We start from the raw sequence: 57,671 nt of genomic DNA on the forward strand, positions 1-57,671 counted from the left end.
CTGAAAAAGAATCCAACATTGACGTTGTGCTGACGCGCAGCGATGATACATTTTTGGCTTTGAGCGAACGAGTAAAGATCGCAGAAAAATTGAAGGCGGATATCTTTATTTCCATTCATGCCAACAGCGGATCTGCAGCGGCAAACGGTGTGGAGACGTATTACACCCGTTCGAATAGCAAGGCATTGGCTACGGTGATGCACAAGTATCTACTGCAATCATCTGGCCTGAAGGACCGCGGAGTAAAACGGCAAGTCTCCACGTAACCCGTGAAACAACGATGCCGGCTGTTTTGCTGGAAGCGGGTTTCCTGAGCAACAAAAGTGATGAAGCGGCATTGTTCACTGAAAGTTTCCAGAACAGTGTAGCCAAAGGGATTGTTGCAGGGATCAAGGAGTATCTGGGAATTAAATAAGGGTTCAACCCTTATGATCAGGAGGCGGAGTTAGAATGAACAAAAAATTATGGATTGCAGCGCTGCTGGTAACGGTTATGACAGTTGCTGCTGGATGTGGAAGCAAGCCAACAGCTGCTCCAGCTCCAAATCAGACTCAAGGTGCGGGAGCAGAGGATAATGCGTCTGAGGATCAGAATGAAACGGATGTTACTGATCCCGTGACTGTGGCACCGGAGGATACAACGACAACGACACCGGGTACAACAGAAGGCAGTACGGAGGGCACAACGACTCCATCGGGTGGAACTACTTCAGAGAAACCTGGAACTTCCGAAAGCAATGAGAAGAAGACCATTGATGTGTATTACACAGATCTGGAAGAGTTGGAATTGCACAAAGCATCGGCAGAAATTTCTTACGCTTCGGATGAAGCCAAGTACAAGGCTGCATTTGCAGCGCTGCAACAAAGCAAGGACGACAAACTCGTTCCCCTTTGGGCGAAAGAAATTGAATTGAAATCGGTTCAGTTCAAAGACGGTGCGCTTACCTTGGATATCCACATGCCGGATACAGCGCGTCTTGGTGCAGGTGGCGAAGTGTTTGCCATTGATGCATTGAAGCAAACGTTCTTCCAGTTTGATGAAGTCAAATCACTGGATCTGCTGGTAGACGGCAAGCAATCCGAGAGTTTGATGGGCCATGTGGATCTTGAGCATCCAATGACACGATCCGAATAGCTTGTACAGCATGTTGTTTTACCGTGAATCTGCGGAATATCGGCCGTTTTACATGAGAGAGGGGAATCACAGGTGACTTTTAAATATAACAATTCATCACACTCTAAAAAAGTAGTTTCAGCCGTGCTTGCAGGCATGATGGCCCTTAGCGCCGGCGGAGCTGCCATGGCAGCAGAATCAACAGATACGGGGCAGGGTCAGACTGCAACTGCAAGCAATACAGCTGCACCAACCGGTTTGTTCAGTGATATCAAGGTCGGATACTGGGCTGAGAAACATGTGTACAAGCTGGCCTATCAAGGCATTCTTCTCGGTAACAACGGCCTGTTCCGTCCGGGAGACGCGGTAACGCAGCAGGAAGCTGTGACGATGGCGATCCGTTTTATGAATAAGGAGAACCAGTTGAACGACAGCACGGCTACGGCATTACCGACAAATATGGAAGTGGGAAACTATTTCAAGCCATATGTCGCTTTGGCGCTTCAACTGGGACTTATTGATAAAACCGAAGAATCTACAGTGGATGTGTCCAAAACATCCTGGGGACAAAAACCGGCATCACGTGAATGGATTACGAAATTGCTGATCCGTTCGCTGAACAAAGATGCTGAAGCGAAGGCGCAAAACAATCAATCTACCGGATTTGCGGATAATGATAGCATTTCCGAAAGTGGCAAAGGGTACATCAATCTGGCTGTAAGCCTGGACCTTGCCAAAGGTGTAGATGGCAACAAATTTAATCCAACTGGCTCTGTAACCCGTGCTCAACTCGCAACATTCTTCAGCCGCGGCGAAACGTTAACGGATACGAAGTATCCGAACACATCCACAGGTTATGTTACTGGGTTAAAGGATGGGCAGATCACGTTGGTGGTAGACGGAAAAGCGGTCAACTTTGCAGTGAACAGCAGTACGCCTTACTTTACAAAAGACAGTGAATCCCGTGCGTCGTCTGCGGATGTGAAGCTGTATACAAAAGTTCAGGTTGTAGGCACTACCGGTACGGCTTCTTATGTGGAAGTGGTTGATGCTACACCGCAGGTAGAAAGCGTTGAAGGTACGTTTGCTCGTTCATTGTCAGGTAATAAAATTGGTTTGTTTGTAGGCGAGAATTACGAAACATACGGCTACGATGAGGCAACGGCATTTATCGATCAAAACGGAAATACAATCAAACTGTCTGATATTACAACAGACAGCACCATTGAAGTGCAGCGTGAGACGTTCTCGGCTGACAAAAAGACAGTCGTTATTCGTGTGAAGTCCGGTATTGTCAACAAAAGTGATAGTGGTGTTGTTGCTGAAATAACAACTTCTGCCAAAACCATTAAGCTTACCAATGCAGCCGGAACCACTGAGCAATACACCTATAACGATAATCTGATCATTCGTTATCAGGACCGAATCCTTTCCCTAGCTGAGCTCAAAGCGGGAAGTGCCGTGAAATATACGGTGAAAGACAGCATCCTGCAAACGATCGAATTGTCGCAAGGTGTAGAGCAGTCTTTACGCGGTACACTGGTGGAGATCGGTGGTAACCAATCCACACTGACGTTTAAACGTGAAGGTGGATCGCTGGAAGCGAAGCTGCTGGCAGAAAAGCCGGAAGTGGTCATTAACGGAATTCAGGATGCAACGCTGAATGATCTGATTACAGACGCAACCAATGGAGATCAGGTTGAGCTTACGTTAAATTCAGAAGATCGTGTGACACGTATTCAAGTGATCGGACGTCAGATGGAGCCTATGAACGGGGTTTCCGTAGTATCCTACAACAGCAAAACAAAAGTATTGACGGTTCTCGACAGCAATAAAAAACCGTTTGTGTTCACGCTGGATGACAAAACAAAGCTGGACTACAACACATCGAAGCCAACACTTGCTGGATTGGAGTCTTTGTTGAATGATGGTCGCAAATTGGATCTGACGTATGTGGGAACTCGTGCGCTATCTGTTAAAGTGATCTACAAATACGAAGGTACAATCAGCAGTATTGATACTTCGGGCAAAAAAATTAGTTTGTTGTCTGGAAACCAAACGATCACTGTGCCGTACTCTACGGTTCCAACGATTGAGATCTACAACAAATCTGGAGCAAGTCTGAGTGATTTGAAGATCGGTGATAGTGTCACAGTTACGCTGGGTTCGAATCAGGACTATGTGCAAAAAGTGGCTCTGAACACCGTTGCTCAATTTGAAGTAGTCTCTGTAGAGACGAATGGTCGCGTTCGTGTGAAATCGGATTCGCTGACAAGTCAGTTTTATGTTGATCAAGCGGTGCTGACAGGAGAGAGCGGTCAGACTATTACGGCATCACAGTTGACAGTGGGCAACTTGATTAACGTAACATTTGAGGGAACTACACCTAAAGTAGTTCAGGTGGTTAAACGCACGCTTGCAGAGGTGACATCTGTCGATGCTTCGTCAGTCACACTGAAGCTGTTTAACGGTCAGAGTGAGACGGTTCCTGTTAGCGGGGCTGTAAAAGTGGTCAAATCGGGATCTACGTTAACCACGCTGAGCAGCCTTACCGTAGGGGACCGTGTTGAAATGACGAAAGATACGGACAATTCGACTCGTTTCAGAGTGTTAACGGTTATGAGCAAGCAGTTCTGGTCTTATGATGGAGTTGGTAATCAGATTTTGGTTAAACGCGAGTCAACTTCGGACACGAATTATCGTTTTGCACTGGGTACAAGCGCATTTGTTCACCAGGGTGACAACACTTTAAGCGTGCAATCTCTCAAAGATAATGATAATATTGTATTGTATCTCCTGAACAACGTTGTTTTGGAGATCCAAAAACAGTAATCGTTTCTTTTCGAGGATCAAAAGAATGACCGTCTTGATGCGGGATCTTTCCCGTATCAGGACGTTTTTTTTGCAAGATTTTTGGGGTCCCTGCAAAGTACTCGAAAGAAGCTTCGAAGTAAGGCTCCACCGCGTGGGGTCATTTTGTGGGAGGTAGCTCTTCATGAATGCAGCCACTGTTAGGCATATACTCGATACAATGGAAGCGATGTTTCCTGATGCACATTGCGAATTAAATCACAGCAATGCGTTTGAACTGACTGTAGCCGTCCTGTTGTCTGCCCAGTGCACCGACGAAACGGTAAACAAGGTAACCGCAGACTTGTTCCAAAAGTACACCAGCCCTGCCGATTATCTGGCTGTCCCTCTCGAAGAGCTGGAACAGGATATCCGGCGTATCGGCTTGTACCGAAACAAGGCCAAGCATATTCAGAACATGTGCCGAATTTTAATAGAGCAGTATGGCGGTGATGTACCGCAGGAACATGATCAGCTTGTGACGCTCCCTGGTGTTGGGCGGAAACTGCAAATGTTGTTGTATCCAATGCATTTGGAGTTCCGGCAATTGCGGTGGATACGCATGTTGAACGTGTATCCAAAAGGCTGGCACTGGCAGGTTGGGATGACTCCGTACTTGAAGTCGAGAAAAAACTGATGAAGCGCGTACCCCGGGATGAGTGGACTTTAACTCATCATCGGATCATATTTTTTGGACGCTACCATTGCAAGGCACAAAACCCTCAATGTCATATCTGTCCGTTGCTGGACATATGCAGGGAAGGGAAAAAGCGTATGAAAACGTCCCAAATCAGGAAAGATAAGGAACGTGCCACAACCCCAAAACGAAAAATAAATTAATGAGTAGAAGAGGATGAGTAATCATGAAATGCATTTCCGTGTACACTGACAATTTTGAGGCCTTCTCCGATATTTTTGAACAAATCGTTGAACAGGAAATGGCTGAAAACGAAGAAAAAGAAGTAGAAGGTATCACTGTAAGTCATTCTGGCGATGTGCCTGAACATTATCTGGAGCGTATGTCTACGAAACCAGAAGTAGTTGTCATGAGAGACAAAGGTCGTGACATTACGATTTTGCAGCATGGACAAGTATTTGAAATTTTGCTGCCTTCGATGGAGAACGCTGTTTCTTAAGAGATTTGAAATATGGAGCTGTGCTGCTTCGATGTCCATAGGTGATCCTATTGAATGTGATCCCCATGGGCATGGACGCAGCAGGCTTATGGAATACAATCGTTTTGCAGATAAAACCGACAGGATCGGTTTTATTTTTTTATGTGGAGAATGGCCGAGAAACTGTTCTTTTGTCAGCGATCTTGCGATTGACACCGTTCAATTTCAAACTTGATAATGGTAAAATAAATGGATTATAAGATAAAGACATCGGACCAGATGTCAAATTAGAGGAGCCAGGGGGAAGGCCAGTCATGTCCAGAACAGATTACCCAGTAGAGATGGCCAAACCTCTGCTTCCACTGCGAGAAGCAATGGAGCAGACAGGGGACCATACAGCTGTACAGGCTTTAACGGATTTGATCAGTAAGGCGGAAATGAAACAGTTAACAATTGCGTTTTGTGGACACTTCTCGGCAGGCAAATCGAGTCTAATTAATAGTTTATGCGGCAAACGGGTTTTGCCTTCGAGCCCTGTACCTACAAGTGCGAATGTTGTATCCATCCGTAACGGTGAGCCGAGAGCACTTATTTATACGTCATCAAACGTAAGCGCTGACAATACAGGGGAGTTCTTGAGGTTTCTCCAGAACAATTGGAAGAGTATTGCAAGAATGGTGGGGCATACACCTCCATTGAAGTATGGGATGATATTCCCCTACTGAAAGATGATGCGGTATTACTGGATACGCCAGGCGTGGATTCGACCGATCAGGGACACAGCCTAGCAACACATTCAGCACTTCATCTTGCCGATGTGGTGTTCTATGTGATGGATTATAACCATGTACAATCGGAAAGCAACCTTTCTTTTGCCAAAAGTCTATCGGATTGGGGAAAGCCGTTGTTTCTTATCGTAAATCAGATTGACAAACATCGGGAACGGGAGCTTTCGTTTGATCAATATGTTGAAGGTGTAGAAGCTATTTTTGCAGCCTGGGAAGTCCGGTATGATGGTCTGTTGTTTACTTCACTTCGGGACAGAGAGCATCGTTACAACCAGTGGGAGCAGCTTCCTCAACTGATTGGACATATGATGAAGGAGAAGGAAGGGTTAATCAGACACAGTCTTGCAAGCTCGGCGAGCCATGTGACGGAGCAGCATCTGACAAGACAGGCGGAAGAACGCGAAGAGGAAGAGACTGCGCTCTTGGAGGCAGTTGGGGGTAAGGAAGGCATTGCACACTTAGAACGGGAGCTGGCTCTTCTGGATCAAAAGGAAGCAGAGCTTCGTTCCAAACGATCGCGTGAACGGGAGAAGTTTCGGGCGGAGTTGGAACCTCTTCTGGCGAATGCGAACCTGACCCCGGCCGATATTCGCACCTCTGCCGCGGCTTATTTGGAGAGCCGTAAACCCGGCTTCCGGGTAGGCTTATTGTTCTCTGGTGGCAAGACCGAGCAGGAGAAACAGCGTCGTGCCGCTGAGCTTGTGAGACTTTTGCAGGATCAGACCTCGGGACAAGTGGAGGTACATATCCGTACCATGCTCAGACAGCTGGGTGAAGCCCATCAGCTGTGGGGCGCTGAGTGGGAGCAGGCGCTGAACGCGGAGCTGCCTGCGGTAGATGAAGCACTTCTGGAGATGAAACGAAGCGCCAGTGCAGAGGTATCTCCCGAGTATGTGCTTCAATTCAGCAAAGATATACGGGGCGAGATTGAGACCCGTTACCGCAGGGCGGCCATGATGCTGGCCGACCGCTTGCTTGAAGCGCTGGGCGCGCAGGGCGAAGCCGCGCTCCAGGCGCTGGACGCCAGCCGCGCAGCGCTGCTGGCGCAATCGGCGTTGGCGGCGCGCTATACGGCGCTGCAGCGCGCCGCCGACGCCGAGGCAGCAGGGCTGCGCAGCCTGCTGCCAGCTGCGGGCCCCTCACCTCCGGGCTATTGCCGGAGGTGCAGGGCCCGCCCGTGCCCGCGCACGAGCCGGGCGAAGCTCCCGGCCCGCACACGGGCACGGCAGAGTCTGTGGCTGCGCAGCCACAGACTCCAGGAGCACCGCCGCCGCGCAAAGCGGCGGTGCATGGGCAGCCGGCGGCTGGCGCACAGCGCCGCCGGCGCCTGGACGCAGCGGCGGCACGGCTGGAAGCCGCCGCTGCGCTGGTAGAGCCGTACCCCGCCATGGGGTCGGCGGTACGGGATCTGCGTGCACGCGCGGCTTCGCTTGCGGGCGGCACGTTTACGCTGGCGCTGTTCGGAGCGTTCAGCGCCGGCAAGTCCTCCTTCGCCAACGCGTTGCTGGGCGAAGCCGTATTACCGGTCTCGCCGCATCCAACGACAGCGGCAATTAACCGGATCATGGCTCCGTCGGGTGGCGCGGAGCATGGAACAGCCCGGGTCCGGATGAAGACCCCGGACGTCTTCCAGGAAGATCTCGCGTATTCCTTCCGTTTGCTCGGACTGGGCGAGCCTGGGCAGACTGGCAAAAACGGGTCAAAGCCCTTTCACCACAGGATGTGCATCCGGCGGGGCGCCCGCATTACAGCTTTTTGCAGGCAGCCGCAGCAGGCTGGGAGGATACTGCAGATCAACTTGGCCAGGATGTGCTGGTAGATCTGAAAGGATATCGAAACTTTGTCGCCAATGAGAAGAAGTCCTGCTTTGTCGACAGCATTGACCTGTACTACAGTTGTGATGTAACAGAACAAGGCATTGTACTTGTGGATACGCCGGGGGCTGACTCCGTGAATGCCCGTCATACGGGCGTGACATTCAATTATATGAAGAATGCGGATGCACTCATTTTCGTAACGTACTACAACCATGCCTTCTCTCAGGGAGACCGCCAGTTCCTGAATCAATTGGGACGAGTGAAAGACAGTTCGGCGATGGATCAGATGTTCTTTGTAGTTAATGCGAGTGATTTGTCTTCCTCTGAAGAGGAGTTGGAGCAGGTACTTGACCATGTGAGCACACAACTGCGCAGTAATGGCATTCGGGCACCACGTCTCTTTCCGGTATCCAGCATGCTGGCGATGGAAGGCAAGACGGCCAACGATGCGACATTACTGGAGCAATCCGGCTTTATTCAGTTCGAGGAAGAATTTAACCGCTTCGCAGGAAGAGAGCTTGCGGATCTTGCGGTCGGTGGGGCTTCTGAAGAGATCGCACGGGTGATCAAACGTCTGAAGACACGTGCCGAGGATGCAGCTCAGGGGAAGAGGTTCTACAGCGACGTCGTGATGAACTGGGCTCAATCCAAGAACAGTCACTTCAGAGGGTACACTTGCTCGCAGAACGGTCCATGAAGGCGGAATTGGCTCAGGAAACGGCTGAACTGCTCTTCCATGTGCGGCAGCGCCTGGGCTATCGTTTTGGTCTGTTCATGGCAGAGGCATTCCATCCGTCAGTTCTTCGAGAGGATCGCGGGAATCTAAAAGCAGCATTCGCTGCCTGCGGACGCGAACTGCTGCGCATGATTACCATCGAACTGGAACAGGAACTGCTCGCGACCACGCTTAGACTCGAACAGGCTGGTCAGACTTGGCTGCACAAACAAGTGAACGAATGCATAGATGATTTGAAACGATTATCCGGGGGAATGGATCTGTCATTGCCTCTGAACGAACGCTGGAGCACACCTGTGCTGGAAGAGGTGCGTTTGGAAGAACCTTCGGGTTGGAAAGCGTATCTGAGTTATTTCCGTAATCCGAAACAGTTCTTCGAAGGGGAGGGACGCCAGCGGCTGCAAGAGGCGCTTGATCCTGTTATTAAACAGATGGTGATCGATGTTCTGCCTGCTGCAGAGAATAAGCTGGTTCAATTCTATGACACCCAGCTTGAGCAGTCTTTGCAGCATCAGTCCCGTCAATTGGAAGAGAGACTTGAGGAAGCCGTAGGTGCCCTTCATGAGACACTGACCAGTGGAATTCCTGCCGGAGAATGGGAGAGCCTGTCTATACAACTGGGGCAGATTGAACGTGAATAAAAGGGAGTCAGATCCATGTCTGTATGGAAACGGTTGTAAAACAAAATGAGTTATACAGCGATATTTTGAAATGTTGTCGCTGTACCAAAAAAGGCCCCTGCCTCTAAAGGCATACAGGGAGCCTTTTTTGGTACGAACAACCTGAAAGGAAGAGAATATTCAAACATTTGATTGATAGGAGGGTATCTACCTCCCTTAATGACGCATTAAGGTGAAAGTAGCCTGAATATGGTCGCTTATTCGCTTTGCCGCGAATGGGGGACGGTGATAAACTTCATAAATGTTCATACTGTTTTTGAACGACATAAGAGGAGGAGAGACATGGATGTTCTCAGGCAATTGCAGATCTTTTTCTGGGAGAAGCGCACGTATTTATTTTTATCGATCTTATGCCTCGCCATAGCGACCGCGCTTGGTCTGGTGTATCCGAACCTGCTAAGGATACTGATTGATGACGTCATCACTCCGCGCAATTTTGAAGACGTTCCCAAACTTGCTTTAACGGTATTAGGTGTCGTTATTTTGAAAGCGGGAATGCAATTTTTACACGGTCTTTTTGGAGGTCGCCTCGGGAATTTCCTGGCGTACCGACTTCGTAACGCGTGTTACGAAAAGCTTCAATTTTTATCCTTCCGGTATTATGATACGGCCAAAACGGGAGACTTGATGTCCCGCCTCACGGGAGATCTCGAAGCGATCCGGAACTTTATCGGATTTGGCTTCGCTCAAATTCTCAACATGGTTCTGATGGTCGTATTCGGCGCAATCATGATGATGACCATGAGTTGGAAGCTTACCTTGCTAACGCTCATATGTATTCCTCTGCTTGCCTTCGTTGCGCTGAGATTCGAATCCCGAATTCACCCTGCGTTCCAAGAAATGCGGCTGGCACTCAGTTCACTGACGACAGCGGTACAGGAGAATATTACAGGTGTGCGTACTGTAAAGTCATTTGCACGTGAGCCTCACGAAGTGGAGAAGTTTTCCGTCCGCAACGAGCGTTACAAAACGAACCAGATTCATGCAGCAACATTATGGAGTCAATATTTTCCGATCATGGAGATTCTCGCTTCTGTCAGCGTAGTTCTTCTGCTCCTCATTGGTGGGAACATGGTTATTCAGAAAACGTTAACACTCGGTGAACTCGTTGCCTTTTTCAGTTTGATCTGGTACATAATCGGTCCAATGTGGAACCTTGGTTTCCACATCAACAACTATACGCAATCCAAAGCATCGGGTGAACGGGTGTTGGAACTGTTGAATACGCCGGTAGATGTACAAGAGACAGAAGATCCAGTCATTGTAGAGGCTGATCAAGTCAATGGGCATGTAACCTTTGAATCCGTTACCTTTGCTTACGGCAATAAAATGCCGGCAGTAACCGATATTAACTTTGATGCGCCACCAGGCTCGGTCATCGGCTTCCTCGGAGGAACAGGCTCGGGTAAATCAACTATTATTCAACTCCTGATGCGTGCATACAACGTGAACTCGGGCACGATCAAGCTGGACGGCAAAAATATTAAGGACATTGGAATTCGAAGCCTGCGGAGTCAGATTGCTTCTGTGTTCCAGGAAACGTTCCTGTTCTCTTCCAGCATTCGCAACAACATTTCATACGGTCTCAAAAATGTATCCATGGACGAAATTATCCGTGCTGCTAAACTGGCCAAAGCCCATGAGTTTATCATGGAATTCCCTGAAGGATACGATACGGTTGTAGGGGAGCGTGGAATGGGCTTGTCGGGAGGACAGAAACAGCGGATTGCTATTGCAAGGGCCTTGCTCAAGAATCCGAAAATTCTCGTCCTGGACGATGCAACCAGTGCAGTCGACATGGAGACCGAGCATGAGATTCAATCCGGATTCCAGGAAGTCATGCGTGGAAGAACGACGTTTATCATTGCGCATCGGATCTCTTCCCTGCGTCACGCAGATGAGATTCTGGTACTGGATGAAGGACGGGTCGTTCAACGTGGCACACACAAACGTCTCATTGAAGAGCCGGGACCTTACCGGGACGTCTATGAGATTCAATACGCAGATTATATTGCCCGCGGTAAGCGGGAGGCTGGGGAGCAGGTGAATTCATGAGTGCCGAAACGGTAGCCGATAGGCGTGAGGTCCAAGAGACCTCTGACAAGAAAATGAATGAACGTTTTGTATATCAGGACGACGAAATAATTGAAAAACCGTTTAACTGGCGTGAGTTCGGACGTTTGTTCTCGTACATGAAACCTTATGCAAGACAACTCTTGCCACTTATTATTCTAATGATGATATTGGGTACCATTACGAAATTATCCGTTCCATTTTTGATCAGTTTGGCGATAGACAGAGCAATTGCACCTGCAACGGGGCTGCCAAGCTTGACAATGCTCTATATTATTGCTGGTTCAGTGCTTGTGTTATACCTGATCCAGTGGGCAGCCAATACGTACCGAATCAAATTTACGAACATTATCGGGCAACGGGTCATTTATGATCTTCGTTCCGATTTGTTCAAACATATCCAGAAGCTCTCCTTTAACTTCTTTGACAAAAGACCTGCGGGTTCGGTGCTGGTGCGTGTCACCAATGATATCAACTCCCTGCAGGATCTGTTCACCAACGGTGCGGTCAACGTCATGATTGACTGTGTGCAGCTGTTGGGGATTATCGTCATTTTACTGCTGATCAACTGGAAACTGGGTCTGGCGGTCATCATTACCGTTCCGCTCATGTTTATCATTTCGACAAAACTGCGTGTGCTGATCCGCCGTGCCTGGCAGGATGTACGTATGAAGAACTCACGCATCAATTCCCATTTGAATGAATCCATTCAGGGGATTCGTGTGACCCAGGCCTATACGCAGGAAAAAGAAAACATGAAGTATTTTGACAACATGAATCTGTCGAGCAAAAAATCATGGGATAGAGCATCGGCCATGAACCAGGGCTTTGGTCCTCTGATTGAAATTACAGGCGGCTTCGGCACGTTAATCCTGTTCTGGTTTGGTGCTTATCTGATTCAAGAGGGGCAGCTGACGATCGGATTGCTCGTAGCTTTTGCCAACTATGTCGGCAACTTCTGGGACCCGATTAACCGTCTGGGACAGATGTACAATCAGTTGCTCGTTGCCATGGCTTCCTCCGAACGGATCTTCGAATTTATGGATGAGGAGCCGAGTATTGCAGATAAACCTGGAGCCAAACCGCTTGCTTCTATTAAAGGGGATATTGTATTCGACAATGTCGTGTTTGAATATGAGAAGGGCAGACAGGCGCTGAAGGGAATCAGTTTCGCTGCAGGTGCCGGACAATCGATTGCACTTGTAGGTCATACGGGTTCCGGTAAAAGTACCATTATCAATCTCATCAGCCGATTCTATGACATCTCTGGCGGACGCCTTACCATTGATGGTCAGGATGTAAGGGATGTAACGGTTGAAAGTCTGCGCAGTCAGATCAGTATTGTGTTGCAGGATACGTTTATCTTCTCTGGCACCATTCGCGATAATATTCGTTTTGGACGGCTGGATGCGACCAATGAAGAAGTGGAAGAAGCTGCGAAGGCTGTTAATGCCCATGAATTTATTATGAAGCTGCCGGCTGGATACGATACGGAAGTCGAAGAGCGGGGGAATGTATTATCTATGGGACAACGGCAATTGTTATCCTTTGCCCGTGCCTTGCTGGCTGACCCTCGAATCTTGATTTTGGATGAAGCGACTGCCAGTATCGATACCGAGACGGAGCTCAAAATTCAGGAGGCTTTGAAGGTGCTGCTGAAAGGAAGAACTTCCTTTATGGTAGCCCACCGTCTGTCCACGATTCGAAATGCGGATAACATTATCGTGCTGGATCATGGTGAAATCAAGGAAGAAGGAAACCATGAGCAACTTATCCAGAAACAAGGAGTTTATAATGGATTAATAGAAGCTCAATACAGATTTTTGTAAAATTTGATCGAAAAAACACAAAAAATCTTGTAAAATTCACAAGAAAAATAGGGAGCACTCTTGCATTCTTTAACCAAAACCCCGAAAATAGAGAGATAGATATAGAAGATTTCTCTTTGGGAGGATTGGAAAGAACATGTGGGGTGCTCCATTTTCGGCTCAAGCCAAAAAAATGCTGCTACTGGGCAGCGGAGAATTGGGAAAGAGGTCGTTATTGAGGCCCAACGACTGGGAGTAGAGACGATCGCTGTTGATCGTTACGAAAACGCACCTGCCATGCAGGTTGCACATCGGTCTTACTGCATCGACATGTTAAATGCCGAAGCTCTGAAACAATTGATCCGAAAGGAACAACCTCATTACATCGTACCTGAGATTGAAGCCATTGCAACAGAAGCTTTACTCGAGCTTGAGGAAGAAGGATTTTGTGTCGTTCCTACGGCCCGTGCTGCCCGTTTAACGATGGATCGCGAAGGCATCCGCCGTCTGGCAGCCGAACAATTGAACCTTCCGACAGCGGCCTATCTTTTTGCGGACAACCTGGAACAACTTCAGGAAGCTGTTCGTGAATTGGGTACACCATGCGTCATCAAACCACTAATGAGTTCTTCCGGTAAAGGGCAGAGTGTATGCCGCACATCGGATGACGTAGAGGAATGCTGGAACATTGCTCTTTCGGGAGCAAGAGGCAAATCCGTACGTGTCATTGTGGAAAGCTTTGTGAAGTTTGACAGCGAAATTACGCTGCTCACTGTTAGATCTGTCTCAGGGACTGTATTTTGTCCTCCGATCGGTCACATTCAGAAAGATGGGGATTATGTCGAATCGTGGCAGCCTCATGCGATGACACCGGAGCAATGGGAGCAAGCTTGTCATATTGCCAAGTCTGTTACAGATGAACTCGGTGGTTATGGACTGTTTGGGGTTGAATTATTCCTGACATCAGATGGAGTCGTGTTCAGCGAGGTATCGCCTCGTCCACATGATACAGGCATGGTTACTATGGTAACGCAAGATAGTTCCGAGTTTGCGCTGCATGTGCGTGCAATTCTTGGTTTTCCGGTTACAGGTGTACATTTACTGACACCGGGAGCTTCAGCAACGCTGAAGGCTAATGATGAAACATCTGACTTTACTGTAGGCGGGATTGAAGAAGCACTGGCGCTTCCTCGTACTCAGGTTCGTGTATTTGGCAAACCTGAAACCAAAGTGGGACGCCGAATGGCCGTAGCATTAAGTGCCGGCCAAGATGTGGAAGAAGCTCGTAAAACAGCGGTACAAGCCGCTAATATGCTGAAAGTGGAGGTAAATCATGTCCAATAATGTTGAGGCCCCTGTACTGATGATCCGAGAGTGTGAGCTGCGAGATGCTGAAGCGGTAACGGGACTGATGCGAGAGGTCAGCTATCCCACAACAGCCAATGTCATGAAAGAGCGCATTGAATGTTTGGAAAGCAATCCAAACGCGTGTATGCTTGTTGCCGAAGTGGATGAACAAATTATTGGCGTGATTGGCTTGCAATGTGTGCAAAGTCATGCCTATCCGGAACCTGCCGCCCAAATTACGTCCTTGATTGTAGGGCAGGAATATCGTGGGGGCGGAATTGGCCGTCGTCTGATGGCTCGTGCCGAGGATTGGGGCAGACAGCAAGGTGGGAAACAATTGTTTGTCACCGGAGCGAATCGTGAAGTGACTTCAACAACCTATTCTTTCTACGAGCATATTGGTTTCCAGAAGAGAGGCTATCGTTTCAGTAAAGTCCTTCTATAGAAAAAGAGTTTTATTATATCCCGATCTTCACGTTTTTGGTGTGGTGAATGATAAATTGTGATGAATGATAAATAGAAGATAAGTGGCATTCGGCGAGCTTTTTTTGTCCGGATGCCATTTTTTTATGCCGTATTTTAAGACTCATGGTTGGAATTTTTGCTGATGTGCCAGCGTTTTAAGAGCAGATTGCAGAATATGGCGCAATGTACTTTAAACCGTCCACCCTCACTTGAAACAGATTGCAGAAATTACAAAAAAGTTACTTTTCCATAATTTATGGGTTCACAATCTACTTATGAATTGATATACTCCAAGAGTATTAATTACAAAGTTGTCATAACTAATTCCTAAGGAGATGAATGAATTTGAAGAAGAAATGGATGAAAACCGTCGTAACCAGCAGTCTGACAGCCGTACTTGCCGTAGGGGTTATGCTCCCTGCTTCCGCTTCTGCTGCAGATGCATCATATAAAACTACTACTAAAACGACAACGTATAAAATTACGAGTGCGGAAAGCTTAAAAGCGTACATTGAACAATGGCTCAAAGATAATGGTTACACTGTATCCAATGGCGAAGGGCAAACAACAGTAGAGAAGCCTGCAACACAGCCTGATCAAACAACCAAACCTGCTCAACCGACAACACCTGCCAAACCGGTAACGCCAGCAAAACCAACGCAAGAAGAGAAACCGGCAACTACACCAACCAAAGATCCTTCAAATAGTGGAACTGGTACTGGGACAACTACAGGTAATACAGGCAACAGTGGCAGTGAGAGCACACAATCGGATTTTGCAGCTCAGGTCGTAAAACTTGTGAACGCTGAACGTTCCAAAGCAGGCTTAAGCGCATTGGCTTCCGATGCTCTTTTGGACAAAGTGGCTTTAGCCAAAGCTAAAGATATGAGCAACAACAATTATTTTGATCACCAATCACCGACCTATGGTTCTCCGTTTGACATGATGAAACAATTCGGAGTAACGTACAGCTATGCTGGTGAGAATATTGCAAAAGGGCAAAAAACACCTCAAGAGGTTGTAACAGCCTGGATGAATAGTGAAGGTCACCGTGCGAATATCCTGAGCAAAAACTTTACGAAAATCGGTGTTGGATACTATAACGGATATTGGGCTCAGAATTTACCGGCAACTAATGGATTATATTGAAGAATAATCTGCTTTAATTCAAAAGGTTATGTCACCGCAGCTTGAAGCTGTGCGTGACATAGCTTTTTTTGTAAAAGCTTATTTGATAACGAAATCTGCTTATATAGCGGCAAAATTTGCAAATTTACGACAGAACATTTATGTTATTTAGAAAACGCGTCATCTTAATGTAAAATCATTATAAATTTTAAGTACCCGGCCAGGTGTACATGAGCGGAGATGTGATGAATGAAAAAAAGAAATCTTGATTCGGCGCCATGGATCTGGAGAACAATCAGTTCAGTGTCCATACTGACTACATTGCTGCTGTTGTTCGGATTTGGCTACGCGATTAAAGATGTCATTTTTCCTAAGGGAGATGCGCAGTTAGGTACAGGACAGCAGACGACAATTCCTGCCAAGGAAAGCGGGGAATCAACGCCTGCGGTGAATGACAGTAAAATTCGAATGGCTGTGATCGGCGATTCCCTGGCACGAGGTACGGGGGATGATGAGGGGCTTGGTTTTGTAAGAAGGGCAGGAAATTTGCTCAAGGATCAAGGATACGATGTACAGGTGTTGAACAATTTGGGTGTGAATGGTTTGAGAACAGACGCATTGTTGAACAAGCTGGATGAACAGGGCGTACGTTATGTCTTACAACAATCCAACTTTATTCTGTTGTCGATTGGAGCCAATGATCTATTCCAGGGAGGACAAGTTCTACAGGGAGAAGACGTGCCAACGGCAGAAACACTTGTAGCGGCATTACCGGAGACGTCAAAGCGTTTGCAGGAGATTCTGAAGAAAGTGAAAGAAATTAACCCTGATGCACAGATTGCCTACATAGGGCTATACAATCCGTTTAGTGATGTGAAAGAACTCAAAGAGCCGGGAAATGCAGTTGTAGCTGCATGGAACGATGCTGCAATGCAGGTTCTGAACAACGAGGACAAGATGACACTCGTACCTACATTTGATCTGTTTGAAAATCATCTGGGACAGTATCTGTCATCAGATCATTTTCATCCCAATGGAGAAGGTTACGAGCAAATTGCGGTTCGGATTGCACAGGAATATCAGGCAGAGACTCCAGCAGAAGGGAGCGGAAAATAAATGTCACAAGAACAGACTGATCCCGTATTGTCCGTGCAGCATCTGAAGAAAAAAATTGGACGCAAGTGGATCATTAAGGATGTTACGTTTGACGTTAAACCAGGCGAGATTTTCGGTTTTCTGGGTCCCAATGGGGCCGGAAAACAACAACCATTCGAATGTTAGTCGATCTGATTAAACCAACGGAAGGCAAAATTCAAGTCTGTGGTTATGATGTCAATCGTGATCCTGAACGAGCCTTGAAATACGTCGGTTCCATTGTTGAAAACCCGGAAGTGTACACCTATTTGACTGGATGGGAGAATCTTGAGCATTTTGCCCGTATGCAGCCCGGGTGGATAATGACCGTATTCAGGAAGTAGTGGATATTGTACGCCTCGATCAGCGGATTCATGATAAAGTAAGGACCTACTCTCTGGGGATGCGTCAACGGCTTGGCATTGCACAGGCATTGCTTGGGCGCCCGCGGCTGCTGATTCTGGATGAACCGACGAACGGACTTGATCCGAAAGGAATTAAGGAACTTCGTATCTTTATCAAACAGCTTGCAAGTGAAGGCATGGCTGTATTCGTCAGTAGTCATTTGCTCAGCGAAATTCAGCTTCTCTGTGACAGAGTGGCGATTATTAGTGCAGGGCGGGTACTCACGGTTGGTGGCGTTAATGAACTGATTGAAGATCACTCCAAATTGGCAATATGGCATGTTACTCCGTTGGAGTTAGGCAAAAAAATGTTGCTGGAGTCAGGCATTTCGCTGGTGGATCGTCCTGCAGACGTCATGGATGATACCATTGTTGCAGGACTTGGTTCGAACGCTGTCGTTGCGGAAATGCATGAGGATCGAATTCCGGCCTTGGTACAGCAGATGGTACAAGCCGGAATTCAGGTTGAAGGCGTACAGCGGATTCAGCCAACACTGGAACAGCTATTTTTAAAAATGACAGAAGGTGAATCCATTGAGTAATATCATGCCGCTGATCCGAAACGAAACGATCAAGATGGTGAAGAAAAAACGTCTTTATATTATTTTTATCGTTCTCGCGGTGTTGGTCCCGATGTTTACGTATGCCCAGATGAAATCTGCGGAAAATAATCGTGACAAGTTTGGCGGCGACTGGCGGCTTGAGCTGCAGCAGGCCATTACGGATAATCAGAACTCGCTTGGAAGTGACCGGGTACCTGAAGAATACAAAAAGTACAGGACGGTGTACATCCAGCAAATGCAATACTATCTGGAGAATGACATCAATCCGAAGGAGCCTGGTGGTGTAACGTTTACACGGGAATTCATGAATAACGCTGTCGGACTGTTTATCCCGCTGCTCATAATGGCGATTGCTTCGGATCTGGTTTCCGGTGAGCGAACCACAGGTACAATCAAAATGCTTCTGACCCGTCCGGTCAAACGTTGGAAAGTGTTGCTGAGCAAACTCATAACGCTGATCATGTTCGTGTCGATTATTGTGGTGTCGGCATATATTATCTGTTATGTCATCTCGGGAGCAGTGTTCGGATACAAAGGCTTCGGCATGCCGATCTTTACCGGATTCAAGGTTGTGGGTACAGATGTCGATATGTCAGCAGTCCATGCTGTGGACCAGTGGCTATATATGCTGATGCAGGCCGGACTGATCTGGTTCGTCAGTATAATTGTGGCGATGCTTGCCTTCATGGTCTCTGTATTAGTGCGAAGTACAGCTGCAAGTATTGTCATTATGATGGCAGCACTCATCGCAGGAACGATTCTCACCAGTATGGCCGCTTCCTGGCAGTCAGCCAAATATTTATTCATGGTTAACCTCGAACTTCCGAATTATTTGTCGGGCGGTTTGCCACCAATTGAAGGGATGAATTTGGGTTTTTCCCTTATTGTGCTTAGTGTTTGGGGCATTGCTTCACTCTTTGTGTCATTCATTGTCTTTACGAAACGGGATATCTTGAATTAAAATGGACAAGGATAAGAAAACATCTGTTTGCATTTTAGGCATTTTTTTAGTTGCAAGTTAAGAAGGGGGAGCATGAATGGTCGAGCAAATCGATATGTCGGCAGGTTCGACAGGCGGAGGACAAGGGTCTTCAGGCTACGACGCGGACGACATTCAAGTACTTGAAGGACTGGTAGCGGTACGGAAACGGCCGGGAATGTACATCGGCAGCACCAGTGCTTCGGGTCTACATCATTTGGTATGGGAAATCGTGGACAACGCTGTCGACGAACATCTCGCCAAATTCTGCTCCAAAATCGATATCACGCTGCATAAGGACGGTTCTATTACGGTTCAGGATAACGGAAGGGGAATTCCGACAGGTATACATAAAACAGGGATTCCTACTCCCCAGGTCGTGTTTACGATTTTGCACGCAGGCGGAAAGTTCGGTGGATCAGGATACAAAAAATCAGGCGGTTTGCACGGTGTAGGTGCGTCAGTTACGAACGCATTGTCCGAATGGCTTGAAGTCGAGATTTTCCGTGATGGCAAGATTCATCGTCAACGATTCGAGTATTGGCAGGACAAAAAAGGCGTTGAGCATGTCGGAGAACCGGTGTCTGGTCTCGAAGTATTGGGCAATACCAATCGGACGGGAACCAAAGTTACGTTTAAACCGGATATTCGGGTGTTTCAGAACGGCATTCAATTGAATTATGATACACTGGCAGAACGTCTTCAGGAGATTGCTTTTCTGAATTCAGGTCTGAGAATTGTGCTCAAGGACGAACGTTCAGGCAATCAGGATGAGTACATGTACGAAGGCGGAGCAAGCCAGTTTGTTGCTTTTCTTAACGAAAATAAAGATGTGCTGCATGATGTCATTCACTTCTATGCGGAGAAGGATGACATTGAGGTCGAAGTGGCGATCCAGTATAACGCGGGATATACGGAAACGCTGGCGTCATTCGTGAACTCGATTCCCACCAGGGGCGGCGGTACACATGAGACCGGATTCAGAGCAGCTTATACACGTGTGATGAATGACTATGCACGGCGTACCAGCATGATTAAGGAAAAAGATAAAAACCTCGAAGGTAATGATTTGCGTGAAGGCATGATGGCGGTCATTAGTGTCAAAATGTCGGAGGTTGAATTCGTAGGACAAACGAAGGATCAACTCGGTAGCGCTTCCGCGCGAAGCGCAGTGGATTCCGTCGTGTCTGAAAATATCCAGCGGTTTTTGGAAGAAAATCCGCAGGTTGCGCAAACGTTGATTCGCAAAGCAGTTCAGGCCTCCAGAGCCAGAGAAGCTGCACGAAAAGCCCGGGATGAGATGCGAACCGGCAAAAAACGCAGCGAAAGTTCCAACCTGAACGGTAAACTGACTCCGGCACAATCCAAGGATTTTACCCGGAATGAACTGTTTATCGTCGAAGGGGATTCCGCAGGTGGTTCAGCGAAACAAGGACGTGACTCCAAGATTCAGGCGATACTCCCGCTTAAGGGTAAACCGCTCAATCCGGAAAAAGCGAAATTGGCCGATATCCTCAAAAATGAAGAATACCGTGCCATTACATCAGCGATCGGTGCAGGTATTGGAACGGAATTCGCAGTTGAAGACAGCAATTATTCCAAAATCATAATTATGACGGATGCCGACACGGATGGCGCACATATTCAGGTACTGTTGCTGACTTTCTTCTATCGTTATATGAAACCGCTAATTGATGCAGGGAAAATATATATCGCTCAGCCGCCACTGTACAAGCTGACACGCAAATCCGGCAAAATGGCCAGTGTGCGTTACGCCTGGACCGATGAAGAGCTGGCGAATTACATGAAAGAATTCGGAAACAATGTGGAGCTTCAACGTTACAAAGGACTTGGTGAGATGAACCCGGATCAACTGTGGGAGACTACGATGAACCCGGAAACACGTGCATTGCTCAAGGTAGAGATTGTCGATGCAGCCAAAGCAGAACGTCGTGTATCTACACTCATGGGTGATAAGGTTGATCCACGCAAACGCTGGATTGTAGAGAACGTCGACTTTACAGAGTACGAAGAATAGAAGGTGCTTGGAATGAGTCTATCAGAACAATTTATGCCTGCCTTTCTCGAAGAGGTCGTGGGTGACCGTTTCGGTCGCTACTCCAAATACATTATTCAGGACCGGGCCATTCCCGATGTAAGGGATGGATTAAAGCCGGTGCAGCGGCGTATTCTTTACGCTATGTACGATTCAGGTAATACACCGGAGAAACCATATCGGAAATCCGCAAAAACGGTTGGGGATGTTATGGGTAACTACCATCCTCACGGGGATTCCTCCATCTATGATGGTATGGTACGGATGGCACAGCCGTGGAAAATGGGGCATATGCTCGTAGACGGTCATGGAAACTGGGGGTCACAGGATGATGATCCGGCAGCGGCTATGCGGTATACGGAGGCCCGTTTGTCTCCCATCGCGATGGAGATGCTTCGCGATATCGAGAAACGGACTGTTCTGTTTAAGGATAATTTTGATAATACGGCCAAAGAACCGGTTGTATTACCGTCCCGTTATCCGAACCTGCTGGTCAATGGTGTAAGTGGGATATCGTCTGGTTTTGCAACGGAGATCCCTCCACATAATTTACGTGAAACTATTGATGCTTGTATTGCCGTGATGGAGAAGCCATCGATTGAACTGGACGAGATCATGATGTTTATGAAAGGTCCAGATTTTCCGACTGGCGGATTAATCATGGGCGGCGATGGAATTCTGGATGCTTATCGCACAGGTAAAGGACGGATCTATCTCCGGTCCAAAACTGATATCGAGAATATGCGTGGTGGCAAACAGCAAATCGTGATTACCGAGATTCCTTATCAGGTCGTAAAATCCCGTCTGGTTACAGCGATGGAAAACATCCGACTGGAGAAAAAGGTTGAAGGGATTGCGGAAGTGCGGGATGAGAGTGGGCGTGAAGGCCTGCGAATCGTAGTTGAGCTGAAAAAAGAAGCAGATGCACAAGGGATTTTGGCTTATTTGCTGAAGAAAACCGATCTTCAAGTCACGTACAACTTCAACATGGTTGCGATTGTGAATAAAGCGCCTCAGCAATTGGGGCTGAAATCCATTCTCGAGGCTTATATTGCTCACCAGCGTGAAGTAGTGACGTTCCGTACCCGCTTTGAGCTGGAGAAGGCGGAAGACCGTGCACATGTGCTGGAAGGTCTGGTAAAAGCTCTTAACATCCTGGACGAGGTCATTGCGGCTATCAAAGCGTCGAAGAACCGTCAGGATGCTCAAAATAACCTCATGTGGATGTTTGGTTTCTCGGAACGTCAGGCGGATTCCATTCTGACTTTGCAATTATACCGATTGACCAATCTCGAGATAACTTCTCTGGAAAAGGAACTCGGCGAACTGATGAAAAAGATCGCGCAGTTACGCTCCATTCTGGATAGTGACCGCAAACTGATCGGAGTCATCCGCAAAGAGCTGATGGAGATTCGTGAGAAGTACGGAATTGACCGTCGCTCATCCATTCAGGGCGAAGTGGAAGAACTCAAGGTTAATCTGGAAGTGCTGGTGAACGCGGAAGATGTATTTGTCACATTGTCCAAAGAAGGATACATCAAGCGTACAGGCATGCAGTCATTCACACGATCTGGCGGGGAGCGTAACGCAAGTGGTGTGAAAGAAGGCGATTATATCGCCCAGGTCCTTGAAGTCAACACTCTTGAGAATCTGCTGGTGTTTACCAAGAAAGGCCAGTATTTCCTGTTACCTGTGCATCAGGTGCCGGAATTCAAGTGGAAAGACCCGGGGACGGCAATCGTCAACGTCATTCCTCTGGCGAAGGATGATCGGATCTCAAGTGTGCTTGCTGTTAAATCCTTCGAAGAACCGGATCACAGTCTGGTCTTTGTCACTCGCAAAGGACAGGTGAAGCGTACCGAGCTGAAGGAATACGTCACCAAGCGTTCCGGCGCTGTTGCCGCATGCAAAGTCGGCAAGGATGATGAGGTACTATCCGTTCATCTAAGCACAGGTGGCAAGGACATCATGCTGATCACCAAAGAAGCCATGGCCATCCGTTTCCGTGAGGATGAAGTGAATCCGATGGGGCGTGTGTCTGGGGGCGTACGTGGTATTCAGTTAAAAGAAACGGATGAAGTCGTATCTGTTCTGTGGGTGGAAGGTGATGAAGGCGAGGTTGCTATACTGTCTGACTTGGGTTACGGCAAACGCTCATTGCTGCTGGATTATGCTCTGCAAAGCCGTGGCGGCAAGGGACTGGCAACCTTTGAGTTCAAGGAAGGCAAACGGGTGAAACCGAACGGTAGCCGAATTGCCGGAGCGTTCTATTGCAGGGAGCAACGGAATGTAACGGTGATGACCAAAGAAGGTCAATCTCATCACATTTCTTCGGAATCTGTACTTATTACTGAACGGAAGCATATCGGTAAATTGCTTGTGCATGTGGACAAACAGGATGAAATTGTGGAGCTTATCCTGGATCTAGCAGAGAATCAGGCAGCTTCTTCCTCCTAATAAGGATTCAAATAAGACTCTTTGCAGAGCAGGGAAACCTGTCATGCGAAGAGTCTTATTTTGTTGTTCGGACGCAGATTAAAAGAGGACCTCCATGCGAAGTTTAACAACCTTCGTCGATTACAGTCGATCGCTGGGAAATTGAAAAAAGGCAGCAGGAATGCGGCTTTGAAGGGCGAAAACTTAAGCAGGTGAAGTGATAACCGGTTGCAGAGAGGAGCGATGCAAGATGTATAATTCCGATTTTGCCAAGTGCTGGTCGAGGCTGACCAAGGACTACAAGCTGCATATGGATCATGAGCTGGCACCGTCTTTAACAGAGGCGCAGCTGGCCGTACTGGAGGTTCTTGAGGATCACGAGAAGATGAAACCATCCGATCTCATTCCTTTTCTGGCTACAACACCCGCAGCAGTAACAATGTTGTTGGATCGTATGGAGAAAAACGGTCTGATTCGCAGGGAACGCGATAATCAGGATCGAAGAATCGTATGGGTATCCCTATCCGATAAGGGACGCATGGAGACCGAACGGGGGATCACGATCCGTAATGAATTTATGAATTCGGTTCTCAGCAATATTTCAATGCATAACCAGCAGTTGCTGGTTTATCTATTAGGCAAAATGACAACACCAAAAACAAAAGAGCATGCCTTGTCCACATCATAATGACGATGGACCAATAATAGTAACCATGGAGCTCTTGCTGAAAATGCAGGAGCGCTATGGTTATTTTTTATTGATGTGTATATTAAGAGTTTTGCCTACTTTGAATGACTAAGAATAATTTATAGAATTTTATATGTAAAGAGTTGACTATGTAATTTTTTTTGTTATAATAAGTAATTGTTCCCCTGATATTTCGTGTACGAAATATTATATTCCATAAGTAAAAAGGGTGAATTAATGTCTGACACATACGAAGTATTCTACATTATTAATTCATTTCGGCAGGTCAATCAAATGCTCTTCCGGGCATTCTGGAATGAAAACAAGGAAATCGAGCTCACTTCGATTCAATTTATGGTGTTATCCATATTGAAGGAGCGTCCTTCGATCGGTATCAATGAAGTGGCTGATCTCTGTCATATGGGCAGCAGCTCCATGAGCGCTGTGGTGGAACGTCTGGTTAAGGGTGAGTACATAGTTCGAACACGTTCGGACTCGGACCGCCGATCCGTAAAGCTACAGATTACGGACAAAGGGGAGCAGGCCCAGCAGGAGACACACCGTTTGTGGATGGAGCGAGTGTCGCCCATTCTGGATATCCCGAAGGAAGACCTTGAGCACCTGCTAAGAATTCATAATCAAATGATTGAAAAGTTAGAAGGAAGAGAGTTGAACAACCAATGAGTACTACTGCAGCAGCAGCGCCATCCTCCGCGATGGACAACATTAAGAAAGGCCCGATTGTGGCCGCATTGTTAATCGGTGCATTCGTCGCCTTCCTGAATCAAACGTTGATGAACGTAGCTCTTCCTAAGATCATGGAAGACCTCGGCATCGGTGCGAACAAAGCCCAATGGCTGACAACAGGCTATATGCTCGTCAATGGTGTGTTGATTCCGGTTACGGCGTATCTGATCGCCAAATTCTCGACACGTCAAATTTTTATTACAGCCATGACGCTATTTACATTAGGAACCTTGGTCTGTGGTTTAAGTCCGACCTTTGGTATCCTGATGGTAGGTCGTGTTATTCAAGCGGCGGGTGCAGGTATCCTGATGCCTCTGATGACCGTTGTATTCTTGACGATCTTCCCAATTGAGAAGCGTGGTCAGGCCATGGGTACGATGGGGATCGCGATGATTCTGGCTCCAGCCATTGGACCGACACTGTCGGGTTATGTGGTTGAGCATTATTCTTGGAGACTGTTGTTCTATATCATTTTGCCATTCTCTATCATTGCGACGGGAATCGGTATTGCTTTTGTCAAAAACGTAACACGTCAGTCCAAACCTAAACTGGATTATCCAGGCGTTATCCTTTCTACACTCGGTTTCGGTAGCTTATTGTACGGCTTCAGTGATGCAGGTACAGACGGATGGGGCAGTGCCATCGTTATTGCTTGTCTGATTGTCGGGGCTGTATCTCTGATCCTGTTTGTTATTAGACAGATGACGACCGATCATCCGCTTTTGGAGTTCCGTATTTTCAAATACAACATGTACACATTAACAACGATCATTAATATGCTCGTAACGATGGCGATGTTTGCAGGTATGATTCTGCTTCCGATTTTCCTGCAAAATATTCGTGGATTCTCACCGATTGAATCTGGTTTGCTGATGATGCCGGGCGCGATCCTGATGGGGATTATGTCTCCAATCACAGGCCGCATCTTCGATAAAGTCGGAGCACGGTGGTTGTCCGTTGCCGGTCTTGCGATTACGGCCATCACCACTTGGGGACTTAGCCGTTTGTCGATCGATACAACGTATGGTTACATGATGTTTATCTACACAGCTCGTATGTTCGGTATGTCGATGTTGATGATGCCAATTCAAACGGCGGGCCTGAATCAGCTGCCGCAGCGCCTGAACGCGCATGGTACAGCGATGTCCAACACACTGCGTACAGTTGCGGGTGCCATTGGTACAGCAATTCTCGTTACAATTATGAGCAGCAAGCTGAAATCTCATCTGGCAGATACCTTGGCTACAGGCCAAATTGCTGCAGATGATAAGGCTGCAATGATGCGTGCTACCGCAGATGCAACAATCTACGGTGTAAACTATGCGTTTGTCGTAGCGACTGCGATGACTGTCGTAGCTCTGCTGCTGGCGTTCTTTATCCGTAAAACCAAACCGGCTACTGAACCAGTCACAACGGAGCAGCAAAAAGTGAATGCTACAGCTTAAATCTACTTAGAAGACTGTTATTATTCATTCCATAAAGGCTTTATATATACCAAAAGAGAGTTCAGGCAGATCATACTGCCTGAACTCTCTTTTGGTTATGCCTTGTTTTGACTTTATTTTTCATCAGTCGGTGGATCAAGCAGGAAGGCAGGACCAGGATCATGCCCGAAGAGTCTGAGATCAATGCTCCCATCCAACTGAAATTCAACGCCCTCACTAACGAGCTCCGTCTCCTGCATCAGCCTCGAATGCTCGTCTGGAATGGAGATAAGACCTTTGGCGTTGACGACGCGGTGCCAGGGAAGACGCTCTTTCCGGCTCATGGAGTGCAGAATGCGTACAACCTGTCTGGCAGCTCTTGGGCTGCCTGCATGAGCGGCAATCTGCCCATAGGTCATGACTTTTCCTTCAGGAATTGCTGCGATGATGGCGACGACCTGTTTCGTAAACGGTGTCATTATAATGGGTCTTCCTTTCATTTGAGTAAAAAAACCGTGTCACTCAGATACGATCTGGATGACACGGTTTACGGTTAGAAGTTGACCTGATCCTGTGGACGATTATTATTAATTTTAACAATTAATGTTCTGCTTTAAATGCTTTATCATACACAGCAGCCGGCCACTCTGCCCATGGGAATTCACGGGGAGGCAGGGACTGTAGGACAATTTCTTCCTTCGTTACGGGGTGAGGAAAAGCTGCAATGGCAGACCAGAGAGCGATTTGTTGTCCGGGCTTATTCACACTTGCACCGTACTTCTGATCTCCGAATAGCGGGCAGCCGATTTCTTTCATTTGAACCCGAATCTGATGGGATCTGCCAGTGTGCAATTCGATATGAACCAGACTATAACGATCGGTTTCGCCAATGACCCGGTAATCCAAAACGGCGTCTTTACCGCCGGCTGTACCCTGACGTACAACGGTGACGGTATTCGTACGCGCATCTTTTAGCAGGGTGTGTTTTAACGTCCCTTGCTGTGCGGGCAGTTTGCCATGTACAACAGCCGCATATATTTTGCGGAAATGGCGTCCGCGAACCATCTCGGATAATCTGGAAGCTGCCTTCGATGTTTTGGCAAAAATCATCGCACCACCAACGGGGCGGTCAAGACGATGCACCAGACCGAGATAAACGTTGCCAGGTTTGTTATACCGTTCTTTCAAATCCTGTTTCAGCAGTGTAAGCAAATCCGGATCACCTGATGCATCTTCCTGTGTAGGTACATTGACCGGCTTCGTAATGCCTAACAGGTGATTGTCCTCAAACAGAATCGGTATATTACCGGTTCCTTGCAAATGTTCGGACATGATCAGGACTCCCAGCGGCCCAAGATGCCACAAGGCAGATCCAGACCACTACGGGTAATTGGAAGACCAATCTCGCCTGCGGTAATTTGACCGCCGTACTGGGCAGACATCGTCATTGTCAGCATGTTGCGCAGAACGGTGGAGGAGATACCGGTTGTATAGGAGTTGACCAGCATGAATAATGGGTTATCCGACAAAATTTCCATACACGATTTCAGGAAAGGATAGAGGTTTTCTTCCAGCTTCCAAGTTTCCCCGTTAGGGCCCCGGCCATAGGAAGGCGGGTCCATAATAATCGCGTCGTACCGATTGCCACGGCGTTGTTCGCGCTGTACGAATTTGAATACATCATCTGTGATGAAACGAACTGGGCGATCCGCAAGTCCGGATAATTGAACATTTTCTTTCGCCCACTGCACCATGCCTTTGGCTGCATCTACGTGTACTACTGAAGCTCCAGCATAAGCAGCTGCAACTGTAGCACCGCCTGTATATGCAAACAGGTTGAGTACAGAGATGGGACGGCCTGCTCCGGCGATTTTATCCATCATCCAGCTCCAGTTGGCCGCTTGCTCAGGGAACAGACCGGTATGCTTGAAGCTGGTTGGTTTAATGTGGAATTTCAGGTTCTCGTATCCGATGGTCCAGCGTTCCGGGATCGGTTTTTTCATATCCCAGCTGCCGCCTCCTGAAGAACTGCGGTGATAATGGCCGTGCACCTGGCGCCATTCATTGGTTTCTTTTTCAAGGGGCCAAATGATCTGTGGATCAGGTCTACGCAAAATCACATCACCCCAACGCTCCAGCTTTTCGCCGCCTCCTGTATCGATTACTTCATAGTCCTTCCAGTTCTTTGCTACGTACATAAGTATTTATCCATCCTTCAAAAGTCATTTGGATACTATTGTACAACAAAAAAGGGCCTGTACGCCAGTTACGGTGGGCGGAAACCCATTGTGGAAAGATGATCACCTCATGCTGCACTTTCATAACTGGAATATAATAAATCTGTTCATAAAATGATTTTTTATAATAGTTGATCAAAAACGCTTGGCCTAACGAAGTCAAGGTGCTTTTCATGGTGTTGAATAGGGTTCATCACCATATACTGAAATGGAATGATAGTGAAAATTTAATTTGACAATGATAATCATTATCACATATGATTTTGATACATTCAAATATTACTTCTTCAGGGACAGTATAACATGATCAATAAAAAGTGAGGGAAAAATAGATGGCTAAATTGTTAGTGGCTTATGCAAGTATGACTGGAAATACGGAAGAGATTGCGGAACTGATCGTAGAAGGAATTAAACAAGGTGGGCATGAAGTGGATCTCAAGTCCGTCACGGATTGCAATGCATCTGATGTGCTTGATTATGATGGGTTTCTCATTGGAGTATACACGTGGGGAGACGGTGAACTGCCGGATGAATTCCTCGATTTTTACGAAGAGCTGGATGAGCTTGATCTGAGTGGCAAACGAGCTGCGGTGTTCGGAAGCGGAGATACTTCTTATGAGCAGTACTGTGGTGCCGTTGATCTCGCGGCTGCGAAGCTGGTGGAACGTGGGGCGGAGGTATCTCCAGAGATGCTGAAGATTGAATACAGTCCGATGGAGCAGGAGAAGGATACGTGCCGTGATTTCGGTAAACGGTTCGCTGCTGCCGGATTACAGGTGTCCTAATAACTCATGTTAAGACATAATGTTCAGGCAGCTTTGCAGCCGGGAATGTCAGACACCTCGGTACGGCTGCTCGAAGATTACAGATTGGAAGAGATGCTGCGCAGCCCGCATCGGTTCATCCGCCCGGAACCGGAGGCTGAGCAGCGCTCACCGCTGCAATGGAGACATCGTGTACAATATGCTGTCAGCCATGCAGTTAATGCTTTTTACAGTTTGGACCCGGAAGTGCGCAAAGAGGTGCCTGTACAGTATTTGCTCGAAAAGTGGTGGCCCAGAAAGGCAACCGGTTTCGAATCGGTACTTCATTATTGGGATGTAAAAAACAAAATTACGGATGAATTATCCCTCGCCATTGCCATGAACGATGATCTGAAGCATCCAACCATTTTGTTTGAACAATGGCGAACAGAGCTTCCTTCCTTGTCGATGCATCTGTCCATGATCTTTCAGGCAGCTTGGCAGCCAGAGGGCTGGGATTCACTGCTCATTCAAAAATTTATGGTTGTCCATGATCCAAACGTCGTTGAGGCATTCCAGCACATGGTGAGCGCGTTCTGTTGGGAAGCCTTTGGCAAGCTGCCAGGCATGATCGAAATCTATTGTTTACTCGAAGGCCGCAAGATTCGATACATCCCTGGACGTCAATCGCTTGTCCGTTCAATGGATTATATTCGATTGATTCGGGATAGCATTCCGATCGCAGAGAAGTTGGAATCTGACCAATTTACGGTTCGGGACAAAGTCAGAGTGCATGAAGAGGTTGATCGCTGGAGAAGTGAGACTGAACCGAAAAAAAACTGGTTGATGTGAAGAATGACAAGGGATGTTGTGATATAGGGTGCAGTTCAAGGAGGGATGAGCCATGTCTACCGGTTTGAGACAAGATGCAGCAAGCGGCAAGAAACGTACAGGAACTTGTGAATTCAGCCCGTTGCCCGTACCACAGTCGGTTATAAGACAGTTGCTGGATGAAGCAGATCCATCTTTATATGTGATGAGTTCAGAGCCTTGGCGGTTTATGTTGTTCGCCAGTGAAGGACGTCAACTGTATCTGGAGGCGGTCAGACAGAGTTATCCACCACATTTGGCAGATCGTTACGGGGACTGGGCTACATATCAATATACCGAAGCTATCCCGGCACATCTGGTTGTCGTCGCCCCTTCAAGTGCGAGGGAGGACCATTTAATGCCTGCAAAAGCCTGGAGCAAACGTTTTTGCATCCTGGCAGCGGAGCAAGGCTTGAATGCTGTCTGGAAGATCAATGACTATCAACAGCATCCCGTGTTTATGAATTTGATGGGTTTAACGAGTGAGGAAAAGGTATTGGGAGTATTCCACATCGGTTACGGAGACCAGTCTGCACTTCGGGATACTGATGCAGGCAGACCAGCCTCTGAACTGATGACGGTCTACGACCATCTGGTTTGAATGAGGGAATCCTCCCTCATTCTTATTTGCCGGTCTTGGAAATAAAATTACGAACGAGCTGACGATACGATTGATCTGCAGAGTATGCTGAATACATCCGGTTCGACACGGTGATTGTGTTGCCAAAAAAGAATCGTTCGAACTGGGTCTGTCTGCCTCCAAATGATCCTGCTCCAAGCTCCCAGATCAGGCGGAACAATGCGGTGCGTTCCTGGGATACCATATCGGTTCCTCTTAGGTAGATATCCAGGTGCGGCGCGATATCAGAGCGGAATTCTTCTTCCTGAGGCACCATAATTACGCCGCTGGAACCTAAGAGCTGCAGGATTTCAATCATCTCAGGATACAGCTTGGGGAACAAAAGGTTTGCTGCCATTAATGGTTTGGGGGCAGGTACAATAAATCCCCGTCCATCTGTTATAGCACCGGCTTCTGCTGCCAGAGCCAGTGCTTTTAACGTTTCAAGACCGGTAAGTACTCTGGCTGTTTTCTCTATCACATGAGTTTCGGCTACCTGGTCAAGCGTATCCGTGAGTAACTGAATGGTACCCAGAACAAATTCCGTTTTGGCAATATATCGGCATATGACCTGATGTCCCGCGTGAATGTGAAAATTGCTACCGCTAAAAAGCCGACCGGACACTTCTTCATTACCAGCGAAAAATATTCGCTCATGAGGAACAAGCACATGATCAAAAATGACGATGTTGTCCATCTCTTCATATCTGGAGCTGAGTGGATAGTTGAAATTGGATTCGGCTGCGTAGGTATCCCGACAGATGAGACTGATACCGGGCAGGTGATTCGGTACAGCAAAGGCAAATGAAAACGGATTTTCATCGTCGAACGGTGCTGGTGAAGGGGAAGGATACACCAGTATTTCGTCTGACGTGGCGGCCTGAGTCGCCATCATGAATGCACCATTGATGATCAGACCTTCTTCAGTGCGATCCACCACTTTTGCAGCAATGGAATCTTCGGTCGCATCCAACTGTCCTGAAATTTTACTGGCATGAGGCTGAATGAAAGCATGGGAGAGGGTAATGTCATTATCCCGGCAGTAGGCATAGTAGTTTTTCAAATTTTCGGCGTATTGTGGTGATGCTTCTTCAAGAATAGCTGCTCCGGTATAAAAGGCCATGATCGCTGTGTTCATATAGTCGGGTGATCGTCCCAGAAACCCATGATGTGTTCCTGACCAGATGCTCATTGCTTCTCGACGTCTGCGCAGATCATCCACGCTGGTTGGTGGCAAAAAGGATATGCCTACGGGTTTTCCATCAGCTGGGGACGCATAAGTCATTGTGTCAATAAAATTTGGATCGGACTGAAGATCATACAGTTTGGCTTGTGTATCCATCAAACCTGCAAACGCAAAATGTTCAGAACGTTTTCCGGTAACAAGCTCCCCTTTGTACCAGCAGGGGACAGTCTGGGCATCGATACGTTCAATATACTGTTTGCCACTTTTTACGGGCATCGTTACTCACCTCAATGATCTATTCGTTCATGGGCAGTTTGACTGCTCTCGTAGTGTACGTCAATAGTCAGTCCAATGTGCATGAAGAGAGGGGAGTTCAGATTTTGCAGAAAAGAGCTTGATAATAATTATCATTCTTGTTACAATAGCAAAAGAAAAAGGAACCGCGAAGGCTCCTTTAACTTGTACAATATGAATTTCTTCTTATTTTACTTCAAATGTTTTGCAATCCGTTTCAGCGGATTCGCTTACTTTTTTGGAACTGTGACTCACGATGTAGATTGAAGAAGCATTGCATTTGTTTTCTTGAGCCCAGTGACGACAGGAATTAACCTCACATAATACGTCTTTTGCCATGATTGTTAACCTCAATTCGATTGGATTACATTCGTTGGTATAAAGAACATCCGGAAATGACAAGTTGCCGCTTGTAAATCTGGAAAAATTTTGTGCTCTCTCACGTAAATGGAGGGCTTTTTTGCGTTATACACAACGATGCATATTTAGAATAGCAAATTTTTCTGCTGTAAGCAACAAATTGGACGACCTTGCCAAAACAATGATGGACGAGCCATGATAACTTTGCAATTCGGCCGCCATGTGTTATGATTTAATAGTAAAAATTACGATTAAAATAAGTGTTAAAATATGTATTAAGCAGGAATGAGAATGAATTGATAGGGTTTAATTTGGGATGACCCCCTGAAACATAGAAGAAGGAGAACGATCAACGATGAGCAAAACGAACCATATAAACCGGATTCCACGTGCAAAGGGCATCGATATGGCCGCTTTTTATTCACCGAAAGAGTGCGGACGAAAGGCAAAGCATATTGTATTCTCCGCAGATAATGAACGAGTGGTTGAAGAGTTTATTACCATTCTCGGTATGAAAGAGCAGTTTGCAGAGCACGATGTACCAATGCCGAACAAAATGGTAATGTTTGGTCCTCCGGGTACAGGCAAAACATTAACTGCCTTCCATCTTGCACACCGACTTCAGCTTCCGCTGGTTCTTGTAAGGCTCGATGCTATTATTCACAGCCATCTTGGGGAAACGGGAAGCAATGTTCGTAAATTGTTTGAATATGCACGGGTTAACCCCTGTGTGCTGTTCCTTGATGAATTTGATGCCGTTGGGCGTACACGTGAAAGCAATGATGAGGTTAAAGAAATGGCTCGTGTTGTTAATACACTGCTGCAATGCCTGGACGAATTCGAAGGAGATAGCATTCTTGTTGCCGCGACCAATCTGGAGACACAGCTAGATCAGGCGATATGGCGGCGATTTGATACCAAAATGACCTACGGGATGCCGGATGAATCGAGCCGAAGATTATATATCAGTAAGCTGATGGGGCAGTTTGAACAGGAGAGCCAAATGGAAGATTACACGTGTGAACGCCTCACAGGATGCAGTTATGCGGATGTAGAGCAGATTGTCTTAAAAGCAAAACGGAAAGCGATCATTGCGAGTAGCCCGTTGCATGAGCAACTCATTGATGACGCATATGCAGAATATATGCCGCGTGTACTGACCACATAGTTGTTTATATGAATATCAGTTACTGTCATCACATATCGAATAGCCCGGTTCCCATGAAGGAATGCCGGGCTATTTGATATTTCAGTGTGTTACATTAGTTATCTGCCTTTGGTTCTTTGGCATCTGAAGAAAGCTCGCTTATGACATGTGTATCGTGGTGCTACGCATTTGCCGTTGCCCGGTAAAGTGGTTCTATCTCTGGTTTTTCCGGACCCGACCAACGTGGCAAGGCTAAGGTGAACAAACTGCCCTCGGGACTGCTGGAAATCAGGTTTAAATCCCCTCCTTGGGCTCGAGCAAGCAGGCGGCTATAGGTCAGTCCCAAACCTAGCCCGCGGGTACGGCGTTTTTTAATCTCGCCACGATAGAAACGTTCGAAGATCTTGGGTTGATCTTCTTTGGAGATACCCGTACCGTTATCCTGTACATCAACAAACAGCTTGTCCGCCTCCGCACGCAAACGGATATGAAAGACGGCAGCTTGGTCGGAAGCTGCGGCTTGGAGCCCGTTATTGAGCAGGTTGACCATGATCTGCTGAATCCGAAGTGCATCACCGATGGTATAAAGCGTACCCGGAGGTATATGCAATTCGATCTCGGGAGACTTGTCCTCATAAGCGATTTTCCACTGATAGACAATCTCACCCACCAGCAAATTCAGATCTATACGTTCCCGGCGAACAGCAACACTTCCTGCGCTCATCGCATTATAATCAAGCAGGTCAGCGACCATGCGTTCCATCCGTTCGGATTCTTTGAGTGCAATGTCCAGAAATTCCTTTGCTTCTTCGGGACTGACGATATCATCCCGAACAGCCATTACAAGTCCTTTAATGGAAGTTACCGGTGTCTTCATTTCATGGGTTACCCCAGCAAGCGACAGGGCGCGCCATTCCTCCAACTGCTGCAAACGAATGGACATTTCGCGAAAGGATTCAACGAGTTCATTCATCTCCCGTTCCCGTGTGTTCAGATCCAAATTGACTTCATAATTACCGTTTCGGATCTGCTCTGCGGCATGAGCGACTTGGCGAATAGGCCTGGAGAGCTTGCGGGACAGGAGGTAGATCGTAAACCAACCACACAGGATTAATGCAACGAACAGGATGCACACCACCAGCATCGTTTCCGGATTGTATGCAATGGACTTTTTGGATTGCATGACCCACACTTTACCGAGCGTTTGATCGTCATCCGTGACGTTAACCGTCACCCCGGCAAATTTTTTGTTTCGGGGTTCACCCATATCGTCTGATAATCGGTTATACACATCCTGCTGCGTCATTTTCGGTTTGGAATAAATTAATTGGTTATTATTGTCCAGCACCATAATACAAAAGTAATTGTCCGTATTGAAAAGTTTGGTACGCTTGTCCACCAGCCTGTCGAGATCCGGAGGGACATGAATTTTATTCTCGGCTCCAGCTACCTTCTCGGCGATTTCCAGTCCCAGCAGTTGGGCCGTTTTGAGACCTTTCTCAATGGAGGTGGTTCTGATCCAGTAGAGTGCCCCTACAACAATAATGGTGAAACCGATGAATAGGATTAGAAAATATCGAAGCGTCCAGTAGGACAGAATGGATGTTTTACGTTTTGGCGTATTTCCTTTTAGTTGGCGATCCAAAATTGATACCCCATTCCCCGTAAAGTCCGAATTTCTCCTGTTTCCGGCAACCAGTGGGATAGTGCCTGACGCAGCCGTTTGATCGACAGGTCCACAGCCCGGTCACTTCCGTCATAGTCCATGCCCCAGACCTGTTCAATGAGATGATCCCGTGTAAATGTTCGGTTAGGATATTCTGACAGGAACAGGAGCAGGGACAAATCTCGTGGTGTCAGGGCAACCTCTGCTCCGTTCAAAAGTACCTGTTTGGCAGCCAGATCAATAACCAGATTGCCAAAATAACGTTTGCCTTCACCACCAGCTGTCCAGTGTGGATTGCGGCGAAGTACAGCATTGACGCGGGCTACGACCTCCTCAGGCACAAAGGGTTTGCTCATATAATCGTCAGCACCGGCATTCAGACCGTTCAGACGGTCCTGAATATCATCCAGTGCGGTTAGCATGATGACGGGACAAGCACTTTTTTCACGAATCATTCGCAGCAGATCCCAACCGTCCATTCCAGGCAGCATCACATCCAGCAAGACCAGGGAAGGAACATCCGAATCAAATAGAGTTAGAGCAGTCGGCCCATCCGCTGCATGACGAACGTCGAATCCCGCTTTTCGAAGATAGGCAGCCAGCACTCGGGCAATCGCCTGCTCGTCTTCGACGATGAGTATGGATTTCGAGAAGGTGTCTCCTTTCACTTCAGAAGCTTGTGTACTGATTTTACATGAGCGGAAGCACAATGCCAATGAGGCAATTATTTTCAGAAAAAATGCGTTGTACGTCATTTCTTGACGTCATCCTGACACATTGGGCTGTTAAGATGCTGATACATAACCAACTTATACAGTTACCCATTGGAGGAGAATAGAGATGAACAAAAAGGCAAAAACATGGATGATCTCAGGTGCGGCAGCAATCGTCATTCTTGGGGGCGGAGGTTATTATGTCGCGAACAGTTACCTGGGCAACAACGTCGAGATTGAGCAGGTGCTTCCTGTCAGCACCGCCGCGTCCACAACGGGAGCAGGATCGGACAGTGGCACAAGCGTATCCAACGAAACAGCCGCAGCAGGGCAATTGAATGGAGACTGGAGCATCAGCGAAGGTTCGAAAGTATATTTCTCGGTAACGACATCCCGGGAGACGGTTAATTTTGCGGACGAGCAGGTCAGCGGTAACCTGACCCTTAATGTAGACGATGCTTCCCAGATGAAAGCGGATGGACAGATTGAGATGAGTGCCATTGATTCAGGTAATAGCGAGCGGGATGCACATGTGAAAGAAGCTGATTTCTTCGATGTTTCCACCTATCCACAAGCTACATTTACCGCTACCTCATTTGAAGGTGTGCCAATGGAATGGCCTGCAGGCCAGACAGTGGATTTTAAGATGAACGGAACCCTTACGGTAAAAGGGATTGAGAAAGAGGCTACATTTGACGTAAAAGCCGCTTATGAAAATGACCAGGTGCTGTTGTCCGCCACAACGATGGTTACCTTTGAAGATTTTGGTATGGAAAATCCACATTCGGTAGTTCTTTCTACTGAAAATGACATTCAGGTACAACTGGAACTGAAGCTCAGCAAATAAGCATTTGAACTACAAGACCCGAATCTGTTCCAATCCGCCGGTGTGGTGGAGGGGACAGATTTTTTATGTTAAGAATGGGAATCGATCCGCGTTGAGCAAGGAATTACCAATCAATCTGTTAAAATAACTGCTGTTTCCTTGGGATAATACCGTGTCCTCGTTTATTGTAAAGCGCTTACAATGATAATGATTTACAACATTCATTGTTTAACTTGAACCAAACACGATAAGGGGGAGATTAAGCATGCACAAAAGATACATAAGCGGCTGTCTCGTATTACTGATGTTGTTCTGTGATCTGGGTCTGATGGCTCGACCAGCGGCAGCAGCGAAGGTAAACGTTGCACTGGGCAAGACGGTAACAGTTAACTCGGAGGATCTGCAGTGGGGGGGCAATAAAGAGAACGCAGTGGATGGCAAAGACAATACGAAATGGAGTGCGAACACTCCTACTTCAGTGGATCAACCGCACTGGTTGACGGTCGATCTGGGAGCTTCATACCATCTTTCCGGCGCGGAAATAACGTGGAAGGATGCAAACGAGGTGGTGAAGTTTTTGGTTGAAGTTTCGGAGGATGGAAATACCTGGACTTCGGTAGCGGATCAAACGACTAACGAAACGCCCCAGAGTGTAGCCAATCTGGATTTTCAGGCGGACGCAGTTCAGTACGTAAAGGTCACGATTCCTTATTATGCGGGTACTGACTGGTGGCCTGGCATTTCCGAGCTGCAAATCTGGGGCGAGAAAGAGGTACGTGACCCGGCAGATATCAAAAGTTACGATGCAGTCAACGTATCTACCGTAAGCCGGAGCGCGCCTGTTTTGCCTACTGAAGTCACGGCATATTACCAGAACGGTAAATCGGGCCTTGTCCCTGTCAAATGGGAGGTAATTGAACCATCACAGTATGCTTCAGCACGTAGCTTTACCGTTACAGGTGATGTCTATGGAGCTCCCCTTCAACCGGTAGCTACCGTTACGGTGGAAGGCTATCGCAGTGATTTTGTCAGAGGGGTGGATATTTCCACGTTAACAGCCATTGAGGATAATGGAGGCTACTATCTGGATAGTAATGGGGCAGAACGCGATCTGCTCGATATTCTCAAAGACCGTGGTGTGAACTATGTTCGGCTTCGTCTGTGGAATGATCCACAGAAATCGAATGGATACAACGACAAGGACGATGTGATTCGTCTTGCTCAGCGGGTAAAGAGAAAGGCATGAAGATCCTGCTGGATTTCCATTATTCCGATGAGTGGGCACATCCGGGTCAACAGCTTCGTCCCAAGGCTTGGGAAAACCTCTCGTTCGAAGAACTGAAGACGGCGGTGTATGAATACACGCGTGAAGTGGTAGGTGAAATGAAGGATGCGGGCGCCATGCCCGACATGGTACAGATCGGTAACGAAATCAACAGCGGTGTGTTAAACGGATTGAATAGTAAAGTCAATTTTGATGAAAACGTGGCATTGCTTAAGAGTGGAGTGGATGGCGTTCGCGCAGTCCAAGACGGAGAACAGGTTCAAATTATGATCCATCTGGCAGAAGGTGGGAAAGCAGATACATTTGACTGGTATTTCGGCGAATTGGAGGATAAGGGACTGCAGTACGATATTATCGGTCTTTCCTATTATCCCTTCTGGCACGGAACATTCGCAGATGTGCGCAAAACGATGAATGAGGTATCCGCGAAATATGGAAAAGAAGTCATTATTGCCGAGACGTCATATCCATTCTCGTATAAAAACGGGGACGCGCACGGCAACATTATTGGCAACCCGGAAACGCTGAATGTGGGAGGTGCTACCTTCCCGGCAACCGTACAGGGACAATATGATGCGATTGCAGGCATCATGGACATGATTTCTCAAGTTCCGAATCAGAAGGGAGCGGGTTTCTTCTATTGGGAGCCTGCATGGATTGCGGCCGATGTAGGCTGGATCGCTTCCGAGGGAGACGCATGGGAGAATCACGCCATGTTCGATTATGACGAATACCCGGCGAATGGCGGTTACTCGTATGAAGGTCGTGCCCTGCCATCGCTGGATGTGTACAAACGTGGACTCGACATTCTGCCCGCAGATCGGAAAGAGCTGTCGGCAGCCATTACACGTGCACAGTCACTTGAATCCAGCGATTTCACACCTGAAAGCTGGCCCGCATTAGCTCCTGCCATTGCAGCAGCAGAGAATGTTTACAAGCTGGCTTATACATCAGGTGGTGTGACACAACAGGATACGGATGCTGCGGCGACCAATCTTCATGCGGTTATGCAGCAGCTCGACGTTATACCTGCGAACCGGAACGCTCTTGAGGCGATCATTGGAGAAGCCAAAACATACAAGGAAACAGACTGGTCTGCTGCAACATGGGCTGTATTGACCAAGGCTCTTGTTCGGGCAGAGCAGGTAATGGCAGATCCAAGATCAACCCAGACCGAGGTGAATACATCAGCAAAACAAGTGGAAGCAGCAATCCAGGGTTTATCCGATGTGGACAAAACCGAGTTGACACAATTCATTGGTGAAACACAACAACTGACCGAATCGTCCTATACACAGCGAAGCTGGGCAAACCTGAAAGCAGCATTGCTATCGGCAATCAAGGTGAGAGACAAGCAGGATGCCAATCAGACCGAGGTGCAAGAGGCTTTGGCTACGCTTCAAAAAGCAAATAACAACCTTATTTTACTGGAAGCATTAACAACAGGCAAAACAGCTACTGCATCAAGTAGTGCAGGTACAGGTGGTGGAGAAGCCAACTCGCCTGGGGGTGCAATCGACAGCAATCCGAATACTTCATGGGGAACGGATAGAAGTGTAGGAAGTTGGTGGCAAGTGGATCTGGGAGCGACAGCCGTGATCCGCAAGCTGGAAATGTCCATGTGGAGCGGGGGGATTAAATACAAGATCGAAGTATCCAATGACAATGAGAACTTTGTCAAAGTCGTAGATACGACAAGTGATGTAGTAGTATCGACCAATCCAAGACATATCCTGCCTGCAGGCACGGAGGCGCGTTATATTCGTCTTACTATAACAGCAGGTTCTGAGTGGGTAGGCTTTATGGATTTTGAAGCGTACGGGGTGTTCCCGGCGGACAAATCTGCCCTGGAGACAACAGTGAATTCCGCTGCGAAGCTGCGTCAAAGTGAATATACAGCTGTAAGCTGGAATGTGTTTGCACAGGCATTGTCGTTGGCCCGCTTGCTCATTAATGATGCAGAAGCCAGTGCACAGGAAATTAGTGGCGCGGATACCGCATTGAAGGAAGCAGTTAGCCAGCTTGTATTGCAAGAGTCGTCCCCGGGTCAGCCGTCCCAGCCCGGTCAACCTGCGCAGCCTTCCACGCCTGGATCATCGCAGAATCAGAATCCAGGCAATTCTTCTGTAACGCCATCTGTTGAAACGGGCAATTCAGGAGAAAGTGGTTCCATTACTTTCAAAGGTACAAGTACGGGATCGGGCACATATGTGATCCAACCTGATATGAAACAGTTGTCTCAATTGATTCAAGGAATGGCAGCAGGGAGCAAAAAGCTAACGTTGATTGCAGATGTTCCCAAGGATTCCAAAGCTGTAACCTTCCAGCTAAATGCCAACCTACTTCAAGAATGGGCACGTACTGAGGCATTACAGTCGCTGGAGCTGACGATGAAACAGACTTCTGTTCGCATCCCACTAAGTTCACTGAAGGATATCCGTAGCGAAGATGTGGCTACAATGGATGTCATTCTGGCAGAAGACTCCACCGCTAATCTGTCTGAAGCGCAAAAGAAAGCTATCGGTAACCGCAACGTGGTCAGTGTGGATCTACTGTTGAAAGGGCAGCCGTTGCAGTGGACAGATCGAGCCATTGAAATGACGATGTCGAATGTGCAATATTCAAATGCAGAAGACGTTGTGCTGGTTATCCAATCCCTTTTGCCAAATGGTGAAATGAAACCAGTAACCTTTACCCAATATGATGAAACGACCAACAGTCTGGCTTTCAAGCCGCTTCAATCAGGCCGTTTTGTGATTACTGAAGTACAGGTGCCTTTAAATGATCTGCAATCTTACTCCTGGGCCATAAAAGAGGTGCAGAATCTGTATGGCAAAGGAATCATTTCAGGCATGACAGATACCAAATTCAGTCCGCAAGCAGAACTGACACGAGCACAATTTTTGCAAATGATTATTAAGGGCATTGGCGAATCACGCTTGCCGGATACATCCACTTCAGCTCCAATGGATGTGACGAGTAATCAGTGGTACTCGGATTCCGTACGCCTTGGTCTGGAGATGGGAATAGTACAAGGCAGAGCGGACGGATCATTTGGAGCGAATGAACGTATTTCGCGTGAGGACATGGCAGTGATGTTAAACCGTGCTATACAGGTCATGAAGCAGGACGCCAGTGCAGTCGTTGATTCGTCGTCCAGCAGTGCAGGATTTCATGACGACGCAGCTATCGCTGCATATGCAAAACAAGCTGTTGCAGCGATGCAGGAGCAAGGCGTGCTTAAAGGTATGGCAGATGGTACATTTGCGCCTAAACAGCATGCGAACCGTGCACAGGGTGCAGTCGCTGTAGCCAGAATGATGGAACAGATCTATTCATTCTAGTGCGCACATGATATAGGGATCGGGTCTTTCTGGCTCGGTCTCTATGTTTATGTATACCATTAAAATGGTGGACAGTTCTTAGCCTATTCTGCTATGATTCAAATGATAATGATTACCATTATCATAATAAGCGTTGAATTATAGGAGGCCGTCATGTTTATTTTTAAATCCAAATCGATTCTGTACATTTGCACGTTATTCATTGTATTTACGCTTGTTCTTGCGGGCTGCGGAAATACCGGTACAACCAGTAATGAAACGGGGAGCGAATCAGGGCAGACGACTGAGAAGCAAGAATCCGCTGGAGCCGATACAGCTCAGAACGAATCAACGGAAAGTGAAACACGTGATTATGAGACGGATAAAGGGACGGTTACCATTCCTGCACATCCGAAGCGCATCGTGACCGACTACTACGGGGCGAAATTCTGTCTGTAGGCGGTAACCTGATTGGTGTGGAGCCAAGTGCCTTTGATAATCCGTTCATTAAGGACAAGCTCAAAGACACCACAGATGTGGGTTATCCGGTGAACGTGGAAAAGACGCTGGAATTACAGCCTGACTTGATCGTCGTGATGTACGATGATAACTACGAGGAACTGTCAAAGATTGCACCAACCGTGCATATCCCTTACGGCACAGCAACAGATATCTACCAGACAGTCGAGCTGTTTGGTGATTTGATTGGTCAACCGGAGCAGGCGGAGGCGTTTATTGCCGATTATGAGAAAAAGGCAGCAGAAGGACGCGAGAAGCTAAAAGGCATTGTGGACGAGAATACAACCGTTGGGTTATACGAGTTGACGGACAAAGGGGATCTATGGATCTTTGGGGACAACGCAGGCCGGGGTGGACAAGTCGTATATAATGCTTTGAAGCTGAAAATGCCGAGCAAGGTGAGCAAAGACAATCAGACCGTGCAGCTTTCGCTGGAAGTTCTGCCCGAATACGCTACCGATTACATGTTCATGACGGTGTATGATCCAGAGAAAAAAGGTGAAGCGCTGAAGGAATTCAAACAGTCCAAAGTATGGAACGGTCTGGATGCCGTGAAGAATCACCGATTCTTCGAGAATGATTTTGACACATTCTATCGATATGATCCGATCGCTATTACAGCCCAGATTGATTTGTTTGTTGATCTGATCACGAAGAGCGCTGAACAAAATAAATAAATAAATAACAAGTTGCTTAGCTGCTTACTTCTATTATTAAGCTAACCCCATATCCCATTATGAGATTATCATTACAGACTATATTCAGAGAAAATCGACCTTCCTTAAGGCTTCTGCCCGGGGGAGGTCTTTTTTGATGTCAAAAGCAAAAAAGTTGTTAATGTCATATTGACAATATCGGATCTGTTTGTTATCATTTCGATAATATCATAATGACAATATTAAGAAATGGGGAATGAGCGATGTTTGGATTCCGATTCGTGAAGTTTCAACCCAGTGAATATGTAATGAAAGTGAAAAATGGTCAGGTGCAGCGTCAAGGTGTGGGTTTGTCCTTTTACTACTATGAGCCGACAACGTCGGTTGTGGTGTTGCCTGTATCTTCTGTGGATGTACCCTTTATGTTCGAAGAGATTACGGCGGATTATCAGACGGTTACGGTTCAGGGTCAACTGAGCTATCGTATTGTTGATTATATGAAAATCACCCAAAGCTTGAATTACACGTACAATTTGCGCAAGAACAGGTATATCTCCGACGATCCTGGCAAGTTGGATCAACGTGTGATTACGACCGCCAAGGTGCTGACCAAAAAACAGCTGGAGCAAATGCCTCTGAAGGAAGCCATTCAATCGAGTGAACGACTGGCCAGCAGCATGAAACGGGAAGTGGTACAGAGTGAGGAACTGGAGAAATTGGGCGTAGAGCTGATGAGTCTATCCATTCTCGCCATTTTGCCTAATAAAGAGACCATGCGTGCACTGGAAGCACAAGCACGGGAAGAGATTTTGCGTCAGGCCGACGAAGCATTGTATGTACGTCGCAATGCATCCATTGAACAGGAGCGTAAAGTGAAGGAAAACGAACTGAACACGGAAATTGCCGTTGAGACGAAGAAACAGCAGATTCGTGAAACGCAATTGCATGCCGAACGTTCGGTGAAACAGAAACAAAATGAGATGGAACAGGAACAGCTGCAATTCAATACGGCGATGGAGGAACGGAAGCAGCAGCTCATTGAATTGACGATCGCCAATCAGAATGCCGAAGCGGATGCCAAAGCCTATGAAATTGCTGCCGTGATGAATTCGTTACAGCATGTGGAACCTAGCGTGTTACAGGCGATGGCCAACATGGGTATGAACTCGGATAAACTGATTGCTCTTGCATTCCAGGAGCTGGCTGAGAATGCGGGAAAATTGGACAGCTTAACATCTCGCCGGATCTGCTGCAAGGATTGATGAATCCACCGACAAGAGAGCAGGGAGGTCGGGCACGATGAGACTTGGGAAGGCAAACCAGACTGAAGCTGCACACACTGCGGGAAGTGAACCTATGACCGAATACAAGCTGATTTTAGTCAAACGCAGAACAAGGCTGGAAGAATTAGTGGTTCGTTATAATACGGTTCAACAAGCCCAGTTCTATATTGAACGTCTGGGGCGGACTTCAGTGATTACCTGGAGGAAGATAGACGTTATCATCATTCCGTGCATCAGGCCCAGCAGCAGCTCAGCCAACTGGGTCGGGTTCAGACCATTGATCGGGAACATGTGCCCAACTTTATTTTTGGAGCACAGGACATTGTGGTCGTCGTCGGACAGGACGGTCTGGTTGCCAATACGCTCAAGTATGTGACCGAGCAGCCGCTTATTGGTGTAAATCCTGATCCAATGCGTTGGGATGGGGTATTGCTGCCATTTACGGTGGAGGATCTGAGCTTCATTATTCCCGATGTTATTCGTAAACGTCGGACTCTGAAAGAGGTGACTCTGGCCAAAGTGGAGCTGAATGATGGGCAGTATCTGTATGGTGTCAATGATCTGTTCATTGGCCGAAAGACGCATGTATCTGCTCGTTATGAAGTTCGTATCGGTTCATCGGTAGAACAACAATCTTCCAGCGGGGTGATTGTATCTACCGGAATGGGATCGACGGGCTGGTTCAAAAGTGTACTCGCAGGTGCTGCCGGGGTTGTGGGCTCGGAAGCGTGGCAGCACATCCAATCGGATGAAGCTTTCACCACCGATAAAGACAGCAGGAGCTTTCATCCAGGTCCGGAGCCTAAAGGGAAAGATTATTCAGAAGAACGTAGCCCTGGGACCGTATCTGAACAGGGAAGCATGAGCGGCTTGAATCACTTCGGTTGGGACGCGCCTTATCTGTATTTTACAGTACGTGAGCCCTTCCCCAGCCGGACGACTGCGGCCAATCTGGTGTTTGGACAGATTCATCCGAAACAGCCTTTGCACATGGTCTCCCAAATGCCAGAGGATGGCGTTATTTTTAGTGACGGGGTAGAACAGGACTTTCTCGAATTTAATTCCGGGGTGGAAGCCACCATTGGTTTGGCGGAGAAGCGTGGACGGCTGGTCGTCTGACCTTTATTTCCAAACCGTTTCCGACTAGAATGGTAATCTAGATGTAGAAGATATGTCAGGGAACGGAAAGAGGATTGACGATGCAATCGATATTGTTGGTTGAAGATGATGCTAAGCTCGCAGGATTGTTGGCGGCATATTTGATTCGGAATGGTTTTCAAGTGCAGATCGTAACTGATTTCCGTCATGTACTGGATGAATTTGTACAGATCGGTCCGGATTTGGTGTTGATGGATGTAAATCTGCCTCAGTTTGACGGCTATTACTGGTGCAGACAGATCCGCTCGCATTCCATATGTCCCATTCTATTTATTTCGGCTCGTGATAGTGGCATGGATCAGGTTATGGCGCTGGAGCATGGGGCGGATGATTATATTACTAAACCTTTTCAATATGAAGTAGTTCTTGCTAAAGTTCGTAGTCACCTGCGTAGGGCGTACGGGATGTATGCAGCTGTACAACCAGAGATGAAAGTGAAAAACGGCTCTATGATACTGTACCCCGAAAGATATGTGTTGGAGTACGGGGGGCGTTCCATGGAGCTGGCACAGAAGGAATCCGTGTTGGTCGAAGCACTGATGGCCAAAGCAGGGCGGGTAGTTAGCCGGGAACGTTTGCTCGAACTGATGTGGGAAGATCAGCATTTTATTGATGATAATACGTTGAATGTGTACATTACACGTGTTCGCCGCAAGCTGAAAGATCTGGGGGCTGAAGAGATTCTGGAAACGGTTCGCGGAGCGGGTTATCGGTTGCTTGATCTGGAGTCAGCTTCCCAGGAGGATCGACAATGAAACTGTTCTTAAGGGATCAGCTGCCCCTCATCGGATTTTATTTGCTGCAATTGCTGCTGGTCCCATGTGTATATTGGCTCTCAGGTGAAGAGCGGCCCATGAGGATCGTTCTTTATGGCATATTGCTCAGTACAGTGGTATTAATCGTATATCTGACCGTGCGTTATTTCCAGCTCCACCCATATTACCGTGTGCTCCAGTATCCACAACGGCTGGTACAGGAGCCTTTCCAATCGCTTGGAAGCGCTCCTGTGGCAGAAGCATTACAGGAATTGATGCATGAACTGGAGCGTAACCGTCAGAATGAAATCGGTCAATTGCGCAGTCACAATGAGCAGCAGGTTGTGTTTATGAACCGTTGGGTCCATCAAATGAAGACCCCATTATCGATCATACAGTTGACCCTGGAAGATGTGGAGGATACAACTGCTGGCAGCATTCAGGATGAACTGGATAAAATGCGCAAAGGGTTGGAAATGGTACTTCATTCTTCACGCCTGGAACAGTTCGAGGGGGATTTCCGTGTGGAACTTCTGTCTCTACCGGAGGTGGTTCGAAGCAGCATCGCTGAGAATCGTCGTCTGTTTATTCGCAGGGGAATTACGCCGGATTTCCGAATGGACAACAACCTTCAAGTCTATAGTGACTCCAAGTGGCTGCGGTTCATGTTTACCCAGATTTTGACCAATGCCGTCAACTACTCAGCCAGCAAAGCGGGTAAAAAAGTCATAATTACCGCCTATATGGAGGAAGAGCGAATCGTATTGGATATTCAGGATCAGGGGATCGGCATCTCAGCTGAAGATATTCATCGCGTGTTCAATCCTTACTTCACAGGAGAGCGGGGAAGACAGTATCATGAATCTACGGGTATGGGACTGTATCTGGTCCGTGAGATCAGTTCACGTCTAGGTAATCAGATTGAATTGTTCTCCAAACCGGATGAAGGAACATTGGTCAGATTCAGCTGGATGAATCGGAAATAGAGGCGCTTTGCCCATGGGCGAGGTGCTTTTTTTATGGATATAGGATTTCTTCATAGAATGGGAACATAACCTTAAACGCTGTGTAAGGAAAGTTTAAGGTAAATCGATAGCAGGGTTGTGGGAGGTCGTTTAGGATAAGGATATGAAAAACACAGATCGTTCAGTTGGAGGGGAAACACCTATGGAAATGTTGCAAGTTTCGGCACTTAACAAAGTGTATCAGGGCAAAGTGCAGACTCAAGCCCTTAGTGATATTCATCTGACCATCAAGCAGGGTGAATTTGTAGGAATTATGGGACCATCGGGCAGTGGGAAAACGACTTTGCTCAATATGGTTTCGACCATTGATGAGCCAAGCTCAGGCAAAGTGCTAATTAATGGCATGAATCCGTTTGATATGAAAAAGAAAGAACTCGCCATGTTCCGACGTCGGGAACTCGGGTTTGTATTTCAGGATTTCAATCTGCTCGATACCTTGACCGTTGCTGAAAATATAGTACTGCCATTAACGCTGGACAAGGTCAAGCTGAAGGAGATGGAGAGCAGACTCCATCGGATTACGGCTCAGCTTGGAATCGATCATATTCTGGATAAACGTGTCTATGAGATCTCGGGTGGACAACGGCAGCGTACAGCCATTGCCAGAGCTATGATTAATATGCCATCGATTGTACTTGCCGATGAACCGACAGGTGCGCTGGACTCGACTTCATCCCAAGCGGTAATGGAATCGCTTGAACAGATTAACCAAGAAGAGAAAACAACCATTATGCTGGTCACACATGATCCGCTTGCCGCAAGTTATTGCCATCGGATTGTATTTATCAAGGATGGCAAGCTCGCAGCGGAAGTGCATCGCGGAGATAATCGTCAGACGTTCTTCCAACGAATTATTGATACATTATCGTTCTGGGGAGGGAATTCGCATGAGCTTTCCTCAGTTCGCCTTTAACAACATTCGCCGAAACGGGCGAGCATACATTGCCTTTTTTCTAAGTAGTGTATTCATGGTCATGATCTTCTTCGCGTATGCCATGTTCATCTATCATCCGTATGTTGAGAAATTACCGATTGGCAAAACTACGGCAGCGGGAATGCAGGTCGCTTCGGTCATCGTCTATGTGTTCGCGATCTTCTTCGTTATGTATTCCATTAGTGCATTTCTGAAATCACGGAATAAGGAATTCGGTATACTGACCATTTTGGGCGCGGAGCCGGACAGATTCGAAGACTGGTCATTTTGGAGAATATGTTTATCGGATTTCTATCCATTATAGCCGGGATCGGTGGAGGCATGTTATTGTCCAAGCTGTTTCTGATGTTAACCACCCGATTTATCGGTATGGATGATTTGCCTTTTTATTTTCCTGTAAAAGCGATGTTGATAACGGTAATTGCCTTTTTATTATTGTTCTTTTGCATTTCACTGTTCACACTTTTCTTTATCGGGAATAAGCGGGCGCTTGAGCTGTTAACCGGAACGAGCAAGCCCAAAAAAGAACCCAAAGCTTCTTGGGTGTTCTCTATTCTTGGGCTGGCTTTCCTGGCTACGGGATTCATTGCTCTATACAGCAGTTTGTCGAGTAAAAGCATTCTGATCGCTGCTGTGACAGGCATTGCGGGAACATATTTCTTCTACTCGCAGCTCTCTGTGCTCACCATACGGCTGTTGAAGCGTAATAGGAAACGGGTATGGCATGGGACACGCTTGCTGTGGATATCGGAGATGAGTTACAAAATAAAAGATAATGCACGTATGCTGTTTATGGTAACGGTGGTCATTGCGATTGCTTCCATGAGTGCAGTTGTCATTTTGTCGCTGGATCAGCAGAATCGACAAGTATTTAGAGACAATCATTTTCCAATTCGTTATAACGTGTACAACGCATCGGAAGAGCCGAACATGGCTCCTGTCAACGAGGTACTTGATGCTGCCGGTCTTCCATACCAGGATGCTTATCTGGAATACTTTTGGACAAGTGCGGATGGCAATGGAATCAGTGTGATGCCTTTGAGTGATTTCAACCAGTTCAACGCAATCCAGAACAAACCGTCTTATACTCTTGCATCCCATACCGGCATATTCATCGATTCCCGTAATATGGAGAAGCCTCGTCAACAGGAACGGTTCCATGCCTATGCCAAGGGCGATCAGTTAACGCTGGATACGAAATCAGAGCCTGCTAAAATCGATATTAAGTACACTGAAATTGAACCGGAATTCAACGGGCTTTTATATGCATCAGCCCTAGTTATTGTAAATGATGAAGAGTTTAATGCTCTTGCCGGACAAATGGACAAAGATGCAATTTCCGGTAAATACCTTTATCATATCCCTTCTTGGGGGAAACCGTGCCCGATCGGCAATCATCTGAAGCAATGGTAAGCGATCGGCTGGAGGGCATGGATGAGATCATTAGAAATAGCTCTAATAATAAAGACTTTTCCGGCTTTTTCACGACGCGATATGCTGACTTTGAAGAATTCAGACAGACGACGGCGCTCTTTACCTTTCTGGGCATTTTCATCGGATTGATCTTCTCGATCTCCTCAGCCAGCTTTCTGTATTTCAGACTGCATACGGATCTTGAAGCAGATGGGAAAATGGTTCATTCTCTCTCGAAAATGGGTCTTAGCTTTCAAGAGATGAAACGATCATCCACGATCCAGATTGCGATTCTCTTTTTCTTCCCGATTCTGATCTCGATCATCGAAACCCTCGTTGTGGTTAAACCGTTCTTGAAGGAATTCGGTATTACCGAATATACGGTGCCTGTGTTAACCGTGTTTGGTGCGTTTCTGCTCGCGCAGACCTTCTATTTCTTCATTATTCGTTCAAGATATATATCTTCACTACGTAAAATGATGGTTTAGTGTTAGCGGTTTTTCGTTGTATTCCATTCACCTGGTGATGTACCCTGTTTTTGTTCTGTATGCTCCGGTTAATGGAGTGATAGATCATATATGAACATGAGAGGGGTCATCCCGGATGTGGACTGCATTCATGTGGGGCGGCATCTCCGCCTCGGCTGTTGTCATTGGAGCACTTGCTGCGCTATTTCTGAAGATTCCCAAACGAGTGATAGGCTGGATTATGGCTTTTGGTACTGGCACCCTGATTGGTGCGGCCGCATTTGAACTGATTGGAGACGCTCTGAATGATGGGGGGATTGTGCCGACCGCGATTGGATTTACTGCAGGGGCGGTCGTGTACACCATGTTCGATTTGCTCATTTCCAGTAAAGGGGGAGCAGGGCGCAAGCGTTCGGCAAGCGCCGGGAAGGGAGATTCCAACCAGAGTGGACTTGGCATTTTTGCAGGGACGGTCATGGATGCCATTCCCGAATTGATTATGCTGGGAGCCAGTTTGCTCGCCGGAAATGGTGTTAGTGTGGTGCTGGTTGTATCTATTTTTGTCAGTAATATTCCTGAGGGTCTGTCCAGTACGGTTGGACTGCAACGCAATAAATACTCCCGCTCCAGGATTATTCTCTTGTGGTTGGGCGTACTGATCATTTCTGCACTTGCAGCCTTGGGAGGGTATCTGTTTCTGGAGCAGCTGCCCGATGAGATGGCCGCGGCTATTGGGGCATTTGCCGGAGGAGGCATCATTGCGATGATCTGCTCTACGATGATGCCTGAAGCGTTCGAAGAAGGGGGACCCGTCGTAGGTTTTATTGCTTCAATGGGACTGCTTGTCTCCCTTTTGCTTGACATTTGATCGCGTGGGTTGGAATAGTGAATAGGAGTGCCTTCCAGATGATGATCTGGAGTAAGGTGCTCCTTTTTACGTTGCATTTCCTTGTGCTAAGCACTGGAGTTACATATAATTTTAGGTAGAACAACTGGGAAATGTTGAGTGGTTGCTTTTAGCGATGGCCAGCATACAGGGGATAGGCAGGGATTAAAATGAAACGTTTCGAAGATGAAGGGGCTTATAAATACAGCTTCTACGCTGTTCTTCGCCAAATATACCTTTGAAGAAGGCTTCCCATACCATCCCTGCGTATATCAAGAACGCCAAGAACAGAGAGCTGGTTGTCCGCACGTTGACCAAACTTCAGCACACGACAGGATGAACCGGTAGAACAGGGGTCGCTAAGGAGGATGATCATGAAATTTCGTATAAAGGTTACTATATTTGCAGTAATTATAGGCATGTTACTTATTCCGGCTTATTTCATTTTACAGACGTATGGTGTGTTTCAAAAAGAGAAGGTACTCTCTGACTATGCTCTTGCTGTCGATGTGAATGGGAGATCCTATGAAGCCTGGCCGCTCATCAACAGTTTCGCTGCCATGGATAAGGAGGAAGACAACAGGCAGTTATATTATCGTGTAGATATGAATCATATCCAATACCTTTATCACATCGCTTATCAGGAGTTTGATATTAAACCCAGTGAAGACAATCCCTATCTGGCTGGGACGATCCGCTATCAATCCACGGAAAACGAATATGTAAAAACCGAAAAGCAATATACCAATGCCAAAGATTATAAAACGGTGTTGAATTTTTATAATCGGGACAAAGAGGTGATTTATACTTATCCAAATACCGGAAAAGGGGATGGACAGCTGGTACAATCGATTATTCATCAGGGAATGAGCCGTTCCAGCAATGGGGGCAGTGAAGCTGCTCGTGATCCTTATATCAACGTTACGGCTTTGTTCCATGATAAGTTAGACATGGATGTGAAGCTGGATGTGGATGAAGAACATAAAGTCGTAACCATTCGAATGAATAAAGCGGAGGCGAGATGATGAATTTGTTTGGTGTACATAAAGGACCTACATATTTGGAAGGGTTGGTTCGGGAAATACCGGATGTTCAGACGCATGAAGTGGAATGGAAAGGCAAGTTGCAAGCACGGGATGGACATGACAAGTTCCATATTTTTTATTATGGTGACTTAACCGATGATGATCTGATAACCTGGCAGGATTCGACACCACTCATCGTATATGCGGAGCACACCGTAACTGGAGAACGCTACTTACTTATCGATTCAGCCAAACACGGTTATGATGCGATGTTGTGTGAGACATATCCGGAGGAAGACCTTAATAACAGGCCGCTACGCCCCTATTTGGACGTCGAAGGAGAAGATATTTTTGAAGTACAGCTCACTGCCTTTTATAACGTGCCATGGGATGAGGAGTTCGGGGAAGATGTGGACGAAGACGGAACCTACGAATTGATTACGGGAGAGAGTATGGATTTTGAGCAGGTGAAACGTGACGGTTATGATGCATTTGCCATTAGCATTATAAACCGCAAGGGTGTAGTGACCGAAATTGTACAGGAAGAACTGGCTTAGCCTGATTGAATTGCTGATCGATTGAATGAACTGTCGTGAATTGAACGAAACGATCGTAGGGAGATGTCGTGAATGTATATTGTATCTCATGCGTTAAAGCCCGTACCCGCTAAGGAACTGGATCATTTTGAAGAGCAGCATTTGATCGCGTTGCCTGTGTCTTATCGCCAATGGCTGGAACAATACGGGGAAGGGACATACACAGGCTGGATGAATGTGCAGCGGCCGGATCAGGAGGTACTAAAACCTTTTGCTGAATATGATTTTTGGATGCACACGGAGGATACGCCAGTCACACAGGAGCAGCTTAAGGAGTGTATCAGTATCGGCAGTTCGGTGGATGGTGATTTCCTGGCGATTCATCCAGATGTGAAGGGACTGCTATGGCTCCCGCGTCATGATGAGTCTATAATCTTGTGGTCGTGCTCAGAAGCTGACTTTGGAGAGACCCTGGACCGGATCTATTGCCGATATTACCATCAGGATAAACCGCTGGCCCCAGCGTATTTTGAACCCTGGAATGAGCTGCGAAACCATACGTTCTACCACTTGGTTAACGTCGAGCGCGAAGACTCTATGAAAGCACTGGCTGAGTTGTGTAAGAGCAAATTCAAGTGGGATGCAGTGCTTGAAAATGAGTACACATGTAAGCTGTTTATGGTCTCTAAGGGTGGGTATTTACGCTTTAATTATGCGAATGGCAGGGAAATTGCGCTTTTCTATGAAGAGATGCACGGGACGGACGGTGCAAAGGATCACGATCTGGATCAATTTTTGCTGGCACATCACTGTACAGTCGTCAATAGAGGTGGAGTGGAGGAATAAATATTGAGTTGGTTGAAAGAAGACATTGCAGAAACGTGGCGGAGTGAAGGCAAACGATACGCAAAGGATGTTAATGCATTTGTGCGCAGAGGCATGGCAGGAGAGCAAGTGGACGAATCGGAGCTGGAGGCGGACGCGCGAGCTCTGATTAGCACTGAAGTGTGGAATATGGTGAAGCAGGCCAATCTTCAAGGAGATTTGGAAAGGCTCCGGCTTGAACTGCCTGCTGCAACGTGGCCATTGAACGAAAATTTTCAATCTTCCATGCAGGCCGTGAGGGTAGTAGGATATCTGAACGCGGAAACGATTGTATTCACAATCGGTACCTTCACGGAGAATGGATGTGTATATACCGCTGATCAGCATGGTTGTTTGCCTTTCTCTCAGTATACCTTCGCAGGTTGTTCACCGGACAGTGCAGACTATGCGTTGGCCGGATCGGAAGATATTCGTATCATCAGACAGCCTGATCGCCATCTGGTAGGGCAAGAGCTTGCGGTATATCGCTGGGAAGATATCCAATCCAGTATTCAGCAGGCATTGCCGCGCATCGAATCCCTAGCTGACTGTGAGCATCCAGAGCGCACACTTGAAGGACTCATTCCATTTAATGATGGGAAATCCGTTCTTATCTTCTCCACTTATGGAATCTATCTGCTAGAGCAAGGCCAGGTATCCCTGCTGCACCCGGATCTTGCAGAGATTGAAGAATATGAGTTGGAAGACACACAGATTGATATGGGGCATGCGGCGGTCTCACGCGACGGTCGCTGGATTGCCTACGGCAGCCAGGTGAGTAATCATATGATTCTGGATCGCGAACAGAATAAGACGTATTCCCTTTATCCCGAATCCAGTTATCCTCATCATGCGGTGTTCACCACCGATAGCTTGAAGGTATGGTTTAATGCATGTCACTTTTATAACGGGGCTACAATACAAGTTCAGTTGGAAACGATCGATGGTAATGAGAGTAAGGAAGACTGGCCTGTAATGGATGAGAATGCCCGTGTTTACGCTGCTGTGGAAACAGATGCAGGCATGGTGCTTGGGGATGCATATGGATATTTATATTGTGTGAATAGTGACGGGCAGGAAGTGTGGAGACATTTTGTAGGCAGCACCATCTATTCCTTGGCGAGCTCTCCTGACCAGTCTAAGCTTGCTGTGGGTACGTTCGGGGGCATGCTGCATATCCTTGACCTGCACTCCCAAGAAATGGACGAATATGGGATCGGTACAGGAACTATCCGTGAGCTTGAGCGTTATGTGTTGTGGCGCGAAGAAGAACCTATACGCTGGTAAACCCCGCAATAACTTGATCTTAGATGAATGGGAGGGATGCTTCATGACACCTGAGGCTAGTGCAAAATGGAATGAAATGTTCGATGCGCTGAATGGGCTCCTGAATGAAAAAATCCAGGATGACGAAATTCGGCAGTTATACGAGGAATACCAGCATCGGGCGGGTGCTTCTGAACAGAGTCTAACCGCATTGGAAACGGAATATGGCGTCCGACTGCCGGAGGATTTCCGCGCCTTCTATCAGCGTAAGGACGGGAGTGGTTATGCATTTCATATTTTGTATCCGGGTGATGCGGAGATAGAGGAGTGTAATCCATTTTATCTGATGTCATTGAAGGAGATTCGGGAAACCAAACAATATTTCTGTGAAGTGGATGAGAAGTTGGACGAGTACTATTCCCCAGATGAGATCAGCAAACTGGACCCGGAGATTAAGCCCTACTTATTCCACAAAGAGTGGATTCCGTTTGCAACGATGGCAGGAGGCTCCCTTTATTTGATGCTTGATTTTGATCCAACAGAGAAAGGAACCTACGGGCAAGTCATTATGTATGTGCATGATCCGGACTTTGTTTATTATGTGTCTGAGACGTTTACAGACTTGCTGGAAGTGTCCAACCGTAATCTGAAGATCATGGATGAAATTGAGTATTGATGACGGGGTAGAGGTTAAGCCTTCATCATGCGTGGGTTAAAAGGTTGAACAAGGACAGGAGCTAATGTTAGCAGCTCCTGTCCTGCTCTTTTAGCATTAAAAAATACGATGGCCGTGGAAACCACCGCCCGGTCCACCAGGTCCACCAGGACCCCCGGGTCCTCCACCATGTGGACCGCCCGGATAGCCTCCTCCAGGGAACGGGCCGTGGGGACCGCCAGGGTAACCGCCATGCCATCCTGGGCCTCCGATGGGAAGGGGCAGCGGAAACGGAACGATGGGTGAATAGGGGTATGGATAAGGATATGGATAAGGGTAGGGATAGGGTGGCGGTGGATAATAAGGGTAAGGATAACCCGCAGTTGGCGGGATAGGTACTGAACCAGGTCCGTAAGCCATGATGCATGCCTCCAGTGTTTAATTGATGATATCAGCCTATGCTGCGATACAATTGAGTGACACAGAAGGGTTAATAGTATGTGGTACGGGTGAAGGGGCTTCGGCATAAATGGGCTCACGCATAGAAGCCCAGAGCATAAGCTGGCGTATAGGTTATCACCTAAACCGAGAGCGAAGGGCAGGCGTTTTATTTTGGCAACCTCCTATATGGACTACACCTTACCTACCACCCAATTTACATTTGATGTGAACCAGAATCTTTTATTCAAAAAAGACGGAAATAACTATATTAACTTTCTCTCCATTCATCAATTAAACACATTGGGTAATGTATCCTTGTTGGATATTTTTCTTAGCACAGGTAATGTGGTTGAACCCCATATTCATCAAAATGCATCCGAGCTGGTGTATTGCATCAGTGGTTCAGCTGTCGTTTCCCTCATCAATCCATTTACCAATGAGTTGTTAAACTTAACGATTACCCAGGCCAAGTAGCAAATGTTCCGCAAGGCTGGTGGCACTATGAAATTGCAACGGTAGATCAGACGCATCTGCTGGCTATTTTTGATGCCCCTGTTCCTGAAGCCATTTTTGGTTCGGACATTTTGCGTCTTACACCTGCAAGCGTCCTGGCCCATACGTACTGTCTCGATGAAAACAAGGTGAAGGAAACGCTTGCTCCCATTCAAAAAACAGTAATCATTGGGCCGCCTGTTGACTGTGCAACTCAAGTATCGCCGGCCACAAACAACATGCCACATCCGAATAGTCAGCCTAACGAACTGCCTTATGTGAATCGCCTTCCGTATTGGGGAACATGGGTAGATCCCCGTATTATTCACGAACCAGGCTGTCCGTATTATACAGAACCTCCGATGAATACGAATAATCAAAGGTAAGTGACAGATATAGCATATTATAAGTGAGGTCAATCCCAGTACATCGTCACGAACGAAAGTGTAGCAATTAGACAAAAAAGATGCATTCGCATGAACGCATCTTTTTTGTCTGTTTGTGTTCAAGTTATGATGTGTAGTTTCTTCCCAAGCCCAGCTCTGTCAGTAACTGACGATATGCAATCGAGGTACGGTCTGCGGGAATATGTGCTTCTGCATGCAGATCCAGCGGCAAATCCTCCGGTTTCTGTGATTCCACCATTTCACGGTCCTCCTCAAATACCTGCAAGTTAAACTTGATTGTCTCTTCAATTGGAGCATCCTTGTCAAAGTTACGCGTAATCGGACAGAACAACCGTGTAAAGCGTGCAGATATAGGTGAGGCGCAGTTCAGAATGTTCAGTTTGTCGTTATCCGGGAAGTGAACTGTAAGAGAGGCGGCGAATGGCGGAAATACGCGGAATTCACGCAGCCATTGAAAGCCTTCGGGGGCTACATTATCCTGACCTTTACCATAGTTGCTGACAGAACTCCAGTATTCGGCAAGCAGCTGATTGCCTTCACGTTTTACTTGGTATTGGGGCACTTCGGTGTTGTTCCGATCGCCAAACGTCTCTGTATGCACGTAGGCAAAATGGGATACATCCAGAAATCCCTCCATCTGACGTCCTGCTGAACCTGCGATATCAAAGTTCGGAGGCAGAATGTTGATATATTCCGGATCATCCCATCCTGGGAATGAAGGAATCTGCTCATCGTTTCCGGCGAGTGAAGTCCAGATCAGGCCATAACGTTCGACCGCAGGATATACGATAAGTTTCAGTTTGGGAGAAATTTTGGAGCTGGGATGTGCAGGCACGGCGGTGCATTTACCTTCACAGTTATAACGGAAACCATGATAGGGACAGACGATTTCGCCATTTTCTACCCAGCCCTTACTTAGCGGAGCACCACGGTGAAAACAAAGATCCTTGGCAACTACAACGTTGTTGTTGCTGCGATACAGAACCAATCTGACATCAAGCAATTGAGCGGCCAGTGGTTTATCTGTCACTTCACTTGCCTGAGCGATCGGATACCAATATTGAGATAAGACATGCCAGTCTTCAGCGGAGAACGTGCAGCCGCGGGGCAGTTCGGATGTAAGTTGGGGATTGGAATTGGAAGTTATCATGGAAGTCACTCCTTGCTGGGATAATGAATCGTTCGTTATTCATGTTAGGAAAGTTCACTTTGTAGTCGTATGTTACTACTCTTTTGTTCGGAGTATCAATATGTGCAATCGGTTTTTGT

48 protein-coding genes and 8 pseudogenes (1 of these 56 only partly in view) are annotated in these 57,671 nt (G+C 47.1%); 47 read left to right on the plus strand and 9 right to left on the minus strand.

What is annotated here, in order from left to right:
- From ACTWJ7_RS15305 to ACTWJ7_RS15415, 23 genes and pseudogenes are all read left to right on the plus strand, one after another.
- Positions 1 to 415: pseudogene (locus ACTWJ7_RS15305) on the plus strand (N-acetylmuramoyl-L-alanine amidase); it begins 995 nt to the left of the window's first position.
- A 35-nt stretch (positions 416 to 450) separates the two neighbouring features.
- Complete coding sequence (locus tag ACTWJ7_RS15310; protein WP_301877483.1) at positions 451 to 1,134, plus strand: GerMN domain-containing protein; 684 nt, start codon at positions 451 to 453, stop codon at positions 1,132 to 1,134.
- A 72-nt stretch (positions 1,135 to 1,206) separates the two neighbouring features.
- The gene (locus ACTWJ7_RS15315) at positions 1,207 to 3,945 is read left to right on the plus strand and encodes an S-layer homology domain-containing protein (protein ID WP_301877481.1); all 2,739 of its coding nucleotides are present in this window, start codon (positions 1,207 to 1,209) and stop codon (positions 3,943 to 3,945) included.
- Positions 3,946 to 4,108: 163 nt separating this feature from the next.
- Positions 4,109 to 4,803 (plus strand): annotated as a pseudogene (gene nth / locus ACTWJ7_RS15320) (endonuclease III).
- 23 nt (positions 4,804 to 4,826) lie between these two features.
- Positions 4,827 to 5,099, plus strand: a complete 273-nt coding sequence (locus tag ACTWJ7_RS15325; protein WP_024630585.1) for a hypothetical protein — start codon at positions 4,827 to 4,829, stop codon at positions 5,097 to 5,099.
- Between the two features lie 293 nt (positions 5,100 to 5,392).
- Positions 5,393 to 5,803: a dynamin family protein gene (locus ACTWJ7_RS15330; RefSeq protein ID WP_443145590.1), complete on the plus strand. Its 411-nt coding sequence runs from the start codon at positions 5,393 to 5,395 to the stop codon at positions 5,801 to 5,803.
- A complete protein-coding gene (locus ACTWJ7_RS15335; RefSeq protein ID WP_443145591.1) occupies positions 5,734 to 7,239 on the plus strand; it encodes a dynamin family protein in 1,506 nt (501 codons plus the stop codon). The genes ACTWJ7_RS15330 and ACTWJ7_RS15335 overlap by 70 nt, the downstream gene beginning before the upstream one ends.
- A 14-nt stretch (positions 7,240 to 7,253) precedes the next feature.
- A complete protein-coding gene (locus ACTWJ7_RS15340) occupies positions 7,254 to 7,685 on the plus strand; it encodes a dynamin family protein (RefSeq protein WP_443145592.1) in 432 nt (143 codons plus the stop codon).
- Positions 7,589 to 8,380, plus strand: coding sequence for a dynamin family protein (locus tag ACTWJ7_RS15345; protein WP_443145593.1), 792 nt, complete (start codon positions 7,589 to 7,591; stop codon positions 8,378 to 8,380). The genes ACTWJ7_RS15340 and ACTWJ7_RS15345 overlap by 97 nt, the downstream gene beginning before the upstream one ends.
- On the plus strand, positions 8,377 to 9,060 hold the full coding sequence (locus ACTWJ7_RS15350) for a hypothetical protein (protein ID WP_443145594.1): 684 nt from the start codon (positions 8,377 to 8,379) through the stop codon (positions 9,058 to 9,060). The genes ACTWJ7_RS15345 and ACTWJ7_RS15350 overlap by 4 nt, the downstream gene beginning before the upstream one ends.
- A gap of 321 nt (positions 9,061 to 9,381) precedes the next feature.
- The gene (locus ACTWJ7_RS15355) at positions 9,382 to 11,154 is read left to right on the plus strand and encodes an ABC transporter ATP-binding protein (RefSeq protein ID WP_079349356.1); all 1,773 of its coding nucleotides are present in this window, start codon (positions 9,382 to 9,384) and stop codon (positions 11,152 to 11,154) included.
- Positions 11,151 to 13,001, plus strand: coding sequence for an ABC transporter ATP-binding protein (locus tag ACTWJ7_RS15360; RefSeq protein WP_301877478.1), 1,851 nt, complete (start codon positions 11,151 to 11,153; stop codon positions 12,999 to 13,001). Before ACTWJ7_RS15355 ends, ACTWJ7_RS15360 begins: the two co-directional genes overlap by 4 nt.
- A 136-nt stretch (positions 13,002 to 13,137) precedes the next feature.
- Positions 13,138 to 14,324: pseudogene (purT, locus tag ACTWJ7_RS15365) on the plus strand (formate-dependent phosphoribosylglycinamide formyltransferase).
- The gene (locus ACTWJ7_RS15370) at positions 14,314 to 14,772 is read left to right on the plus strand and encodes a GNAT family N-acetyltransferase (RefSeq protein ID WP_024630579.1); all 459 of its coding nucleotides are present in this window, start codon (positions 14,314 to 14,316) and stop codon (positions 14,770 to 14,772) included. Before purT ends, ACTWJ7_RS15370 begins: the two are co-directional and overlap by 11 nt.
- Before the next feature lie 365 nt (positions 14,773 to 15,137).
- Positions 15,138 to 15,941, plus strand: coding sequence for a CAP domain-containing protein (locus tag ACTWJ7_RS15375; RefSeq protein WP_443145595.1), 804 nt, complete (start codon positions 15,138 to 15,140; stop codon positions 15,939 to 15,941).
- A gap of 228 nt (positions 15,942 to 16,169) precedes the next feature.
- Positions 16,170 to 17,036 carry a GDSL-type esterase/lipase family protein gene (locus tag ACTWJ7_RS15380; protein WP_301877476.1) on the plus strand — a complete coding sequence of 289 codons (867 nt, stop codon included), beginning with the start codon at positions 16,170 to 16,172 and terminating at the stop codon, positions 17,034 to 17,036.
- A pseudogene (locus ACTWJ7_RS15385) lies at positions 17,033 to 18,000 on the plus strand (ABC transporter ATP-binding protein). The gene ACTWJ7_RS15380 and the pseudogene ACTWJ7_RS15385 overlap by 4 nt, the downstream one beginning before the upstream one ends.
- A complete protein-coding gene (locus ACTWJ7_RS15390; protein ID WP_024630575.1) occupies positions 17,993 to 18,982 on the plus strand; it encodes an ABC transporter permease in 990 nt (329 codons plus the stop codon). Before ACTWJ7_RS15385 ends, ACTWJ7_RS15390 begins: the two are co-directional and overlap by 8 nt.
- Before the next feature lie 76 nt (positions 18,983 to 19,058).
- Positions 19,059 to 21,038, plus strand: coding sequence for a DNA topoisomerase IV subunit B (gene parE / locus ACTWJ7_RS15395; RefSeq protein WP_024630574.1), 1,980 nt, complete (start codon positions 19,059 to 19,061; stop codon positions 21,036 to 21,038).
- 12 nt (positions 21,039 to 21,050) lie between these two features.
- The gene (gyrA, locus tag ACTWJ7_RS15400) at positions 21,051 to 23,513 is read left to right on the plus strand and encodes a DNA gyrase subunit A (RefSeq protein WP_301877474.1); all 2,463 of its coding nucleotides are present in this window, start codon (positions 21,051 to 21,053) and stop codon (positions 23,511 to 23,513) included.
- Between the two features lie 229 nt (positions 23,514 to 23,742).
- Positions 23,743 to 24,180, plus strand: coding sequence for a MarR family winged helix-turn-helix transcriptional regulator (locus ACTWJ7_RS15405; protein WP_024630572.1), 438 nt, complete (start codon positions 23,743 to 23,745; stop codon positions 24,178 to 24,180).
- Between the two features lie 237 nt (positions 24,181 to 24,417).
- On the plus strand, positions 24,418 to 24,864 hold the full coding sequence (locus ACTWJ7_RS15410; RefSeq protein ID WP_301877473.1) for a MarR family winged helix-turn-helix transcriptional regulator: 447 nt from the start codon (positions 24,418 to 24,420) through the stop codon (positions 24,862 to 24,864).
- Positions 24,861 to 26,372, plus strand: a complete 1,512-nt coding sequence (locus tag ACTWJ7_RS15415; protein WP_024630570.1) for a DHA2 family efflux MFS transporter permease subunit — start codon at positions 24,861 to 24,863, stop codon at positions 26,370 to 26,372. The genes ACTWJ7_RS15410 and ACTWJ7_RS15415 overlap by 4 nt, the downstream gene beginning before the upstream one ends.
- A 113-nt stretch (positions 26,373 to 26,485) precedes the next feature.
- Here the strand turns inward: ACTWJ7_RS15415 and ACTWJ7_RS15420 are convergent, their stop codons facing one another.
- The 3 genes from ACTWJ7_RS15420 to ACTWJ7_RS15430 all read right to left on the minus strand — a co-directional run bounded on the left by ACTWJ7_RS15420 (position 26,486) and on the right by ACTWJ7_RS15430 (position 28,549).
- Complete coding sequence (locus ACTWJ7_RS15420; protein ID WP_301877470.1) at positions 26,486 to 26,830, minus strand: MGMT family protein; 345 nt, start codon at positions 26,828 to 26,830, stop codon at positions 26,486 to 26,488.
- Between the two features lie 121 nt (positions 26,831 to 26,951).
- The gene (locus ACTWJ7_RS15425; protein WP_301877469.1) at positions 26,952 to 27,683 is read right to left on the minus strand and encodes an RluA family pseudouridine synthase; all 732 of its coding nucleotides are present in this window, start codon (positions 27,681 to 27,683) and stop codon (positions 26,952 to 26,954) included.
- A gap of 2 nt (positions 27,684 to 27,685) precedes the next feature.
- A complete protein-coding gene (locus ACTWJ7_RS15430; RefSeq protein WP_024630567.1) occupies positions 27,686 to 28,549 on the minus strand; it encodes a class I SAM-dependent methyltransferase in 864 nt (287 codons plus the stop codon).
- Positions 28,550 to 28,920: 371 nt separating this feature from the next.
- On the opposite strand from ACTWJ7_RS15430, the gene ACTWJ7_RS15435 reads away from it, so the two are divergent.
- The 3 genes from ACTWJ7_RS15435 to ACTWJ7_RS15445 are packed head-to-tail and all read left to right on the plus strand — an operon-like array spanning position 28,921 to position 30,802.
- On the plus strand, positions 28,921 to 29,373 hold the full coding sequence (locus ACTWJ7_RS15435) for a flavodoxin (protein ID WP_079349348.1): 453 nt from the start codon (positions 28,921 to 28,923) through the stop codon (positions 29,371 to 29,373).
- Positions 29,374 to 29,379: 6 nt separating this feature from the next.
- Complete coding sequence (locus ACTWJ7_RS15440; protein WP_301877467.1) at positions 29,380 to 30,183, plus strand: hypothetical protein; 804 nt, start codon at positions 29,380 to 29,382, stop codon at positions 30,181 to 30,183.
- Between the two features lie 52 nt (positions 30,184 to 30,235).
- Positions 30,236 to 30,802: a nitroreductase family protein gene (locus ACTWJ7_RS15445; protein WP_285080203.1), complete on the plus strand. Its 567-nt coding sequence runs from the start codon at positions 30,236 to 30,238 to the stop codon at positions 30,800 to 30,802.
- Between the two features lie 22 nt (positions 30,803 to 30,824).
- On the opposite strand, the gene ACTWJ7_RS15450 is transcribed toward ACTWJ7_RS15445, so the two are convergent.
- Both ACTWJ7_RS15450 and ACTWJ7_RS15455 read right to left on the minus strand, forming a co-directional pair.
- Positions 30,825 to 32,282: a 4-hydroxyphenylacetate 3-hydroxylase family protein gene (locus ACTWJ7_RS15450; protein WP_301877466.1), complete on the minus strand. Its 1,458-nt coding sequence runs from the start codon at positions 32,280 to 32,282 to the stop codon at positions 30,825 to 30,827.
- Positions 32,283 to 32,486: 204 nt separating this feature from the next.
- A complete protein-coding gene (locus ACTWJ7_RS15455; RefSeq protein ID WP_072733378.1) occupies positions 32,487 to 32,639 on the minus strand; it encodes a DUF1540 domain-containing protein in 153 nt (50 codons plus the stop codon).
- A gap of 376 nt (positions 32,640 to 33,015) precedes the next feature.
- On the opposite strand from ACTWJ7_RS15455, the gene ACTWJ7_RS15460 reads away from it, so the two are divergent.
- On the plus strand, positions 33,016 to 33,828 hold the full coding sequence (locus tag ACTWJ7_RS15460) for an AAA family ATPase (RefSeq protein WP_301877463.1): 813 nt from the start codon (positions 33,016 to 33,018) through the stop codon (positions 33,826 to 33,828).
- A 160-nt stretch (positions 33,829 to 33,988) separates the two neighbouring features.
- On the opposite strand, the gene ACTWJ7_RS15465 is transcribed toward ACTWJ7_RS15460, so the two are convergent.
- Positions 33,989 to 35,452, minus strand: coding sequence for a sensor histidine kinase (locus ACTWJ7_RS15465; protein WP_301877462.1), 1,464 nt, complete (start codon positions 35,450 to 35,452; stop codon positions 33,989 to 33,991).
- Positions 35,437 to 36,228, minus strand: coding sequence for a response regulator transcription factor (locus ACTWJ7_RS15470; RefSeq protein ID WP_301877461.1), 792 nt, complete (start codon positions 36,226 to 36,228; stop codon positions 35,437 to 35,439). Before ACTWJ7_RS15470 ends, ACTWJ7_RS15465 begins: the two co-directional genes overlap by 16 nt.
- 85 nt (positions 36,229 to 36,313) lie before the next feature.
- Here ACTWJ7_RS15470 and ACTWJ7_RS15475 point away from each other — a divergent pair, with 85 nt between their 5' ends.
- From ACTWJ7_RS15475 to ACTWJ7_RS15565, 19 genes and pseudogenes are all read left to right on the plus strand, one after another.
- On the plus strand, positions 36,314 to 37,033 hold the full coding sequence (locus ACTWJ7_RS15475) for a YceI family protein (protein WP_301877460.1): 720 nt from the start codon (positions 36,314 to 36,316) through the stop codon (positions 37,031 to 37,033).
- A 307-nt stretch (positions 37,034 to 37,340) separates the two neighbouring features.
- A pseudogene (locus ACTWJ7_RS15480) lies at positions 37,341 to 41,188 on the plus strand (glycosyl hydrolase 53 family protein); the annotation flags it as partial.
- Positions 41,189 to 41,206: 18 nt separating this feature from the next.
- Complete coding sequence (locus tag ACTWJ7_RS15485) at positions 41,207 to 41,641, plus strand: S-layer homology domain-containing protein (protein ID WP_443146380.1); 435 nt, start codon at positions 41,207 to 41,209, stop codon at positions 41,639 to 41,641.
- Positions 41,642 to 41,800: 159 nt separating this feature from the next.
- Positions 41,801 to 42,816 (plus strand): annotated as a pseudogene (locus ACTWJ7_RS15490) (iron-hydroxamate ABC transporter substrate-binding protein).
- A gap of 242 nt (positions 42,817 to 43,058) precedes the next feature.
- Positions 43,059 to 44,098 (plus strand): annotated as a pseudogene (locus ACTWJ7_RS15495) (SPFH domain-containing protein).
- Entirely contained in the window at positions 44,095 to 44,454 is a 360-nt protein-coding gene (locus ACTWJ7_RS15500; RefSeq protein ID WP_443145596.1) for a hypothetical protein, read from the plus strand. The pseudogene ACTWJ7_RS15495 and the gene ACTWJ7_RS15500 overlap by 4 nt, the downstream one beginning before the upstream one ends.
- Positions 44,403 to 45,197 (plus strand): sugar kinase, encoded by a 795-nt coding sequence (locus tag ACTWJ7_RS15505; RefSeq protein ID WP_443145597.1) that lies wholly within the window; start codon positions 44,403 to 44,405, stop codon positions 45,195 to 45,197. The genes ACTWJ7_RS15500 and ACTWJ7_RS15505 overlap by 52 nt, the downstream gene beginning before the upstream one ends.
- 80 nt (positions 45,198 to 45,277) lie before the next feature.
- Positions 45,278 to 45,991, plus strand: a complete 714-nt coding sequence (locus ACTWJ7_RS15510; protein ID WP_301877454.1) for a response regulator transcription factor — start codon at positions 45,278 to 45,280, stop codon at positions 45,989 to 45,991.
- Entirely contained in the window at positions 45,988 to 46,977 is a 990-nt protein-coding gene (locus ACTWJ7_RS15515; protein ID WP_301877453.1) for a sensor histidine kinase, read from the plus strand. The genes ACTWJ7_RS15510 and ACTWJ7_RS15515 overlap by 4 nt, the downstream gene beginning before the upstream one ends.
- A 181-nt stretch (positions 46,978 to 47,158) precedes the next feature.
- Positions 47,159 to 47,929, plus strand: coding sequence for an ABC transporter ATP-binding protein (locus ACTWJ7_RS15520; RefSeq protein ID WP_079349336.1), 771 nt, complete (start codon positions 47,159 to 47,161; stop codon positions 47,927 to 47,929).
- A complete protein-coding gene (locus ACTWJ7_RS15525) occupies positions 47,904 to 48,254 on the plus strand; it encodes a hypothetical protein (RefSeq protein WP_443145598.1) in 351 nt (116 codons plus the stop codon). Before ACTWJ7_RS15520 ends, ACTWJ7_RS15525 begins: the two co-directional genes overlap by 26 nt.
- Positions 48,227 to 49,363, plus strand: coding sequence for an ABC transporter permease (locus ACTWJ7_RS15530; protein ID WP_443145599.1), 1,137 nt, complete (start codon positions 48,227 to 48,229; stop codon positions 49,361 to 49,363). The genes ACTWJ7_RS15525 and ACTWJ7_RS15530 overlap by 28 nt, the downstream gene beginning before the upstream one ends.
- Positions 49,330 to 49,851: a hypothetical protein gene (locus ACTWJ7_RS15535; protein ID WP_443145600.1), complete on the plus strand. Its 522-nt coding sequence runs from the start codon at positions 49,330 to 49,332 to the stop codon at positions 49,849 to 49,851. The genes ACTWJ7_RS15530 and ACTWJ7_RS15535 overlap by 34 nt, the downstream gene beginning before the upstream one ends.
- Positions 49,852 to 49,966: 115 nt before the next feature.
- Positions 49,967 to 50,698 carry a ZIP family metal transporter gene (locus tag ACTWJ7_RS15540; protein WP_443145601.1) on the plus strand — a complete coding sequence of 244 codons (732 nt, stop codon included), beginning with the start codon at positions 49,967 to 49,969 and terminating at the stop codon, positions 50,696 to 50,698.
- A gap of 392 nt (positions 50,699 to 51,090) precedes the next feature.
- A complete protein-coding gene (locus ACTWJ7_RS15545) occupies positions 51,091 to 51,741 on the plus strand; it encodes a hypothetical protein (protein ID WP_301877448.1) in 651 nt (216 codons plus the stop codon).
- Complete coding sequence (locus ACTWJ7_RS15550) at positions 51,741 to 52,298, plus strand: hypothetical protein (RefSeq protein ID WP_443146381.1); 558 nt, start codon at positions 51,741 to 51,743, stop codon at positions 52,296 to 52,298. Before ACTWJ7_RS15545 ends, ACTWJ7_RS15550 begins: the two co-directional genes overlap by 1 nt.
- 72 nt (positions 52,299 to 52,370) lie before the next feature.
- A complete protein-coding gene (locus tag ACTWJ7_RS15555; protein WP_301877445.1) occupies positions 52,371 to 53,123 on the plus strand; it encodes an SMI1/KNR4 family protein in 753 nt (250 codons plus the stop codon).
- Between the two features lie 3 nt (positions 53,124 to 53,126).
- Positions 53,127 to 54,428 carry a hypothetical protein gene (locus tag ACTWJ7_RS15560; protein WP_079349330.1) on the plus strand — a complete coding sequence of 434 codons (1,302 nt, stop codon included), beginning with the start codon at positions 53,127 to 53,129 and terminating at the stop codon, positions 54,426 to 54,428.
- Between the two features lie 43 nt (positions 54,429 to 54,471).
- Positions 54,472 to 55,083, plus strand: coding sequence for an SMI1/KNR4 family protein (locus tag ACTWJ7_RS15565; RefSeq protein WP_079349329.1), 612 nt, complete (start codon positions 54,472 to 54,474; stop codon positions 55,081 to 55,083).
- Positions 55,084 to 55,097: 14 nt separating this feature from the next.
- Here ACTWJ7_RS15565 and ACTWJ7_RS15570 read toward each other — a convergent pair whose 3' ends face one another.
- A complete protein-coding gene (locus ACTWJ7_RS15570) occupies positions 55,098 to 55,316 on the minus strand; it encodes a hypothetical protein (protein ID WP_443145602.1) in 219 nt (72 codons plus the stop codon).
- Positions 55,317 to 55,674: 358 nt separating this feature from the next.
- Here ACTWJ7_RS15570 and ACTWJ7_RS15575 point away from each other — a divergent pair.
- Positions 55,675 to 56,381 (plus strand): annotated as a pseudogene (locus ACTWJ7_RS15575) (cupin domain-containing protein).
- Between the two features lie 124 nt (positions 56,382 to 56,505).
- Here the strand turns inward: ACTWJ7_RS15575 and ACTWJ7_RS15580 are convergent.
- A complete protein-coding gene (locus ACTWJ7_RS15580; protein WP_079349326.1) occupies positions 56,506 to 57,552 on the minus strand; it encodes an aromatic ring-hydroxylating oxygenase subunit alpha in 1,047 nt (348 codons plus the stop codon).
- Positions 57,553 to 57,671 lie beyond the last annotated feature (119 nt).

Source organism: Paenibacillus sp. 1A_MP2 (assembly GCF_052244825.1).
In the GTDB taxonomy this organism is placed as follows: Bacteria; Bacillota; Bacilli; order Paenibacillales; family Paenibacillaceae; genus Paenibacillus; species Paenibacillus vandeheii.

Excerpts from the sequence above, each read along its gene's own strand:
- ACTWJ7_RS15520 (WP_079349336.1), top strand. The coding sequence starts at position 47,159 with ATGGAAATGTTGCAAGTTTCGGCACTTAACAAAGTGTATCAGGGCAAA.
- ACTWJ7_RS15470 (WP_301877461.1), bottom strand. The coding sequence starts at position 36,228 with ATGACGTACAACGCATTTTTTCTGAAAATAATTGCCTCATTGGCATTG.
- ACTWJ7_RS15515 (WP_301877453.1), top strand. The coding sequence starts at position 45,988 with ATGAAACTGTTCTTAAGGGATCAGCTGCCCCTCATCGGATTTTATTTG.
- ACTWJ7_RS15570 (WP_443145602.1), bottom strand. The coding sequence starts at position 55,316 with ATGGCGGTTACCCTGGCGGTCCCCACGGCCCGTTCCCTGGAGGAGGCT.
- ACTWJ7_RS15325 (WP_024630585.1), top strand. The coding sequence starts at position 4,827 with ATGAAATGCATTTCCGTGTACACTGACAATTTTGAGGCCTTCTCCGAT.
- ACTWJ7_RS15415 (WP_024630570.1), top strand. The coding sequence starts at position 24,861 with ATGAGTACTACTGCAGCAGCAGCGCCATCCTCCGCGATGGACAACATT.
- ACTWJ7_RS15355 (WP_079349356.1), top strand. The coding sequence starts at position 9,382 with ATGGATGTTCTCAGGCAATTGCAGATCTTTTTCTGGGAGAAGCGCACG.
- ACTWJ7_RS15340 (WP_443145592.1), top strand. The coding sequence starts at position 7,254 with ATGGGGTCGGCGGTACGGGATCTGCGTGCACGCGCGGCTTCGCTTGCG.
- ACTWJ7_RS15460 (WP_301877463.1), top strand. The coding sequence starts at position 33,016 with ATGAGCAAAACGAACCATATAAACCGGATTCCACGTGCAAAGGGCATC.
- ACTWJ7_RS15455 (WP_072733378.1), bottom strand. The coding sequence starts at position 32,639 with ATGGCAAAAGACGTATTATGTGAGGTTAATTCCTGTCGTCACTGGGCT.
- ACTWJ7_RS15370 (WP_024630579.1), top strand. The coding sequence starts at position 14,314 with ATGTCCAATAATGTTGAGGCCCCTGTACTGATGATCCGAGAGTGTGAG.
- ACTWJ7_RS15440 (WP_301877467.1), top strand. The coding sequence starts at position 29,380 with ATGTTAAGACATAATGTTCAGGCAGCTTTGCAGCCGGGAATGTCAGAC.
- ACTWJ7_RS15530 (WP_443145599.1), top strand. The coding sequence starts at position 48,227 with ATGTTTATCGGATTTCTATCCATTATAGCCGGGATCGGTGGAGGCATG.
- ACTWJ7_RS15580 (WP_079349326.1), bottom strand. The coding sequence starts at position 57,552 with ATGATAACTTCCAATTCCAATCCCCAACTTACATCCGAACTGCCCCGC.
- ACTWJ7_RS15525 (WP_443145598.1), top strand. The coding sequence starts at position 47,904 with ATGAGCTTTCCTCAGTTCGCCTTTAACAACATTCGCCGAAACGGGCGA.
- ACTWJ7_RS15405 (WP_024630572.1), top strand. The coding sequence starts at position 23,743 with ATGTATAATTCCGATTTTGCCAAGTGCTGGTCGAGGCTGACCAAGGAC.
- ACTWJ7_RS15420 (WP_301877470.1), bottom strand. The coding sequence starts at position 26,830 with ATGACACCGTTTACGAAACAGGTCGTCGCCATCATCGCAGCAATTCCT.
- ACTWJ7_RS15310 (WP_301877483.1), top strand. The coding sequence starts at position 451 with ATGAACAAAAAATTATGGATTGCAGCGCTGCTGGTAACGGTTATGACA.
- ACTWJ7_RS15445 (WP_285080203.1), top strand. The coding sequence starts at position 30,236 with ATGTCTACCGGTTTGAGACAAGATGCAGCAAGCGGCAAGAAACGTACA.
- ACTWJ7_RS15450 (WP_301877466.1), bottom strand. The coding sequence starts at position 32,282 with ATGCCCGTAAAAAGTGGCAAACAGTATATTGAACGTATCGATGCCCAG.
- ACTWJ7_RS15545 (WP_301877448.1), top strand. The coding sequence starts at position 51,091 with ATGAAATTTCGTATAAAGGTTACTATATTTGCAGTAATTATAGGCATG.
- ACTWJ7_RS15565 (WP_079349329.1), top strand. The coding sequence starts at position 54,472 with ATGACACCTGAGGCTAGTGCAAAATGGAATGAAATGTTCGATGCGCTG.
- ACTWJ7_RS15485 (WP_443146380.1), top strand. The coding sequence starts at position 41,207 with ATGATTATTAAGGGCATTGGCGAATCACGCTTGCCGGATACATCCACT.
- ACTWJ7_RS15435 (WP_079349348.1), top strand. The coding sequence starts at position 28,921 with ATGGCTAAATTGTTAGTGGCTTATGCAAGTATGACTGGAAATACGGAA.
- ACTWJ7_RS15380 (WP_301877476.1), top strand. The coding sequence starts at position 16,170 with ATGAAAAAAAGAAATCTTGATTCGGCGCCATGGATCTGGAGAACAATC.
- ACTWJ7_RS15430 (WP_024630567.1), bottom strand. The coding sequence starts at position 28,549 with ATGTACGTAGCAAAGAACTGGAAGGACTATGAAGTAATCGATACAGGA.
- ACTWJ7_RS15360 (WP_301877478.1), top strand. The coding sequence starts at position 11,151 with ATGAGTGCCGAAACGGTAGCCGATAGGCGTGAGGTCCAAGAGACCTCT.
- gyrA (WP_301877474.1), top strand. The coding sequence starts at position 21,051 with ATGAGTCTATCAGAACAATTTATGCCTGCCTTTCTCGAAGAGGTCGTG.
- ACTWJ7_RS15350 (WP_443145594.1), top strand. The coding sequence starts at position 8,377 with ATGAAGGCGGAATTGGCTCAGGAAACGGCTGAACTGCTCTTCCATGTG.
- ACTWJ7_RS15540 (WP_443145601.1), top strand. The coding sequence starts at position 49,967 with ATGTGGACTGCATTCATGTGGGGCGGCATCTCCGCCTCGGCTGTTGTC.
- ACTWJ7_RS15410 (WP_301877473.1), top strand. The coding sequence starts at position 24,418 with ATGTCTGACACATACGAAGTATTCTACATTATTAATTCATTTCGGCAG.
- ACTWJ7_RS15550 (WP_443146381.1), top strand. The coding sequence starts at position 51,741 with ATGAATTTGTTTGGTGTACATAAAGGACCTACATATTTGGAAGGGTTG.
- ACTWJ7_RS15510 (WP_301877454.1), top strand. The coding sequence starts at position 45,278 with ATGCAATCGATATTGTTGGTTGAAGATGATGCTAAGCTCGCAGGATTG.
- parE (WP_024630574.1), top strand. The coding sequence starts at position 19,059 with ATGGTCGAGCAAATCGATATGTCGGCAGGTTCGACAGGCGGAGGACAA.
- ACTWJ7_RS15555 (WP_301877445.1), top strand. The coding sequence starts at position 52,371 with ATGTATATTGTATCTCATGCGTTAAAGCCCGTACCCGCTAAGGAACTG.
- ACTWJ7_RS15475 (WP_301877460.1), top strand. The coding sequence starts at position 36,314 with ATGAACAAAAAGGCAAAAACATGGATGATCTCAGGTGCGGCAGCAATC.
- ACTWJ7_RS15500 (WP_443145596.1), top strand. The coding sequence starts at position 44,095 with ATGAGACTTGGGAAGGCAAACCAGACTGAAGCTGCACACACTGCGGGA.
- ACTWJ7_RS15330 (WP_443145590.1), top strand. The coding sequence starts at position 5,393 with ATGTCCAGAACAGATTACCCAGTAGAGATGGCCAAACCTCTGCTTCCA.
- ACTWJ7_RS15425 (WP_301877469.1), bottom strand. The coding sequence starts at position 27,683 with ATGTCCGAACATTTGCAAGGAACCGGTAATATACCGATTCTGTTTGAG.